This is a genomic window from Rhodococcus sp. AW25M09 (assembly GCF_000333955.1).
Classification (GTDB): domain Bacteria; phylum Actinomycetota; class Actinomycetes; order Mycobacteriales; family Mycobacteriaceae; genus Rhodococcoides.
On the sequence record NZ_CAPS01000002.1, the window covers coordinates 1 to 47,814 of the forward strand.

Annotated in this window: 38 protein-coding genes; 33 read left to right on the plus strand and 5 right to left on the minus strand. The window is 63.5% G+C overall.

Annotated features, from left to right (window positions below):
• The first annotated feature begins 137 nt into the window (after positions 1-137).
• The 6 genes from RHODMAR_RS00020 to RHODMAR_RS00045 all read left to right on the plus strand — a co-directional run bounded on the left by RHODMAR_RS00020 (position 138) and on the right by RHODMAR_RS00045 (position 7,463).
• Positions 138-1,529, plus strand: coding sequence for a Mu transposase domain-containing protein (locus RHODMAR_RS00020; protein WP_008709898.1), 1,392 nt, complete (start codon positions 138-140; stop codon positions 1,527-1,529).
• A complete protein-coding gene (gene istB, locus RHODMAR_RS00025; protein ID WP_008709901.1) occupies positions 1,526-2,368 on the plus strand; it encodes an IS21-like element helper ATPase IstB in 843 nt (280 codons plus the stop codon). Before RHODMAR_RS00020 ends, istB begins: the two co-directional genes overlap by 4 nt.
• A gap of 233 nt (positions 2,369-2,601) precedes the next feature.
• A complete protein-coding gene (locus tag RHODMAR_RS00030; protein ID WP_232433526.1) occupies positions 2,602-3,267 on the plus strand; it encodes a restriction endonuclease subunit S in 666 nt (221 codons plus the stop codon).
• Positions 3,267-6,743 (plus strand): type I restriction endonuclease subunit R, encoded by a 3,477-nt coding sequence (locus RHODMAR_RS00035; RefSeq protein WP_008709905.1) that lies wholly within the window; start codon positions 3,267-3,269, stop codon positions 6,741-6,743. The genes RHODMAR_RS00030 and RHODMAR_RS00035 overlap by 1 nt, the downstream gene beginning before the upstream one ends.
• A complete protein-coding gene (locus RHODMAR_RS00040; RefSeq protein ID WP_008709907.1) occupies positions 6,736-7,254 on the plus strand; it encodes a hypothetical protein in 519 nt (172 codons plus the stop codon). Before RHODMAR_RS00035 ends, RHODMAR_RS00040 begins: the two co-directional genes overlap by 8 nt.
• Complete coding sequence (locus RHODMAR_RS00045; RefSeq protein ID WP_008709909.1) at positions 7,251-7,463, plus strand: helix-turn-helix transcriptional regulator; 213 nt, start codon at positions 7,251-7,253, stop codon at positions 7,461-7,463. Before RHODMAR_RS00040 ends, RHODMAR_RS00045 begins: the two co-directional genes overlap by 4 nt.
• Positions 7,464-7,584: 121 nt before the next feature.
• Here RHODMAR_RS00045 and RHODMAR_RS00050 read toward each other — a convergent pair whose 3' ends face one another.
• Positions 7,585-8,616 carry a DUF3644 domain-containing protein gene (locus tag RHODMAR_RS00050; protein ID WP_008709911.1) on the minus strand — a complete coding sequence of 344 codons (1,032 nt, stop codon included), beginning with the start codon at positions 8,614-8,616 and terminating at the stop codon, positions 7,585-7,587.
• A gap of 173 nt (positions 8,617-8,789) precedes the next feature.
• Between RHODMAR_RS00050 and RHODMAR_RS00055 the strand changes: the two genes are divergently transcribed.
• Positions 8,790-9,146 (plus strand): arginyl-tRNA synthetase, encoded by a 357-nt coding sequence (locus RHODMAR_RS00055; protein ID WP_008709913.1) that lies wholly within the window; start codon positions 8,790-8,792, stop codon positions 9,144-9,146.
• Between the two features lie 524 nt (positions 9,147-9,670).
• Here the strand turns inward: RHODMAR_RS00055 and RHODMAR_RS00065 are convergent.
• Positions 9,671-10,867, minus strand: a complete 1,197-nt coding sequence (locus RHODMAR_RS00065; protein ID WP_042937329.1) for a TRAFAC clade GTPase domain-containing protein — start codon at positions 10,865-10,867, stop codon at positions 9,671-9,673.
• A gap of 101 nt (positions 10,868-10,968) precedes the next feature.
• On the opposite strand from RHODMAR_RS00065, the gene RHODMAR_RS28025 reads away from it, so the two are divergent.
• Entirely contained in the window at positions 10,969-11,139 is a 171-nt protein-coding gene (locus tag RHODMAR_RS28025; protein WP_157225912.1) for a hypothetical protein, read from the plus strand.
• Positions 11,140-11,244: 105 nt separating this feature from the next.
• Here the strand turns inward: RHODMAR_RS28025 and RHODMAR_RS00070 are convergent, their stop codons facing one another.
• Positions 11,245-12,195 (minus strand): GIY-YIG nuclease family protein, encoded by a 951-nt coding sequence (locus RHODMAR_RS00070; protein WP_008709918.1) that lies wholly within the window; start codon positions 12,193-12,195, stop codon positions 11,245-11,247.
• A gap of 348 nt (positions 12,196-12,543) precedes the next feature.
• On the opposite strand from RHODMAR_RS00070, the gene RHODMAR_RS00075 reads away from it, so the two are divergent.
• The 10 genes from RHODMAR_RS00075 to RHODMAR_RS00130 all read left to right on the plus strand — a co-directional run bounded on the left by RHODMAR_RS00075 (position 12,544) and on the right by RHODMAR_RS00130 (position 26,476).
• The gene (locus RHODMAR_RS00075; RefSeq protein WP_042937331.1) at positions 12,544-13,368 is read left to right on the plus strand and encodes a hypothetical protein; all 825 of its coding nucleotides are present in this window, start codon (positions 12,544-12,546) and stop codon (positions 13,366-13,368) included.
• Between the two features lie 696 nt (positions 13,369-14,064).
• Positions 14,065-15,792, plus strand: a complete 1,728-nt coding sequence (locus tag RHODMAR_RS00085; protein ID WP_008709924.1) for an alpha/beta hydrolase — start codon at positions 14,065-14,067, stop codon at positions 15,790-15,792.
• Positions 15,793-15,886: 94 nt separating this feature from the next.
• Positions 15,887-16,351, plus strand: coding sequence for a hypothetical protein (locus RHODMAR_RS00090; RefSeq protein ID WP_230558418.1), 465 nt, complete (start codon positions 15,887-15,889; stop codon positions 16,349-16,351).
• Positions 16,348-16,731, plus strand: a complete 384-nt coding sequence (locus RHODMAR_RS00095) for a hypothetical protein (RefSeq protein WP_008709928.1) — start codon at positions 16,348-16,350, stop codon at positions 16,729-16,731. The genes RHODMAR_RS00090 and RHODMAR_RS00095 overlap by 4 nt, the downstream gene beginning before the upstream one ends.
• Positions 16,732-17,394: 663 nt before the next feature.
• On the plus strand, positions 17,395-19,650 hold the full coding sequence (locus RHODMAR_RS00100; protein ID WP_008709930.1) for a KAP family P-loop NTPase fold protein: 2,256 nt from the start codon (positions 17,395-17,397) through the stop codon (positions 19,648-19,650).
• A 733-nt stretch (positions 19,651-20,383) separates the two neighbouring features.
• A complete protein-coding gene (locus RHODMAR_RS00105) occupies positions 20,384-20,929 on the plus strand; it encodes a DUF732 domain-containing protein (RefSeq protein WP_157225913.1) in 546 nt (181 codons plus the stop codon).
• Between the two features lie 581 nt (positions 20,930-21,510).
• The gene (locus tag RHODMAR_RS00110; protein WP_008709934.1) at positions 21,511-22,566 is read left to right on the plus strand and encodes a GmrSD restriction endonuclease domain-containing protein; all 1,056 of its coding nucleotides are present in this window, start codon (positions 21,511-21,513) and stop codon (positions 22,564-22,566) included.
• 581 nt (positions 22,567-23,147) lie between these two features.
• Positions 23,148-24,347 (plus strand): DUF2510 domain-containing protein, encoded by a 1,200-nt coding sequence (locus RHODMAR_RS28805; RefSeq protein ID WP_008709938.1) that lies wholly within the window; start codon positions 23,148-23,150, stop codon positions 24,345-24,347.
• Between the two features lie 254 nt (positions 24,348-24,601).
• Positions 24,602-25,417, plus strand: a complete 816-nt coding sequence (locus RHODMAR_RS00125; RefSeq protein WP_008709940.1) for an SDR family NAD(P)-dependent oxidoreductase — start codon at positions 24,602-24,604, stop codon at positions 25,415-25,417.
• Between the two features lie 54 nt (positions 25,418-25,471).
• Positions 25,472-26,476: a GAF domain-containing protein gene (locus RHODMAR_RS00130; RefSeq protein WP_008709943.1), complete on the plus strand. Its 1,005-nt coding sequence runs from the start codon at positions 25,472-25,474 to the stop codon at positions 26,474-26,476.
• A 95-nt stretch (positions 26,477-26,571) separates the two neighbouring features.
• On the opposite strand, the gene RHODMAR_RS00135 is transcribed toward RHODMAR_RS00130, so the two are convergent.
• Positions 26,572-27,024, minus strand: a complete 453-nt coding sequence (locus RHODMAR_RS00135) for a helix-turn-helix transcriptional regulator (protein WP_008709945.1) — start codon at positions 27,022-27,024, stop codon at positions 26,572-26,574.
• Positions 27,025-28,212: 1,188 nt separating this feature from the next.
• On the opposite strand from RHODMAR_RS00135, the gene RHODMAR_RS00140 reads away from it, so the two are divergent.
• The 15 genes from RHODMAR_RS00140 to RHODMAR_RS00210 all read left to right on the plus strand — a co-directional run bounded on the left by RHODMAR_RS00140 (position 28,213) and on the right by RHODMAR_RS00210 (position 46,491).
• Positions 28,213-29,493 carry a hypothetical protein gene (locus RHODMAR_RS00140; protein WP_008709946.1) on the plus strand — a complete coding sequence of 427 codons (1,281 nt, stop codon included), beginning with the start codon at positions 28,213-28,215 and terminating at the stop codon, positions 29,491-29,493.
• Between the two features lie 48 nt (positions 29,494-29,541).
• Positions 29,542-30,135 carry a hypothetical protein gene (locus RHODMAR_RS28565; RefSeq protein WP_198289363.1) on the plus strand — a complete coding sequence of 198 codons (594 nt, stop codon included), beginning with the start codon at positions 29,542-29,544 and terminating at the stop codon, positions 30,133-30,135.
• Positions 30,136-30,209: 74 nt separating this feature from the next.
• Complete coding sequence (locus tag RHODMAR_RS00150) at positions 30,210-30,866, plus strand: hypothetical protein (protein ID WP_008709948.1); 657 nt, start codon at positions 30,210-30,212, stop codon at positions 30,864-30,866.
• A complete protein-coding gene (locus tag RHODMAR_RS00155; protein ID WP_008709949.1) occupies positions 30,866-32,155 on the plus strand; it encodes a MinD/ParA family ATP-binding protein in 1,290 nt (429 codons plus the stop codon). The genes RHODMAR_RS00150 and RHODMAR_RS00155 overlap by 1 nt, the downstream gene beginning before the upstream one ends.
• Positions 32,156-32,195: 40 nt before the next feature.
• Positions 32,196-34,268, plus strand: coding sequence for a cutinase family protein (locus RHODMAR_RS00160; protein ID WP_008709950.1), 2,073 nt, complete (start codon positions 32,196-32,198; stop codon positions 34,266-34,268).
• Positions 34,269-34,413: 145 nt separating this feature from the next.
• Positions 34,414-36,105 (plus strand): peptidoglycan DD-metalloendopeptidase family protein, encoded by a 1,692-nt coding sequence (locus RHODMAR_RS00165; RefSeq protein ID WP_008709951.1) that lies wholly within the window; start codon positions 34,414-34,416, stop codon positions 36,103-36,105.
• Entirely contained in the window at positions 36,102-36,698 is a 597-nt protein-coding gene (locus RHODMAR_RS00170; RefSeq protein WP_008709952.1) for a hypothetical protein, read from the plus strand. The genes RHODMAR_RS00165 and RHODMAR_RS00170 overlap by 4 nt, the downstream gene beginning before the upstream one ends.
• A gap of 58 nt (positions 36,699-36,756) precedes the next feature.
• Complete coding sequence (locus RHODMAR_RS00175) at positions 36,757-37,170, plus strand: hypothetical protein (protein WP_008709953.1); 414 nt, start codon at positions 36,757-36,759, stop codon at positions 37,168-37,170.
• 68 nt (positions 37,171-37,238) lie between these two features.
• Entirely contained in the window at positions 37,239-37,973 is a 735-nt protein-coding gene (locus RHODMAR_RS00180; RefSeq protein WP_008709954.1) for a hypothetical protein, read from the plus strand.
• An 8-nt stretch (positions 37,974-37,981) separates the two neighbouring features.
• Positions 37,982-40,156 carry a hypothetical protein gene (locus RHODMAR_RS00185; RefSeq protein ID WP_008709955.1) on the plus strand — a complete coding sequence of 725 codons (2,175 nt, stop codon included), beginning with the start codon at positions 37,982-37,984 and terminating at the stop codon, positions 40,154-40,156.
• A 3-nt stretch (positions 40,157-40,159) separates the two neighbouring features.
• Positions 40,160-41,746 (plus strand): SCO6880 family protein, encoded by a 1,587-nt coding sequence (locus RHODMAR_RS00190; RefSeq protein ID WP_008709956.1) that lies wholly within the window; start codon positions 40,160-40,162, stop codon positions 41,744-41,746.
• Between the two features lie 14 nt (positions 41,747-41,760).
• Complete coding sequence (locus RHODMAR_RS00195; protein WP_008709957.1) at positions 41,761-43,251, plus strand: putative ATP/GTP-binding protein; 1,491 nt, start codon at positions 41,761-41,763, stop codon at positions 43,249-43,251.
• Positions 43,248-44,027, plus strand: coding sequence for a hypothetical protein (locus RHODMAR_RS00200; RefSeq protein WP_008709958.1), 780 nt, complete (start codon positions 43,248-43,250; stop codon positions 44,025-44,027). Before RHODMAR_RS00195 ends, RHODMAR_RS00200 begins: the two co-directional genes overlap by 4 nt.
• Entirely contained in the window at positions 44,024-45,871 is a 1,848-nt protein-coding gene (locus RHODMAR_RS00205; RefSeq protein ID WP_008709959.1) for a type IV secretory system conjugative DNA transfer family protein, read from the plus strand. Before RHODMAR_RS00200 ends, RHODMAR_RS00205 begins: the two co-directional genes overlap by 4 nt.
• Positions 45,868-46,491 carry a DUF4913 domain-containing protein gene (locus RHODMAR_RS00210; RefSeq protein ID WP_008709960.1) on the plus strand — a complete coding sequence of 208 codons (624 nt, stop codon included), beginning with the start codon at positions 45,868-45,870 and terminating at the stop codon, positions 46,489-46,491. Before RHODMAR_RS00205 ends, RHODMAR_RS00210 begins: the two co-directional genes overlap by 4 nt.
• A 214-nt stretch (positions 46,492-46,705) precedes the next feature.
• Here the strand turns inward: RHODMAR_RS00210 and RHODMAR_RS00215 are convergent.
• On the minus strand, positions 46,706-47,814 hold a 1,109-nt coding region (locus RHODMAR_RS00215), incomplete at its 5' end, for a hypothetical protein (RefSeq protein ID WP_157225914.1).

Genomic DNA, 47,814 nt, shown 5'->3' on the forward strand with positions numbered 1-47,814 from the left:
TTGACGGCGCTCGCTGAAATTCCCTAGTTTCGCTCATCGAAATTCCCTACCCGTGTGGCACCGCCAACGAGGGCGGGTCTCCCACGAAGCTGATGGTCTCTGACCACGCACCAGCTATCGAAGGAGACCCGCTCCTCATGCTTACACAGGAGGAAGATGTGGAAATACAGGCCCTGAAGAAACGCGGGTGGAGCACCGCGGCGATCGCCCGACACACCGGCCGAGACCCGAAAACGATCCGGTCGTATCTGAACGGCACCACCACCCCCGGACTGCGCAAACGCAACATCGCGGACCCGTTCGAGATGTTCCTCGCCTACGTCACCGCACGTCTGCTCGACGACCCCCACTTGTGGGTGCGCACGCTCTGCGACGAACTCGAAGACCTCGGCTACGCGATGTCGTACCAAACGCTCTCCCGCAAGATCCGCGAGTTGGGATTACGGCCGATCTGCCACGCCTGCCTGACCGCCACCGAAAGACCCAACGCCGTCATCGAGCATCCGCCGGGTGAAGAGACACAATGGGATTGGGTCGATCTGCCCAACCCACCTGCCTCGTGGGGATGGGGATCGATGGCACATCTGTTCGTCGGAACCCTGGCGTGCTCGGGGAAATGGCGCGGAATCCTCGCACCGAATATGACCCAACCACGTGTCGTTGACGGACTCGACCGGATCTGCCGGGGCCTCGGAGGCGTCAGCCGAGTATGGCGGTTCGATCGAATGGCGACGGTCTGCCATCCGGAGTCGGGCCGGGTCACTGCCAGCTTCGCCGGCGTCGCCAAACATTACGGAGTGTCCGTCGCGATCTGCCCACCTCGACGCGGGAACCGCAAAGGTGCAGTGGAGAAATCCAATCACACTGCAGCACAACGCTGGTGGAGAACCCTTGTTGATGACCTGACCGTCGAGCAAGCCCAGGCCAGCCTCGATCGGTTCTGCAGTCTGCGCGGCGACACCAGGCTACGGCCGACGAAAGACGGCAAGGCATCGGTGGCGACGATCGCCACCGCCGAAGGGCTGCACCCGATGCCGGCAGCCGCGTATCCGGCGATGGTGACTACCGAACGCGTCGTATCTCGCCAAGCGTTGGTCTCCTATCGAGGCAACCGCTACTCGGTTCCACCCGAGCTCGCTTCGGCCGCGGTGACCGTCACTCAGGTCCTCGGGACCGATGTCATCGACATCGTCACTACCTCGAACATCACTATCGCCCGCCATCGTTTGGCTGCCGACGGCACCGGTGCGATGGTGCGCGATCACGGCCACATCTACGCCCTCGAACAGGTAGCGATGGCCGGTGCGAACACCGGCCGACCGCACCGCCGCAAAGAACGGATTCCACCCGGCTCAGATGCAATCACTGCAGCGAACACACTCCGAACCGTCACCGGCACAACACCTCTCGAATCCGGAGGCACTCCCGTAAACGTCAGTACTGCAACAGAACCCGGCACCGAAGGTGCGGTCGTCTACGACCTGTCGATCTACGAACGTGCTGCACACGGAAGGAACACCCTGTCATGACCGACAAGAAAACCGTCGACCGGATGCCGGCACCGAATACCGCCGAAGCTGCGAGTCTCTACCAACGCCTCCGCGGTCATCTTGCAGTCCTCAAACTCCACGATGCAGCCGAAGCATTGCCGTCGGTCCTCGACCAAGCCGCGGCCGAGGAACTGTCCATGACCGCTGCGCTGGACCGGTTGCTCTCCATCGAGGTCGAGGCCACCGAAGCGCGTCGGTTGACCGGCAGATTGCGGTTCGCGTGCTTGCCGACACCGGCCTCGCTCGAGGACTTCGACTACGACGCCGCAGCTGGCGTCGATCGCAAGCTCATCGAGGAACTCGCGACTTGCCGATACCTCGAAACAGCGACGAATGTGCTTCTCATCGGCCCTCCCGGGGTCGGCAAGACGCATCTGTCGGTCGGGTTGGCAAGGGCGGCAGCTCATGCCGGGTATCGAACATATTTCACCACCGCAGCCGACCTCGCTGCCCGCTGCCACCGGGCAGCGCTGGAAGGAAGGTGGGCGACGACGATGCGGTTCTATGCCGGGCCGACACTGCTGGTGGTCGACGAGCTCGGCTATCTCCCGTTGCCGGGTGAGGCGGCATCAGCGTTGTTTCAGGTTGTCTCGCAACGCTATATGAAGACTTCGATCGTGATGACCACCAACCGTGGCGTCGGCTCGTGGGGTGAAGTTCTCGGCGACAACACCGTCGCCGCGGCAATGCTCGACCGACTCCTACACCGCTCCGTCGTACTCAACCTCGACGGTGATTCCTACCGCCTGCGAGACCACAACGCCCGATCGGAGAACCTCCGCAAAGCCACCACCGGAACCCGCCGACCACTACAGTGAAGACCGCTCACAGGTAGGGAATTTCACTGAGCACGATCGGGGAATTTCGATGAGCGCCGTCAGCGCTTCCTAGCATGACGAGCTCGACCCTCGGGCGGCTACAAGTACCCATCCTGGCACTACAAACTCAGCGCGAGATCGCAGCATATCTTGATTACGAGACCGGAAAAATAGACAGGATGATTGCCAGCCTCGACCAACTGACGCGGCAATTGCGGCATCGCCTTTCACAGGTGGCCACGCACCTCGTGTTCGGGCTCAAGCGCCATGAGGGTCGTCAGAGCCTCCATACGCAGTCCGTGCTGGACGGTATCCCGGATCGCTGGCGGCGCACCAAGTTCGGCTACGACTTCGCTGAGAGCATGGAACGCAACGGCGGGGACCCGCCCGGGCCCCTCCTCTCGATCTCCGAGTACAGGGGTGTCGAGTTAAACACTCGTACCGAAGGTCAACAAGCTTCGCTCGACGTCTCGAAATACAGGGTAGTGCGGCCGGGGCAGCTCGCAGCTAACATGATGTGGCTCAACCACGGCGGGCTCGGGGTGTCGTCTCTTACCGGGTACATCAGCCCCGACTACAAGGCGTTCTGGATCTCAGACCGGTTCGAGTCGCGCTACGTTCACCACCTATTCCGGAGTTCACGCTACATCGACTACTTCGCCGCCATCGCAAACGGCGTGCGTCCTAACGCTCAGAGGGTGACAAAGACCGTGCTGGACGCAACACCGGTGCCGCTCCCACCTCTTCACGAGCAGGTTCAGATCGCAAACCGGCTCGACAAAGCCACCACGCACGTCGACGCCATGCTGACGAAAGTCGCCGACCTCAAGGCCTTGCTCCTGGAACGGCGCTCGGCGCTCATCACCGATGTTGTCACCGGTGGGAAAGAGGTCGCGTGATGGGCGATGCACAGCTCATGGAGTCGGAGTTCGAGCTCAACCTCTGCGCAGAGCTATCGGAGCGCGGGTGGTTGTACGAAAACGAGGGCAAGACCACCGGTTGGGACATCGGCCTGGCGATGGTCCCCGCTGACGTACTGCACTGGCTCGCAACCCATCATGCCGACGAGTATGAGAAGGCCATACCCGCGGACCTTGTAAGCGAACAGAAGACCGCAGCCCAGCGAAAGCTGTTGCAGCACATAGTTAAAGAGCTTGCCAAGCAGACGAAGATGGACTCTACCACTGGTCATCCTGTCGGCGGTCTGCTCGGCGTACTGCGCAAGGGCTTCAACTATGCCCAGGTCGGTCGCCCAGCAGCGAAGTTCGGACCGATGATGGAGTTCCCGCCTGCGAACCCCAACCTCACCGAGGTGGTAGAGGCCGCCGACTCGGTGCGGCTGCGCATCTTGAGGCAGGTGCGTTTTGACACGGCGACCAACGAGACGATCGACGTGGTCCTCACGGTCAACGGTCTTCCCGTCGTGACGATGGAGCTAAAGACCGACAACACGCAGTCGGTCAACCACGCGATCCGCCAGTACAAGGAGGACCGCCGGCCCGGAAGAAACCGGGCACTTCTCGCGCCTGGTCGCGCCTTGGTGCACTTCGCCGTGTCGAACGACCTTGTGTACATGACCACGAAGCTGGAAGGCGAGGACACCGTGTTCTTGCCCTTCAATCAGGGCAACGAAGGTCACGAAGGCAATCCTCCGTCGGGTACCGGCTCGTCGACCAACTACCTATGGCGGGAGATCCTCGCCCGCGCGACCTTCATGCGCGTCCTCAAGGATTTCGCGTTGTTCGAGCCGAGCAAGTCTGGCAAGAAGGACGGGCGGCTGGTGTTCCCGCGCTTCCACCAGCTCCGCGCGGTCGAGCGTGTCGTTGGTGACATCGCGGTGAACGGTACGGGCGGGCGCTATCTGATCTGGCACTCGGCTGGCTCTGGAAAGACGAAGACGATCGCGTGGCTTTGTCACCGGCTGATTCGGCACATGACCGAAGACTCAAAATCGACTTTCGACTCAGTCATCGTCGTCACTGACCGCAACGTGCTCGATGAGAACATCCGCCACGACATGAACCTGGTCCAGTCTAGTAAGGGCTTGGTCGTCAGCGTTGGAGAACAGTCCGGGGCGAAGTCGCCCCAGCTGAAGAGGGCACTCGTCGAGGGCGACCACATCATTACCTGCACCCTGCAGACCTTTCCCGAAGTCATGAAGCTGATCGAGGACACGAATGAGCTGCGCGGCCGGCGGTGGGCGGTGGTTGCCGACGAGGCGCACTCCTCTCAGTCGGGTTCCGCAGCGAAGAAGCTCAAGGAATTGCTGGTCGACGTCGAGCTCGGCTCAGACCACGAAGACATCAGCGCTGACGACCTGCTGCTGGCCAAGGACTCGGCCATAGCCGCATCCAGCAACATCACGTTTGTGGCTCTCACCGCCACCCCGAAAGCAAAGACGCTGCGACTTTTCGGCACCGAGCGTGACGGCCGATGGGAGGCCTTCGACACGTACACGATGGCGCAGGCGATCGAGGAGGGCTTCATCCTCGACGTGCTCACCAACTACTCGACCTATGACATGTTCCTGCGGGTGAGGAACACACTCGAAGGGGAAAACGAGATTCGGGTCATCACCGGGCAGGCGGTCACCAATATTGTCCGGTTCGCGCGGCTGCACCCGACGGCGATAGCGCAAAAAGTGCGTGTTGTAATCGAGCACTTCCGACGGAATGTAATGGACGTGCTCGGCGGTGAGGCAAGAGCAATGGTTGTAACTAGCTCCCGCATGGAGGCGCTGAGTTGGTCGAAAAAAATGAACTCTTACCTTGCAGAGCAGGGCTTCACCGACATGAAGACCTTGGTCGCCTTCTCTGGTTCGATCGTCGATGAAGATACCCGCGAGTCCGTCACTGAGGTCTCGCTCAACAATCGCAGCGACGTCGCCCGTGCGTTCCGCGAGGAAGACGATAGCCGGGTGCTGATCGTTGCCAACAAATTCCAGACGGGGTTCGACGAGCCGCGGCTCATGGCAATGTACGTCGACAAGAAGCTCACCGGTGTCGCCACTGTCCAGACGCTCTCAAGACTCAACCGCACCTACCCAGGCAAGACCGCCCCGATGGTTGTTGACTTCCGGAACTCGCCAGCCAGCATCCAGAAGGACTTCAGGCTCTACTACTCCGATGCCTACGTCGAGGGAGATGTAGACCCCAACGCGCTGTACACGCTCGGAGAGCGCCTGGACACCGCTGACATGTACACGCCTGACGAGATGGGTGCCGTCGCCGACGCCTTCCTCGCCGACTCGGGTGGAGAGACAATCGCCAAGGTCCTCGCCCCGATAAAGAACCGCTGGAACGGTCAGATGCGACAGGCCGTGCTGAGCAAGGACAAAGCAAAGCGAGAGGAACTTGAGCAATTCCGTGCTGACGTGATCAGTTACCGAAACGCCTGGCAGTTCCTCAGCCAGATCGTCGACTACGAAGACTTGGATCTGGCAAGACGTGCAATCCTCGCGACATTGCTCGCCCGCAATCTTCACTCTGACGGCGAGGACTACGACGACAGCTATTTGGAGGGCGTTCAGCTCTCGGGCGTGAAACTCGTACCAGCCGCTATCGGTGAGGACCACTCGCTGCGCGAAGGCAGCAGTGAAGGAATCAAGCTGCCCACCTTTGATGCGGAGCAAAACAATGGCGGGGCGACACCGCAGCGGGGCCCGCTCGACGAGGCCATCGACAAGGTGAACGAAATGTTCCAGGCCAAGGGTGTCGACGTGAGCCCGGAGAGTGTGTCTGGGTTCATCACGACCTTTTGGGGGTTCCTCGACGCGAACGAAGAAGCCGTGGCGATGGCGAAGAACAACACGGTCTCGCAGCTCAAAGCTTCTGAGGGATTCAGCGGTGCTGTGGGTCTGGCGGTGCTAAAAACGGTCAGCGAGGCGCAAGAGATTCAGTCGTACATGACTGATCCGGCCTTTCTCCAGGCAATCACCGACATTGCCGCAAACGCCATCCACACGCAGTACCGCAGACCTCCACGCGTGCCAAGAGACCCCGTCCAGTCCGAGGATGCGCGAGCGGCCCATTTGGCTCTTGGCGCGCTGGCCTTCCTTGAGGAGGGCTGGGTCGACGGTGATGCCGGGGAGATTATCTCCAGAGAGGTGATCAGTCGAAGTAGCCAAGTCATAGACGTGATGGCGGACCTCGGCAACGTCCCGGGATCGGTTTTCCCAACCGAGCAGGGCGGTGTGCGTTTTTACTGGCCGCACGCCGGAAATCAACTGACGATCGAGGTCGAGCCCTCGGGCGCGCTGTACATCCATACCGCCGACGTGGCAGCGGGAACGTTCCAGGACGAGACGGTGCCCAAGGACGCTGACCTTGGAGAGCGACTTTCAACGTGGTTGGTCCAGGAGGGTAACCATGAGTGACGACGCAACAGCGCCGAAACGTGTGCGGATGGACGTCGGTGACATCGAACTCCTGCGCACTGTCAATAGCTCCTGGGTCAATGCCGCCGGTATCGTCGATCCGGCGGCGTTCGACCTCAGCACGGCCGACAGGACGGACCTCAATCGTCTGTCCATCGCGCGCGGTGACGCAATAACCCCCGAGCAGGCGTACGCGGATCGAGCAGCCGTCATTCAGGCTCGGTTCAAAGCGAAGGGGAAAAGCCACAAGCCTCCAGCCGGTGTTTTGGCGGTGACCGTGGACGAGGTCGAGTCTGCAGAGGTCAAGTCATCGGAGGGAAGCCGAACGCCGCTTACGGTATGGGACGACTCGATGAACCGCAATCGCTCCAACTACCACGGGCACATCGACTTCAACGAGGTTCCAGCCGACAACAGAGGTCTGTGTCTGCTGGTTGCCAAGACTATGGTCGCGCAGGCGCAGGACAGAGGCTGGAAGTTCCGCCCCGTGGAGCCCGTGGAACAGCGATGACCGAGCCCGTGAGTCTCGCGTCCGTAGGTGACGCCGTGCGGACCGCCCGACGTGAGCGAGGCTGGTCGCAGACGAAACTAGGCGAGGAGGCCGGGGTGTCTCGGCCGACAATTGCTCGCATCGAACGCGGCGACGACGCATCGGTCGGTACCCTCGCGAAGGTGACTGCGGCGGTTGGGCTGGCGATCAAGATCGAGGCGACGCAGTAGGGCCGTCATCCCGCTGCCCATCGGCATGCCCGCGTAACCGGGAAACGCTCACATGGTTCTGGTCGACGCCGCGACAGGGGTGTGTCCGTGTCGGAACAAGCTCGTTCTTGCCGCTGACGCCTTATGCGCTATTCGACCGTGATTGTTCGGCCCGCGCCCGCATCTTCTTCTGGTACCCGCGGTACTCATCTCGTAACCTGTCAAAACGCTGGTCAGTGATTGAGGAGATGTGGGAAACTGCCGCTCCAGACCAGACATGGGTGGTCGCGTTGCTGTGTTTCCAAGCATATTTCTGGTTATCGCGCAGCGACTCTTTCCAACAGATTGTCTGAAGATCGTAGCTATTCAACTTCCGCCCCGAACGCTTCTTGTTCACGCGCTCTATTAGCTCCGTGGCGCTGTAAGGATGAGTCAGGTTTGGATCGGTCTTCTGGATGGCGACTTGCCCGTCTGCCGTCGACGACACTGCGACAACGAGGTCAGCGCTCGTCATCTTCTTCTGAGATTGCAGGTGAATGTCATAGACGACCGCCAGCCGACCCATATCGGCCCCTTTTGCCTCGGCGTTGTCCATCAAGTTACGCAGCTCTTTGATGAACTCCTCGACCTCGGCGACCATCGTCGAACTTTTATCGGCTCTCATGAATTGAACCGCGTCGGCGGGGGCGGTCGCACCAAGCGGCAGCAGTTGCCAGGTCATCGAATCGGCGAGATCTTTTTTGAACTTGGCCAACACGAAGTCACGGTAATTGAGCACGTTCTGCTGCAGGAACGGGTGGATCACCGCTCCGAGCCCCTGAGCGTTGTACAGGTGGATCGCACGATCTCGGTATTCTGTAAGGGCTTTGATGTTCACGGTCGTCGCAACACCGTCTACCTCTTCCGGCCAAAGGTTGCCCGCGTTGACGCGGCCCAGCGCATCGTCGATCGACACCGACAAATACCGCTGACCGAGCTTTTTCGGGTAGAAGATCGACTGCCTTTGCTGTCGCAGTACAGCTTTGAGGGCAAGCTCCCATGCATTTACCACCAGCATGACAGTGACCTCGTCACGATAGGTCATCTGCGGCTTGTTGTAGACCTCGACTGCCGCGAGCATGGCGGCAAGCGAGTTATCGATCAGGCGTTTGATTGACACATACGGCGCGCTCACGGCACCCTCCGCTCCATTCGCACCTCAGCGTACTGGTCCGGCTGTCAACAACGACCTGAAGATTGTCGGACGCCACCTGGCCTACGCTTCCCATCAACGAGACCCGGCAGAGAGATGCCCAGCAAACCCGCGACCGAGCGCGCAGCAGTGACACATCACCGGAAGCGACCACCATGCCCGACTTAAACAACCTTGACGGTGAACACGTAGACAATGCCGGCCTCGTTCCACTGGACCAGGCTCCCCGCTTGGTTGTGCAGATGATTGCCCGCTTCGCCAAGGGGCTATCCGAACCAATCGTTATCGGTGAGAACGGGCGGCCGGTGGCGGCCTTGATCCCGATAGAGGACTTGTTACGGCTGCGCGAGTACGACCAGCAAGCTCTCGATCCGGAGGACTCGTTCTACTTCGAGCTCGACCGAAGGCTGCATTTAGCAGACACCGAGCAGACGGTGACAGACCTTTCACACCTTCGAAAAGTTTTTCGGGCCGAGCAGAGATCGGAAATCTCCATGACGGGCAAAACATGAGCGTCATCTGCACGTCGCGGAGCGACGGCGGCTCCGCTTAGTGCTGCCGCGCTAAGTTCAACTCGACTCTTATGAGCCACGGCATCCGCCACCGCAGCACTTCACCATGCCCACTTGACGAACTTTCCTACAAATCAGCTGAGGCGGCTTATTCGAAGCGTAGATCGGCGTCGGGTGGCGGCGTATCGGCGTCCCACACATGTTCGAAGGATTGTTCGACTAGTGGCCACAGGTGCTGTTCGCCGTCGTACACGGAGTTCACGACGTCAGCCCCGTCACCCAAGACCACGAACTCGTGAGGGATGACTCGTCCCGCTGCGTCTCGTCGCCCCCCGGGTCCGGGAATCGCACTGCGACCACTTGTCCGCTTCGGTGCCACGCCGCGGGTTCGTCCCCGAGTTCGGCGAATGCACGCTCGTATAATGGAAGCGGATCGCCCTTGCCTGCATCGAGCAAGAATCGAAAACCCCAGTTCCGGCCTCGAGTCGCCCAGATGAGGTGTGACCGAGTCACACCTCTCACAGTCACTTCTGCTTCCTGAAAACGTTCTCGGTCACAGCTTGGTCGAGGTCAATCTTGAACTGCGTGAGCATTGCCCGCAGGTACAGATGCTTCGCGCGCGCGTCCTCGTTCATCTCCTTGAGTTTCGGGCCGACAATCTTTATCGCAGCAGCGAAAGCCGCAGGGAGAACTTTGGCCACGAACGCGGCCTGCGCATCGTTCTTGGTGACCCTTCGCAGGAGCTTCTCGAACCCTGTGAACTTGACACCAGCCATGGCTGCTGCAATCACGTCCGCCCCGTCAGCGAGCGTGTCAGCCACCTTCCACGGGAGCTTCATCCTCTCCTCCCACAGGACACGGCGCTCCAGCGGCAGAAGCGATGCGATGGGGAGTATCAGGTCTAGTCCGATGCGCTGTTTCAGGTCGATCTCGACCGGCTCCGCGCTGTCCGCCTTGAGTGCGAACTTGGCAGACGAGAGGAGCATGAAATCCTCGCCGATGGACAGCGCGTCCGGCGTGACGATCATGCCCGCGATTGTCGAGCGAAGATGCTCGATATCGTCAGCAGCCTTCAGGATGACCAGATCACGGAACGTATTTACGTCCCAGTCGGGGAACAGATCGGCCTTGGATAGCGACAGGATCCAGATTCGAGGGAACTCGATCAGCGGACCGTCTTCGCTAAGGAGAGGGCCCTTGACTCGGACCAAGGCCTGGCGAAAGTTGTGGAAGACGGACTTGAGGTATCGCTCTTCCTCGCCGCGGTGGTCAAGGAGTTTCTGTCCATCCACGAGGAGGAGGGCAACGTCCGAACTGAGCAGAGTCCTGAATGTGTCGATCCGGTGCAGGTTCTCTTCCTCGCTGCTGGGATCGTCCTGGAACCACTCACCCGGGTAGTCATGCCATGCCAGGCGCAACTCGTCGAATGGACGGGACTTTTCCTCATCGCCTTCCCCTGCCTTGAGCTTGACCGAGAAGTCGTATGTGGTGTTCAGAAAGTGGTTTGTCATGGGCGTCTTTGCGCTGTCTCGCATACCGAGGTAGTTCTGGTACAGGCGATTTCCTTGCCCACCCTTGTCGGCGACGAGATCCCATAGGTCGTTCTTATGGGAGCCCTCCTGGGTGCGGCCGTAGAACGATGACACCAGCACGGTCTTGCCCGACCCTGACTCACCAAAGACTGCGATGTTCTGTTGCCGAATTCTCGGATGCTTCGCCATGTCCGGAAACCTATCCCAGCCGTCTGACGCGATCGGTAGGGACGTGTGTACTTCGGCCGGGGCGAGGCCAGAAAAAGTCGCATAGTCGCGCGTCAAGCCTCATGAAGCAGGCCAACCGGCCGGTGCGGGTTGCGGCTGTGATGCCGCAGCGCCGCAGTGACGTTGTCGTGGCCGGCCAAGCGGAGGACGCCAACGATGGTGTTGCGGACCGTGGCCATCACCTGCGGACCGTGGCCGGTCCGGACGGCGGAGCGGGTCCTCGTCGAACGTAAATTCCCCAAGCTGGGAGTTCGACGTCTGGACTGATACATCATGACTGTCCGCTTGGCCACCGGCTTACGGACACCGGCAGATCGGGGGCACAGCGAACGAAGTCGTCAGCTCGGTGCGGCCTCAGCGCTGGCAACGCCGGCGTAAACAGCGGCGACTACCCGTTTAGCCCGCTGTTCGAGCCATTGCGCGTATGTCGAGGACGTCGCTTCAAGCTTCCATTCGAGCTTCCCATTAGAGTTTCGTCCGAGGACAGCTGCTGATGCCGCGCTTGCACTCGAGAACACCTGATTGTGTGTGAAGGTGTACCAGCTTCCGTCCGCGGTGGGTACCAGTGTGCCGTCATTGAACAGCTTGTTTTGCAGGCCGGCGTAGGAGTGCGCTGTCCCTGACCAAGGCTTAGCACGAGACCCTTCAAGGACGGTGAACTCGCCGTCGACCTCATGGGCTCGCGCCCACGTCTCGCCTTTGAGGCCGGTGACGAACACCGTTTGGGCGGTGTCCTCAAGGGTCGAGGTGTCAGCGTTAGCTAGATGCACCTGGGAAGAGGAGCGGAATACATTCACCTGTAGAACGGGAAGCACGATCGAGGCTTGGGCGAGGTAGTGCTCCATGTCGGAGCGGTCGGCCTCGGGCAAAAGGTTGTCGCTGTTTGTTCCGCTGTTGCCGTTGGTGACCTCGGAGCGTTTCGTCTGGCGGGCCATCGCTATCAACCGGGCTTCGAGGTAGCGAACATGAGCTTTAGTGAGGTTTGAGTCCTTACTGGTAAGAACGACCACCCGGTCCCAAAAGTCCTTTTTCCCTTCGTGGTCTTTCAGACGACGGGAGACGTCGTCGCCCTCGCCGACGTACACCTGCTGGCCGCCCAGGCTCTCGGGGCTTTCTCCAATTAGCACGTAGACGCCGGTACGGGAGGATTCGGGCCGCTTGAGCAGTTCGCGCAGCCCGGAGCGCTGAACAGCGAGAAGATGTCCGGTCCAGTTCATGATTTCTGCGGTGACCAGACCGCCCATCGAGCCTTCGGCCAGAAAGAGCCGAACACTTTTACCCTCGCGCATCGGTTCCTCTCAAGGTTCTGGATGGACTGATCGCGGTCAGAAAGACATGCCAACAGAAGGTACGCGACGCGGTCCAAGGACCCGGTGTGCCATGCCGACTGCGGAGGCATAAGGCAGGCGATCGCCGATCGTCGTGGACGAAGCACAGATCCAACCGGAGGTGTGGAGCTCTAGGTGGCGTGCAATGGCCATCAGTGGTCATTCGGGCTGCGAAAGGTTGAGACCAGTGTGCCAAAACGGTTGTTTCTGTCACACCAGAGTCGACCGACTTAGATCATCGCGTCCGTAACAGTCGTGGGTGAGACCTAGATAATTGAGTAATTCAATTCCCGTCCCCAAGGATTGCCGGTGTCCGATGATCACTCGAACTTCAATGACCAGACGCAGTATCAGCCTCCGACCCGAAATGCAGGCATGTCGAGGTGGATGTGGATCGGCGTCGCGATCATCGTTGTCCTGACCATCGCTCTGGTCGGCGTCACCACCGCCTTGGTGGCCACCAAATCGGACGAGTCCAACGAGACCGCATCAGCCACCACGCCCGCGCCGTCGGCAACGCCGGCTCTCACATCCGAGCCATCGCCGTCGGCAACGCCGCCTCCCGCTTTCCAGCCCGTGCCGACTGCCTACGTAATGGACGCGGCGGGATGGCAGGGCTCGTCGGCTCGCTGCGGAGCTCCCGAGAGCGCGGTCGTGACGGCCCGAACGGTCGACTCCCTCGTGGTGGTGTGCTCGGGCCAAGCCGGCTTGGTCTACCGAGGCGTCTGGCTTGCCGATGCCAGTCCCATCACGATCGAGCAGGTGGGAGTGGTCGGCCGGGACTATGTGGCCACCAATTCCACTGTGCGACATCAGGTGAGCGCAACCCAATTGACGGTCAGTTCGGGTAATTCGATCCTTACTCAGTCGCCGTTCGTGGAGTACCGAGGTGGCACCCCGTCTGTCGGAGCCCCGGCAACGACAAGCCTTCGGCCCACCACCCGCGGAACGGTTCCGCAGCAGCCCGGTAGCTCACCTGAGCAGCAGGACAGCCCTGGCCCGTGTGCCTACAACGGTTGCGACGAGTTCGAGTCCTACGGCGAGTACTCTAGCCACTTTCAATGCGTCGTTTTCAACGTCAGCAGCGACGAATGCCGCAGGTTGATCGAAAAATACGGAACCGAAACAGGCTGAATCAGATTCCAAGTTCGATGCCCTGATGTAACTCCCACCGGGAGTCTGGAGAACCGGCCCGTGGCGGCACTGATCCCGGTGGAAGATCTCCGGCGGCTTCGTTAATACGGCCAACGAGAACTCAATTCGGAAGACTAGTTCTACCTCGAGCTCGACCAAAGGCTGCATTTTGCAGACATCGAGCAGACGGTGACAGACCTTCACGCCTTCGCCAAGTCTCTCGGACCACGCAGAGATCAGGAACGTCCGTGACCCACAACCGCAGGAGCGTCTTGCACGTCACGGAGCGATAGCCGCTGGCTACGCAGCTCCGTACCGATACCCCATACGAGAGCGTTCCCACTGCTACGCTGACGCGGCGCCGGGGAGGGCGCGACGGGACTTACCGGGGGGAATTCCGATGTTGAAGGTCGATCTTGAGGCACTGCGGGCATTGGGGAGGTCTCTCTCAGCTACCGCTGCTTCGGTGGGGTCGTTGGATCCGGTTGCTCCCATTACGGCTGCGGCCGATGCAATGCCCAATTCGGCGTTCGGCGCTGTTGCCCGGTCAGCTGCGATTCCGACGCTCGCCGCCTACCGCGGAGTGTCGGTACGTATTCGAGACATGTCGTCTTTATCGTTGGCCTCAGCGGACAGTTACGAAGACACCGACCGAGCTTTTCGTGATCAGCTCGAGCGTCTGAACGGCGATCGTCGATGAGCGTAACGGTCTCCCAGGTTCGCGGCTGGAATCCGATTGCACTCGTCGATCTTGCCTCCGATCTTGCAGCGGTGAACGCAGAATTCGACGACTTGGTCAGCGACGTCGGCCGCGCCACGAAGGATGGGCTGAGCCAGTGGGAAGGTGACGCGGCAACAGCGGCATCTGCTCGAGCTTTGGCTGATCGGCTGGCCGCGACCCACCTCGTCACCGCCGTCGACAGTGAAGCAACCGAATTCGTTACAGCGGCAGGTCGACTGACCGAGGTGCGGACATCGACGCTTGCCGCAGTCGATGCTGCAGTTGCCGGCGGATTCACCGTCGCCGATGCAGGTTCGGTCACCGCCCCCATCTGCTCGACCGGCGACATCGTCGCAGACCTGTTGGTGCAGAGCAGTTTCGAGGAGCAAGCGCGTGTCCGCGAGGCCGCAGTGCGTTCTCTGTTGAACGCCGCAGCCGACGTCGACCGACAGTGTGCTGCCTCGCTGCAGCGCGCGATCGATGCCATCGCAGAGATCTCCGAGTCACCCGGTACGCCGGACCACTACAGCGACGGCGTCCGAAACATAGTCGACGGCAACGCATTTCTGCCGGATAGTCCCCACGAGCTCGCTCAGTTCTGGGACGGCTTGACGCCGGCCGAGAAAGACGGTCTCGCGGCCTGGGACCCCACTATCGGCAACCGGGACGGACTGCCGGCCGTGGACAAGACCCGCTTGAACGACGACTTACTGGTACCGATCACGGCAGCAGCGGAAAGCAATCTCGCCGCGATCGAAGCCCGTCATCCGGATTGGGCCAGAGGCGAGAACTTACCGCCGAGCGATGGGCTAATTACCGAAAACCAGCAGGCCCGTCACAAGGACTGGTTGGACTGGACCGACGAACGCGAGCAGGCGACCAGTGCGGTGGCGGGTTTTCACGAAGTACGCAACCAACTCGATAGCGACGACAGAGTTCCCAGATTCCTGATGACTATCGACGATCAGGGCCGAGGCGTGATTGCGCTGAACAACCCGGACACCGCTCACAACGTCGCGACGTACGTTCCGGGGACAGGTACCGAATTGTCGAAGATAGGCGGGGACATGACGCGGGCCGACCACTTACTGGACGAGGCCAACAAACTGTCACCGGGAAGCGAAAACTCGGTGATCATGTGGATGGGCTACGACTCTCCGCCCGGCTTGTCCGACGCCGCGCGGACAGCATTTGCCGACGCCGGAGCTCCGCGGTTGGACAGTTTTCAGGACGGGTTGCGTGCCGCGCACGACGGCCCTCCCTCGCACAACACTGTCATCGGTCACAGCTACGGCAGCACTGTCGTCGGGCATGCTATGAGCGACGGTGGCTCACTCGATGTCGACAATGTCGTGTTCGCGGGTAGTCCCGGGGTGGGGGTAAACAGGGTCGATGAGCTGGCGCTCGACGGGGTCGCTTCGGAACGGATGACCGATCACGTGTTCGCTACCGCTGCCCCGGCCGACCCGGTGACGTGGATCGGGGAAATAGCGCCCGCAGTAGCTCACGGCGCAGACCCGACCGGCGATGCGTTCGAAGCGACTGTCTTCGAGAGCGCACCGGGCAACGACTCGATCCACATACCTGTGCTGGGTGATGTCGGGTTCGACCCCGACTCGCACAGCAGCTACTTCGAGCCAGGCACACCGTCGCTGCGATCGATGGCACAGATCATCACGAACACGGGAACACCGAATGACTGATCGAACCGTCCAGGTCAAGCCCAGAACATCCCTCGCGATCGCACTGACTGGTGTCCTTCTCACAGTCGGGTGCACTCAGAACGGAGCAAATGACGTGGATAGCGCACTGTCGCAAGAGCAAGCCCAGAATCGAACGGTCGAAGTGCTGGGTCGCTCTCTCTCGGTATTGCCGACCGGGACACGGCTCGACGTCGAGAATCCGACATATCCGCAGTCGGATCTTTCCAGGGGTGGATTCGGACCCTGCTACGACGACAACACCATCGACTACGGGCCGCATCAATTCAGTGCCGGTTATTGGGTGGTCAGCGATGGGGCGCATCGAGGCAACCTCGAAGTGCTGGTGGCCAGCTGGGGCGAATGGGGCTGGACGATCGAAGACGACAGCAAGGACGGTGGTAAGACGGCGAGAGCAACGACACCGGATGGGTATCGAATAGCAGCCGAGCTGGGCACACCCGAGTATCTGAGCGTAACGGGGGTGTCGCCGTGCTTCGCAATCGAGACCGGGCAGACCCCTCCGCGCGCAGTTGCTCCTCCGGTGATCGAGCAGCGATGACCTACCGTCCCCAGGCTGAGGTCGAACAGCTCACGGTCAAGGCCGCTCGTGTTCACCAATCCCTGGTGCAGCTACGAGGCAGGGCGATATCTAGTGACGGCGACGTGACGATCGAAGTCTCTATCGACGGCCGCATCACCGATATGGTTGTTTCCCAATGGTTCTCGCAGGCAAGTCCAGGTAAAGCCTCCGCCGCGATCGTCCTAATCCACAGCGCAGCATTGGCCGACGTGGAAGCAGCCGCGGCGGAAATCCGGCGGGAACTGACCGAGGACTATCGGGTCGCCAGAATTGTGGATCGAATAGTCACCGAACGGCAGACGCGTCATGTAGACAACAACCCGGCCGATGACCGAAAGTCCATCTACGACAAATGGTAACGAGATCGACGGACTGTGTCATGCCACCGGCTCCCCGGGCCGATCATTTCCGGGTACAGCGTACGTGCACGGGTTCTCGTAAGACGTGCAATCCTCAAAGCTCTTCGTCGGTGACGGTGATTTCGTGTGTAGCGCGGGCGGCGTCCCTTCGCCGTAGTGGACATCCGGCCAGAACTGACGAGGGAGCTTTGACGGCGCTCATCGGGTGCTGTTCGTCCCAGCGAGAGCCGAGAAGCCTCGGTCAGAGCGTCGCACTCGCCGACTCATCAAGTTTTGCATCACGTGTACAACCTCGGCGAGCTATGACGCGAAGGGACCCGGAACGATCGCAGATCGTTATCTGCCGAACAACGCCCGCTCAATCACGCCGGATCAATACCGGACTCATCTCCGCAATCGGCGGCCAAGTCCAAATCGCGCGAGGACCTCTCAGACGGTCCATCGGCCGTCCACAGCGACCGGCGGTAGGCACATCGTGCCGAACCAGCGATCATCGAGCGTGCTCTACTGCGAAGGCACACTCCGCGCTGTTCACACGACCCACCACCACTCTGACGACGGAAAACCATCAAGCAGGCCCTGGCGTTCCATCCTTGTGGTTCATCACGCCGGGGTTGCCTGTTGCGGCAGAAGCTCGATATTCGGGTCTGCGATCATCGGGTGATGAACGCACCCGAGTCGTCGGCCGGTCCCGGTGAAGTGAAGATCAATCTCGATACTGAGATCAAGCTGATGGTCCATGACCGTCTCGATCGCAAGCAGTACGCTCGACGCGTTGCGCAACGAATTCAACAAGCTGGGACCGGGTCGAGTGTCGTCTTCGGGCTTGCTGGCCCATGGGGAACTGGCAAAACTTCGGTCCTCAACATGATCACCGAGGTGATCACCACAGAAAATGCGGACAGTTGGTCCGTCGTCGCTTTCACACCATGGTCGGCCGGTGACAGTTTGACTCTGGTCGAGGAGTTCTACCAGGTCATCGCAGGGGCGATGCCCACCAGTACCGAAGGCAAACGTGTGAGGCGAGCATTGGCGGCCGCTGCACCGGTGGGCAGCGCAATCATCAAAGCCGTTGGAACATCGGCAATCGAGAAGTGGATCGGCGAGGGAGGCGTTCAGGACGCATTACTGGCTGGGAAGGATGCGTTTGCGGAGAAGGTAGGCGACTTCACCGCCGCCATTGAGCCGAACCCATTTTCCGAACGCTTCAGGGCAGTCTCCGACGCTATCCAAGCAGCAGGAAAGAACGTCCTTGTCATCGTTGATGACATCGACCGGTTGCATGCCGACGAGCTTTTGTCGGTCATGAAGTCTGTCCGGCTCCTGGGGCGATTCGACCGAGTCCACTACCTACTCTCGTACGACGAAGAAACTGTGCTCGACGTGCTGGAAAAGACCGACCTGGCCTCGAACAACAGATCCCGGGCTAGAAGGTATCTCGAAAAAATCATCCAGTATCCCTTCGCGTTACCACCCATCCAGCAGGTGCATCTGGCAACAGAATTTCGTGAGCACCTCAACGCGATCATCAAGGCGCATAGCGTCATTCCTGCTACGAACAGCGTCACCCTCACCGACGAAGACGAAGACGAAGACGAAGACAATATGAACCGCGAGAGCATCCCCGACCTTCTGTTGGGAGTGCTACCGACCGAGCTGCTTACGCTCCGCAGCATCTATCGACTCTGCACTCAGGTCGACATCATGCTGACCCTGGTCGGTGGCAACAGCGAGCTGGACTTCTTCGACGCGACCGTCATTACGTTCATTCGACTTCACTATCCCGCGTTATACAAGCAGATCCCCCGTTGGCGGACAGAACTGCTCGGTTCGGGAACACCGACGATTGGAAAGAAGGAGGTCACTGCCGAGGAGAAGCAGGCTGAGGTCGCTAGGTACACAGATACAAAAGACGACTTCGAGAACAAGAGCGTGTACGTCCTGCTGGTCAGCCTCTTCCCTGACGCGCTTCCCCGGCCCAAAGGTTCCTACACACCCACACGGCACGCGCACTGTCAGATTCGCGACGCCAACTACTTCGCCCGCTATTTCGCTTTCGGCCTACCGGCACAAGACATCCGCGACAGCGACGTTCGCACCGACTTCGAGCGCCTGACCGATACCGGTGACTGGTCCTCGACCTCTATCATTCGAGAAGCCTTGCCGATCCAAGAGCGCAGACGGCTGGTTCGCGGCAAGATCATGCAACAACTCGATGTCATCGCTGACGCCAGTCCACAGATGTGTTTCAGTGCCGCCCATCTGCTTACGCGAGAGATCCCCACGGATGGTGCTGATCTCGTGTTCAGCAGGTGGTCCGAGGTTCTGTACGCACTGACAGGACACGCAATGTCGAGAGCAGAGCCTGACGCGGCACGAGACCTGATTAGCGGCTACCGCAACGAATTCGGCCTGTCCACCACTGCCGATGTACTCGCGCGGCCGATCGAACTTTTGGGCATCAACCAAGCCAAGGTGCTAGCCGCGACGTCAGAGATCCGCCAGCAGGTGCTCGAAAGATGCATGACGGATTTGACGACTGCCATCCCGAGAGACCAACGCGGAACGCACTCAATTCTCAGCTTCATCCACTACCTAGACGACGATCTGTGGCAACAGCTCAGCGAGCAGGCGCAAGCGCTACTACACAATGGCGACGTCTCCGTGTCCCTCGCCAGTCTGGGCGCGCGATTCGTCTCCATGTCCGAACGAATCGACAGCGACGGCAACCTCAAGGTCGTACACCACCGCTTCGAGTCCAATGATTTCGCGAAGCTCATTCCACGCGACCTCTGGAAGACTGATGAGCTCCCCATCGTCACACAAGCCGACTTGCGACCGGATGACACATCGCTTGAGAACCGAACGGTGTACGCCACGCTCGCTTTGCGTCAACTCGTCGACCGCGCTGAGAGCTAACACAAAGGCACGCGGTGCCCGGGCCGAGATTTAGCCCCATCAAGCCACGAACCTTGATCCAAGGATGTTTCGATATGTGGACGCTCCCGTCGCACACGGCCTTCTTGACAGCGTGTTGAACGTGTCCCCCCACCAGTATCTGAAACAGCACCCGGCCGCTGTGGGCACTTCTCATGAGCGCCGTCATTTGCCTTCGACCACAAACGAGAGGCCCCGGCACGCGTACCCCTTCAAACACCGACGTCGCCATGTAGAAGACGAAACCCAGCCTCGGACCCACAGGCTTGAATCGGCAGGCAGCACTCAGCGCGTCGAAAGATCGAAGCTACCGAGTGTTCTCGTATGAGATGTGCGTGCTGAGGTGGCCTTTTCGCGTAGACGCTGCGGGAAACAGAATTCTCGTTAGCAACCACGCGTTCATCGGGAGTGACAACGCAGCGAAGTAACGGAGGTGGACTTCGGTGTGCGATCGACGACTGTTCAGCGCCGCGACGCGCGAGGATCGATGGCTCACCTACCCAGTGCAGATGCGCAGTCGGCCACAGGGAATAAGACCGCGATCTGCCCTGATGAGCGTTTGAGCAGCCGACGCGGTCGGGCGAGGGGTCACGCGACTGGCGATGCCGCGAGATCGACCTCGGGGAACGACTGCACTCCGCTTCCGCCAAGGTAACGATGTGCAGCCGGAAGTCGATCAAACAGGTCGGGTCGGCATCCTCTCGGACGGAGAATTTTGAGCAAGGCAACGAACGACTCTCTCAAGCGTGAAATGGTCCTGGGTGGGCTATTTCTCGTGACCATCGCGGTAGTCTTGATCGTCGGCTCGAACTGGCAATCGATCAAACCTATCTTCGATGACCACCCGAGTTCGTCCGAGTTGGCTGCCAGCTCTTCCGAAATCGCGAAGAACATGGCGGATTATGCCGCAGCGGCGGCCGAATCGTCGGCTCGGCGGCCTGCACCTACGGCTCCCACTTACACAGCACCGTCGACCGCGGTCCCTCGTGCTTCGTCAGGATCTGGATCGTCTTTGGATGGTGCATTCGTGCAGACACTCATCGATTACGACATAAGCTTCTCGTCCTTCTCCCAGGCGGTGTCGACTGCGAAAACGACGTGCCGTGTTATTGGCGATTCGCCTGATCCCGGCGGCGCAATCGTCGCGGCATCGGAAATCGCCCAGCAGACCGGTGGCTACACGCGGGCGGACGCAAACGACTTCGTTGGAATCGCGGTCACCGCATACTGCCCCGAATACAATTCGTACGTTCAGAATTAGCGTTAGATCGCCCCGGACGGCTCCACACCCTGACGATTCAGAGTTCCTTGTTCAATTGACCGCCAGGGCTCTGGCCGTGACGCGTACAGGCTGACGAGCGTGGTGCTCACACCCAGCGAGAATCCCACCTCAGTAAAGTCAAAGACGTAATGAGGATGCGGGGCACGTAGCTATCGGCAATGTTCTCGCGCGACCCAGCCCCGGACGGCGTTTCCGTAACAACAGCACTATCGATACCGCTTTCAAGACCCCGGACCACGCGATCCGAACACACGCCAGATCGCGGCCACCAGCTGAAGTCGCCGTATATGCCGCAAGTGCCCCGGAAATCGGTCGCTTTTCGGCCGGACTACTTATCTGGCCACCGCCAAAGCGATTGAGCAAGCCGCCCACGTGATCAGGCCGCTAATTGGGTATTGGCAGACGGAGTCGGTGACACTTCCACCGCCGCCCAGTAGCTCGGCTACGCCATCAGCTGAAGCGCGGCGCGGATTTTGCGCAAGTAGCCAGCCGCCAGTTGTGCCCGATACGTTGTCGATGGACCTCGCGCGTCCACGTTTTACCCATAGGAGAGTACCGCTGTGTCCGATCTCGAATATCCGCCGACCGCACCGCACGTACCGAAGGGCCGACGGAAGTTGCCGTGGGTTACCGGCGCAGTGCTGTCCGTCTTGCTGATCGTCGGTTGCGTCGATCAGACGGGGACCACGGACAGCGCTGCGCAGGCCGCAGTGGTGACCTCCGCAACAACGACCGGCACCTCGATCGTCTCCACCAGCAGCTACGCGCCGCCGGCAGCCGCGAGTTCCGACCCGACGACACCCGGGCCGACACTAGATAACACGGACACCGTCACTGCGGCGCTGCGCATGCTGGCCACCCTGCCGATCAAGGGACGCGCCCCGAAAACCGGGTACGACCGAGACATGTTTGGCCAAGCCTGGACCGACGACGTCGACGTCGACGGTGGCCGCAACGGCTGCGACACTAGGAACGATCTTCTACGTCGCGACCTCATCGACATCACCCTCAAGCCGGGTTCCAACGGGTGCACGGTGCAGTCCGGCACCCTGGCCGATGTCTACACCGCCGCCTCCATCAGCTTCGTCCGTGGTTCCGACACCTCGAGCGACGTCCAGATCGACCACATCGTGGCGCTCAGCAACGCCTGGCAGACGGGTGCGCAGCAACTCGACCAGGCCACCAGGGCGAACTTCGCCAACGACCCGCGCAATCTGCAGGCCGTCGACGGCCCCGCCAACCAACAGAAAAGCGACGGCGACGCCGCAACGTGGCTGCCCAGCAACAAGGCCTACCGATGCACCTACGTCGCTCGGCAGGTCGCGGTCAAAGCGGCCTACGGGCTGTGGGTCACCCCGCCCGAGCACGATGCCATCGTTCGAGTCCTCAGAGACTGCGGCGCAACCGCTGCTGTCGAGACCGCGGCACCGTCACCTGTACCGGCGTCGGCAGCACCAGCTCCGAAGCCAGCTCCCGCACCGAACCCGGCTCCGTCGGATGTGGTCTACAAGAATTGCAACGAGGTTCGTGCAGCTGGAGCCGCTCCCATCCGGACCGGAGAACCCGGATTCAGCACCAGGTTCGACGGTGACGGCGACGGCGTCGGCTGCGAATAGCGCCGACGGTGTGCATTGGGTCAAAGCTGTTGAGCGCGCCAGAGATTGCCATCTCGAGGGTGCTCCGGGACTCTCGTGGGCCACAGTCAAAGGTCGTACGATGACGTCATGATCGCGTTGTGGCGTACTTCCCAGCACTATTGTGAACGCGATTCGATTCCGGACATCGCGGCCGATGATGTCGAGGAGCTTGCTGCTGTTCGGCACACAGTGCCCAGGGTCGGACGATTCCCTTGCCTAATGGCGGAGACTCTTGGCGGTGCGAGGAAGACGCTGGGATTGATGGCCCCGTCGACCGGCGAGTTGACGAAACAGCGCAACGACCCCGACAGGTACGACAGTGGGCGCGTCAACGGTGTTCCCGAAGGGTCGTGGCCGGGCACAGTATTGGGCGACAAAGAGCATCCCAATTCAACGCGGTGGGTGGGTAAACAGGCTCCATAAACCTGATGCCAGGCCGTCACAGTCCAGGCAATCGCCGCTGGACTCGACCGCCACGTTGGGTCGGCTCACGGGTCCACCGAATAGTCGATTCCTCCTTCGGGTGTCATCGCCGATCGCCGAAGATTGCGCTGAGGCTTGTGGCGCGCCGACGCCGCCACATCCGGACCGGACAACCGAAATTCAGCACCGGATTCGACGACGTCGGCTGCGATCAGCACTCAGGTCAACACGGTGAGTTCGGTGTCGTCGACCTGGGACACTTCACCGATGACAACACCGAACCCGGCTGGTACACCGACCCCGACCAGTCCAACGCCGGTGGACAACGACACTGGGACGGCGGCCAGTGGACCCAACACTCCGCACCCGGCACGCCCCGCCCGACACGGCAACCCACCCCGGGACAGCCTGCAAGTCAGGGTGGCGGCAACCGAGGACTCAAGATCGTGCTGGCAATCGCGGCCGTTCTGATTCTCGCAGTCGGCTTCGGATCGATATTTGGCTCGGACGAGGGCAATGGCGAGCCTGATCCGGCTTCGGCGACTTCGTCGGACTTGCTGACCGCGACGACAACCACCCGTACCGGCTGTGGTCCCCTCGATCGCGCCGCGCACACCGGTGCGCCCGCTCCGACGACAGCTGAGGCGACGCCGGCGGCCGGCTGTCTCGACGTCCCAGGCGACGTCCTCTCGGCCCTCAACGCATCACTCGAGCCGAGCGGGTACGAGCTGGGATCGCCCGCGGCGTACGACGACGGCGACACCCTCTATATCGCCGGTGAAATCGTCGAGCTGCAGGACGGCGGGATCCGCTCACGCGACGACGTGGTCGCCCAGCAAGGACCGATACTGACTCCGGTGACGGTCACAGCGCGCAACGAATACACTCTGCTCGACAGACATGACCAGCTCGAACTCGAATTTTCGGATCCAGCGTCGCTCTTACATCTGCCCGACGCGTCTCCTGCTCACTCCGGTGCTTCTTTCCCGAGCAGGAGAAACGCTAGAACTGTCATCCTCACCACGATCGACCGCGCCGCCCTCACACTGACTTCGTTGCCGTCGGACCCGGCGCAGTCGCACGAGATGTGGTCCACGCTGTCCCCGGCCGACAAGGATGCGCTGTTCGCTCACGGCAACTACATCGGCAACCGCGACGGCCTACCCGTCATCGATCGTGATCACTACAACCGAATCAAGCTCGACGACGAGTTGTCTCGCGCCGAGGCCTGCGGCCTGACCGTGTCTGATCGGCTCGTGGACCTACAGGCCGTCCGTCGAGAAAGATCCCAACCGGATGCTGATGCTCAGTGTGCGCACAAACCCACGCGGCAGTAGCCGTCGGCAACCCAGACACCGCTGGGACATCGGATCTAGTTTTAGACGTTGACCAAAACCGACCGTCGTGCAGGATCCGGCGGCGAGACTTCCTGCGACAAAGTCAGATTCACACCTAGAGCATGCCCGTTTGAAAGCCTCCGAGCCACTAGATACAAACAGAAATACAGACCAGCTGGTTGCTAGCGCGGCTGTCGACCGTTCGTTACTGTGCCTAGTTACCAAGGGCAGCGAGTTGTGGGAGGCGAGGTTAGATGCCAGGGGAATGGAGAGCGGCGGTCACCGGCGCAGGTTCTGGAGTCGGCCGTGAAATTGCGTTGCAGCTCGCGGGCCAGAACTGGTCACTTGCTCTCGCGGACTACAATTATGATGCACTGCTGGACACACAGTCCCGATGTGCTGCTATGAACGCAGTCGCGCGCGCGACTCAAGTCGACGTGGCCAACCGGGCCGAAATCAGTTCGTGGGCAGCAACTTCTCGCTCAGCATTGGGCGGTATCGATGCAGTCTTCAACGTCGCAGGCGTTCTCTATAGCGGCGATGTCATCAACACTCCCCCAGCTGACTTCGATCTGGTGATGGCGACCAACTTCGAGAGCGTCGTCAACAGCTCTCGCGCCTTTCTACCTGATATCTTGAAGTCACATCGAGGTCGAATCATCAACGTGTCGTCCGCATTTGGGGTCATGTCCGCACCCGGCTATTCGGCGTACAACTCTTCCAAATTTGCCGTTCGCGGCTTCACCGAGGCCCTGAACCAAGAATTGCGCCTAGCGTCACGGACCGCGCGTGCGACATGTGTGATCCCTGGTGGACTCAAAACGTCAATCGCACGGACCGCGAGGGCCGCACCCGGCGTCGATCGTGCGCGGACTGCCGATTTTTTCGACAGCCGCATAGCCCGAACCACCCCTAAAGTGGCCGCCCAAAAGATCATTGCGGGTGCGTGGAAGGGAAAATCACAGGTGACGGTGGGCAACGACGCACGCCTCGTCGACGTGACCGCGCGCGTGCTCGGACCTCATTACCAACATCTACTGCCTGCGCTCCAAGCACTGCGGCGACTCTGACAATCCGAAACCTATAGACAATCCACTCAACAGACCTGCGGGGGTCGGTCAACTATGTCGAATAGCTGGATCCTGATAGAGACGTTCGGAGACGAAGAGCCGTCGGTCATCGGAGTTGGGTCTTCGCCCAAGTCCTTTGTCTCACCTCGTAATGTTCTCCGCAGCTCTGGCAGCCGCAACGAGGCACTGACCGCGGTAGCGGAGGCGCTTTCCACAGGAGCCGTGGTGGATCGGCTGTGCAAAGACCGCTACAGGCGGGTACTGGCCGAACCACTGCGAACCTTCGCGGGTCGCACACATGGTGTGTGGGTGTGGCTCGGCCAGCGCGACGAGACTCCACCTCGACGAGACGCCGCTGGGGCGTGGCAGTTCAACCTCACCAAGAGCACGGCAAGCGGGAGCGGCGATCTACTCGACCTTTACCGCGTTCCGCAAGACGAGCGAGAGACCCAGCGTGCACTCGCCGGAGCGTTCACCCGACTGGTCACCAACCGCGACGAGAGCGAAGCGATGGCCAAGATCGTGCAATCAGCCCCGGGCACCACTCATCAGGCGGTTTGGACCGTGAGGCGGGACGACGGTGAACTTCGAGCAGCGCACTTCTCGTGCCGGATGATTGCCGAAGACGGGGTTTCGGGCACCGAAGTTATCTTGAGGGGTATCACCCACGACATCGGCCCCGCAGGGGACATCAATATCGCTCCCCCACCTACGATTCTCGAACATCGCGTTCTGGAGGCTTCGACCAAGGAGGGCGAGTACCGCGCACTGGTCAACCTCAGAACACTCAACTTGTTGCGCTGGTACAACTCTGACCCCGCACCGAATATCTGCTGGGAAAACCTTCCTGACGAACCGGTACCGGCGATTCATCCGGACGACGTTCCAATTGCGAAACGAATGTCGAACGCACTCGCACGCGAACGCACCCACGGTGTGCTTCGCTTCCGAACTCTCGACGGAAATTGGAAACCGATGACGATCGACGCGGTATTAGTCTCGCTCAATCAGCACACTACGGCCGCACTCGTCACTCTGACCGAATTGTCCGAGGAGTAAATAAGTTCGCGGATCCATACGGATCCACACAGCCCATTGCGGACTGAGTGCAGTTGACGCGCGAACGCTGGAAGTGCGTTTAATAGTTGCGTTGTCTACAAGGACCGCGCGCGTGTCGTGCGGGCATCACGCGTTCGACTCCACGCAGCCGCCACCGTCCGAGTCGATACGCCATACGCTTTGGAAAACGACTCGATGCGCTCCTCGTTCTCGGGCTTGCGCCCACGTTCGATGTCGGCGAGAACGGTGGTCGACATCCCGAGCAGCTGCGCAGCGTCACCCTGGGACAGCGCGGCGTGCACCCTCAAGTCGGACAATTTGAGCTGAGACTCCGGGATCGGAACCAGCGCCGCGACCGACGTATGCAGGGCGTTCGCGATCCGACCAAGCGTCGCAGGCGGTGGCGTTGAGCGCCCCGTCTCCCAGGTCGATACTGCCTGTCTGGTCGCGCCCACTTTCGCCGCGAGGTCGTCAGCACTGAACCCCGCACGTACCCGTAGCTCCCGCAACCGGTCGGCGCGAAACCCACGAACTCCGCTTCGCGGCACTATCCCAACTCCCTGTCGACCCTTCAAGACAGTCCCATCTTCCTCGATCGACGATGCCCATGAACTCTTGTGCGTTTTATAGTTGCGCGCTATTGTTGCACTCATGCGCCAATACGAGTCGAGTTCCGCGAAGCTGAACCGATTGCGCGGTGCACCTAACCTGTTCTACAGTCCTGATGCGCGCCCAAAAGGGAATCCTCGGTGCTTGTCTATCTCGGCACTGCTTGTAGCGCGGGACATCAGGTCGGTCTGTTCACAGGGTCCGTCCGATCATTCCTGTCGGGAGTTCTACATGTTCGCGTCGCTCGCCCTTGCCGCATCGCAGTTGCCGTCGACGACTGAAACCAGCATTTACCACGCTCGAAGTTCAGCGTTGGGCCATCACGGACGGGGTGCGACGGCAGGTGCATTCACCCGACATCGCCGCTTTCGCCTCGGTTACGGGGGCAAATCGAAGTGAGTGCCGCACGGGATGCAATAGCACCAAATCTCCTCTCACTGAATCAGTTCTGCGCATCAATCGTCGTAAATCGGACACATGGTGACTTGATTGCGTGCTCGCTCGACCACGAGCATTCCGGTCGCCACCAATACATCGGTGACGACGGAGCCCTGCTAGCCGAGTGGGGTCCATCCAGTTCCTGTAATGAGCGGTCCATTCTTACCCGCAAGCCGTAGGCCTGGCAGTTCGGACTGCAACCCGACCCGAGTGGGCTGTCGCTGATAGTCCCACTCGTGCGCTGCAGGAGCTCCCCCGCGCGCCCTGCAGCTCGACCGGTGGACCGGTGGACCGGCGCGAGGGTCGCGCAGTGAGCGCATTTCATCATGTTCAGCGCTGCGCGGCCCCGCCGGGACATCACACCTCGGACTCACACCCGTTCGCACAGAAAGGATTCCGATACCCGATGTGGATTTTCCAGCAGCCATGGTTTTGGTCGGTTGCCTTCGGCTGGCTCTGAGCCTCTAGCACGTGATGGGTGCGTGCGACTGGCCCACAACCTATGGATCGCACGCACCCATCCACTTCTGTCGACCGACTTACCTAAAACCAATTGTCGCCAGAACGGTTGCTCCGCAATCGCATTCACCAGCACGACCCGATCGCCGGGTCGCACCAGGAAGGGATCGACACCAATGCCAGCACCACAGGACACAGGACACCACCGCTCATCAAAGAAGCGAGGGCGGGTGATCACATCGCTGCCCGCCGTGGCCGCGGTGACGATCGCCGGCCTGACCATGCAGGCCGCTCCTGCTCAGGCTGCACCATCGCAGCCGGGAGTGACCAGTCCTCGAGGATCACAACCGGGGGTCACGAGCACACCGCAGACGGCACCGGCCACCCTGCCGCCTCCAGCGCCGGAACCGCGCGTGTATTTGGACGGCTACCAGCCCTCACCTCGGGTGCAGCAAACCCCGTCACGTAGCTACGACGACTACCTGGCCGGTAATCAGCAGTCCTCGAATTACCAGAACACCTACTACGAGCCCACTCCCGCGCCGCAGGCCGCTCCGAGCGACGCTCCCCCGGCGTTGCAGGCGACTCCGCCGCCCCCGCCGCCGGTCCCGACGGTGCAGCGCAGGGTCATTGCACCGATCGAGGCACCGCCCGGAACGTTCATCGCCGGCGGCACGTTGGTGCCGGTCGATACCAAGATCGTCGACCAGAATCTGCTCACTCGAATCAACAACACGTTGCAGGCTGTGCAGGCGGATGGCGGAAACTGGCTCGTGGACAACGGGTTCGCCGATTCTCCCCGTGCCGACCGCATCGCAGCGGGTACCGCGACCGGCGTCATCGCAGGCGGAGCGACCGGTCTCGCGGCATCGGTGGTCCCGGCCGCGGTGATCACCGGAACCGCAGCCGCTATCGGCGGCGGACTCGGTGTCGCCGCCTCCACAGGCACCGGTGCTGTCGTCTGGGGAGGACCAGTGGGTTGGGTCTTCATCCCTGGAGCGGCAGCACTCGCGGGAGCCGGCGTCGGCGCAACACTGTCGGCACCGATCGTGCTGGGCCTGACCGGTGCTGGCGCTGTCATCGGCGGCATCCTCTGTGCCACCGTTCTCGGCGGCGAGCAGCAGATCATCGAAGAGCCGGCCCCTGCCCCGGCGGTTGTTCCCCCGGCGGCCGACAGCGTCCCGACGATCCCTCCTGCCGCAACCGTCGATCTCCCCGGACCCGTCGGGCAGGTTCGCGACACTCTCGCGTCCGACCCGAACGGCCGCCAGGTGCTCGCGGCGGCCGACACAGCCGTTCAGAACGCGGCTCCGATCGTCGACAAGGCCGTCAGCGATGCGTCGGTGTGGACCGCACCGGCGGCCTCGGCAGTGCAGGGCTTCACCTCGAAGGCCCTCGAACAGCCGCAGGTGGCGCAGACCGTCGAGACGGTGCAGGCGGCTGCAGCTCCTCTGGTCGATCAGGCCACTGCCGCTCTCGGCGGCTTACAGGCGGCGTTCGCACCCGCCTGAATCGCCCTACAGCCAGCTAGTTGAACCAGCCAGGAAGGACATATCCAAATGATTCGCCGTTCGACGACATCTCCGATTGCCAGTGCCACCGGTCCAGCACGATCAGGGGTGCCGTCGAGCTCTCCCCGTGTGCCGCGATCGCGCCGACGCGCGGTCGCGGCAGCCGGGGCTGCTGTGGTGTCCGTGGCGGTCGCCGCCGCTGTGTTGTTCAGCGGTGGCGACTCCGAGCCGGACACGACAGCCACCGATACGACCGTCTCTTCCTCGGTCGCGCCGACAACTGTTGCCGCCGGGCCGGATTGCTCAATGCCGACCGGTGATCAGAACAGCGGCCCCGGGGTCATTGCCGCGTTCGAGCACGCCTACTACGTCCAGAGATCGGGCGCGGCCGCGCACGCTCTGGTCTCACCGAACGCCCCGGCGAGTGCCCCGTTCACCGTCGAAGCGAACCTCGACGCAGGTATCGCCACCGCGCCGGCCGGCACCACCTACTGCCTCGATATCGACCCGCTGCGCACCGGTTCCTACACCCTCACCCTGACCGAGAGTGGCCCGAACGGGCCTGGGACGCAGTACCGCCAGCGGATCACCACCGATCAGGTCGACGGTCGCTACGTCATCGCCGCCATCGAGCAAGCGTGATCACCCACCGCCGCCACAGCGCGAGATCGCCGCAGCACCGCGGCGAACAGCCACCACGAAAGGAACGCCAGGACATGAGCGATGCAGCGAGCGAATGGGCCGAGGCCGCCACCGCAGTACGACAGGCACGCGAGACCCTCGAGGCGTCGACCGCGAGCGAGATCCGCGCCTGGGCCGAAAAATCGGGGCTGACCGACTGGTCGATGTGGCAAAAGATCAAACGAGAGCTCTACAAGCAGCTCGACCTCGACTACGACGGATTGCGCGCCAACGAAGCCGAGCAGGTCACCGACGCGGTCGCCTCTGCGGCGTCGGCCGCACCACTGGTCGAGCTCTACGCCGCAGGCGATGAGCGCGGCAGCTTCGCCGTGGTCGGCGACGGTGACGAAACAGCCTGGTACGGAACATTTCACGCTAAGGACGCGGTGTTCCGGCAGGGCGATCAGACCTCGGCCGACGACTCGGCGGCCGGCAAGGCAGCCTTTCTCGCCGGCAAGCTACGCGAAGAGCTCGACGCCCCCGCGATCCGGCTGATACTGCATATCTCCAACCCGCACCTCGACGGCGCGCGGCTCGCCGCTCTCGCCGCGCGATACGGAGTGCACCTCGAACGCCTCGACATCGACGACGAGAACCCGGCCACCGTGTGGTGCGAGGTTCCCGGGCACCGTCCGTGGCAGGCCATCCGGCTCTCCGATCTGCTCGTCGACGATCAAGCGGAGGTCGGCTGATGGCCGAACAGCACCCGCGCCCGGACGACGACAACCCCGTCGCGGGCTACGAAGCCGAGGACACCGTCAACCTCCGCGCTCAGCGCCTGCGCCGACCCGAATCCGAACCGGACGAACAGCCTGTAGAGGAGTCGGCCGACGACACCGCACCGGACCCGTACGGGGTCGGGCAGGACGCACTGGCCGCGGTCGAGACACCCGATGTCGACCCCTCAGCGTTCTACCGCGCACGACTGTTCGACCGCCAGGAAGAAGACCCGACCGCCGAGCCCGCCGAAGCAGGCCTGCGGGGCCGGATCAACGCCGCCCTGGGAACTCATCTCAAGCCCAAGCCCACATCGGCCGAAGTCAGACTGCGTCAGTCGATTCGCGTTGTGCAGCAGCCACTTCCTGGATGCTCGGTGGTCTCGGTCATCAATCCGAAGGGCGGAGCGGGCAAAACTCCGACATCGGTGATGCTCGGTTCGACGTTCGGCAAGCACCGTGGCCACGGGGTGACGGTCTTCGACGCGAGCGAATCACTCGGCAGTCTCGGCGATCGCGCCGCCCGCACCACCGATCCGGAGCTCACGGTGTGGGATCTGCTCGACCATGCACACGAGCTGGCGTCCTCGTCGGCGGTGTCGGGATCGCTCACTGCGTTCCTGCGGCGTCAACCGACGATGGAAGACATTCTCGCAGCAGATAATTCGGCCGACCGTGAGCGCAACCTGGGGTGGGACGAATGCGCCGCGGTGATGGCAGTGCTGCGCCGACACCGGGACCTGATCGTCATCGACACCGCCGCCAATCCCTTGGCCGAGAGCTGGCAGTGGGCCGTGCAGCATTCCGATGCCCTGGTCGTTCCGCTCCCGCTACGCCTCGACATCGCCCGGCAGGTCTATCAGATGCTCGAGGGCATCATCGCCCGCGGCTACGGACACTTGCTGGCGTCGACGATCGTCGTGACCTGTGCAACACCGGATTCCAACCCGCAGTTGGCGTCGGCGGTCTTCGAGGACCTGCGCAATCTCGGTGTCCAGGAAAGCAATTTCATTCAGGCCCCGTACGAATCAGCTCTCGCCCGCGGCGATCGGATCGTCTACAGGGGCCTCCCGCCCGCCACGATCGAGGCCTACACCAACGTCACCGCCCTGGTCGCCGACAACATCGCCGCGGCACGAGCCGGCGTCGCCTACCAATTCACCGATCCGTATTCCCCGCAGCCGGTGAACCGCCAGCCCGACAGCGCACCACCCCCACAGCTCTCGCAGTGGGAGCGGCGCAGCCGCGACCGTCGCGGAGCCTGACCCGTCCCCACCCCGCTCGACGCACACGAGGAGAAACACCATGACCGGCCAGAGAACGCACACCACCCCGCGGCGACGACAACGCCGGACACTGTCGGCGCTGACCGTCGTCGTCTCCGCGGTGGTCCTGGCCGCGGGCACCGTCCCCGCACACGCCGCACCGGCAGCGACGGCGGCGACCTCGTGCGCGAAGTACGTCGCGATCATGGCCCCGGGAACGTGGGAGACCAACGCCGCCGCGAACCCGACCGCCCCGGTCGGGATGCTCGCCACCGTCGGCAACGCCCTGAAACAGAAGTACGGCAACGATATCGAGGTCTACTACCCGGCGTACGCGGCGTCGGCGTTCGACAAGGGCCGCACCTACGCCGACAGCAAGGAAACCGGCAAGAGCGCCATCAACAACATCCTCACCTCGGCATGCGCGACGTCGAAGTTCCTGCTCTCGGGCTACTCCCAAGGCGCGGACGCCGCCGGCGACATCGCCGCCGAGATCGGCAACGGTCGCGGCGTCGTTCCCGCGGCCCGGATTCTCGGCGTCGGTCTGGTCGCCGATCCGCACCAGGGCACCGCCGGCGGCACCGTCGTCGGGCCGAAGATCGACGGTCAGGGCATCGGCGGGGTCCGGCCCGAAGGCTTCGGCTCTCTCGCCCCGGTGGTCAGGCAGCTCTGCAATCCCACGGACCTGTACTGCTCGACGAACGCCGGCAAGGACGGTCTGCTCGCGGGCCTGGGCAAGGTCCTGGCGAACAAGCCCGTCGACCCGGGCGAACAGGCCGGAACCGGGTCGACCCCAGCAGCGTCGAATACCGCGGTTCCGTCGACGACCGCGCAGGGCGGCGTCACCGGTGCCGAGACACAGCCCGGCACGACGCCGACACAGGCCGGAGGGGTCAGCGATTTCTCGTCGTCGCTGGTCTCTGACTTCTCCCGCGTCGATCTGGCGGGCGCCGCGAACACCGCATCGACTCTCGGGGAGCGGGTGGCCACCCTGCCCGACTCGGTGGGAACCAACCGCACTCAGTCACAGGTCGCCAGCGTCGGGGCCTCGGCGACATCGCTGCTCAACACCCTCGAACCGGTCGCCGACGTGCAATCGGTGATCGCCGCGAACCCCGGCATCCGCTCGACCCTCGACACCGCACCGGAAGGATCCCCGGAAGCGAAGACGTCCACGGTTCTCGACGCACTCGACCAGATCGACATTCCCGCAGTGCTCAGCACCGCGACCTCGATCGCCGACACCGCATCATCGGTGCTGGGCGGCACCGGCACCACCGCAGGCCTGACCGATACGGCCGCAACGCTCAGCGGGCAGGTCGCACCGCTGCAGTCCGTGTCCCCGGACGCGCTGACCTCGGCAACGCAGGTGCTCTCGCTGCTCAAGCCGAAGACCGTGGTCAACCAGGTCGTCAACGTCGCGACCGGCTTCACGAGCCTGGACTACCAAGGCATCGTCGACAACCTGATCGCGCTGCCGCAGAAGGTCGCCGCACTCGACGTCGCGGGATCGCACAAGATCGCCGGGGACCTCAACAACCAGTTCGAACCGATCGTGAAAATGGCCGCAGGAGTGGACCTGCACACCCTCGCAGCATTGGTGGCGATGATCCCCGACCCCAGCGGATCGGCGCAGATCGCCTCCCTGGTGCTGAGCTTGCTCGGCAACGTCGACGTGATCCGCCTGGCCAACGATGTCGGCGCGATCCAGGAAGTCGCGTGGAAGATCCTCGAAACCGGCAACCTCGCGGCCGCCGCCGAACTGCTACCCATCGGGCTCGACCTCGCCTCGGTCGCGGTCGGAGTGCTCACCGGATCCTCCAAGACCAGCCCCGACCAGCTCGGCGCGCAGACCCAGGTCACCGGACAGTCCGCCGCGATCGGCCAGCAAGCCTCCACCGGCGATTTCGCCGGTCTGGCAGGCAGTCTCATCTCACTGGCCTCGTCACCGAGTGCAGGCGATGCCGCCGAGCTGGTCGGTGCCGGTATCGACGCCGCGACGTTCTTCGCCTCCGGTGCGCACCAGTCCTATGGCGACTTCAAGGTCGACTCCACCGGCCGCAGCGCACTGCAATGGCTCATCGACTTCTTCACCCAGAAGATCGGGGGCTGACCGGCGGCCACCGATCGGGCTCTGCAGCCGGGCGGGCATGACGCAGAGCAGCCGAAAACTACAGCACCACAAACGAACTACGCGTACCACCACAGGTGTCCGGGCGGGCACTGATCATCTTTTCGATTCGTGAGGACATGCACCGATGGCAGCATCACAGCAGGGCACCAAGGGCAGTGCGGGCGCACTGAGCCTGTTGCTGATCGCCGCCGTCGCTGCGATCGGCATGTTCGGTGTCCTCTCGGGCGATCGCACACCGCCGGTCGACGAAGGCACGTGCCTGCCTGCCGGCGCGGCCGTGGTGGCTCCGCACTCGGGCACGGTGGTGATGCCGCTGAGTGAGGGCACATACCAAGCCACGAGCGGTTTCGGTGCCCGCACGAACCCGGTGACCGGCGAGGCCGAGGGACACCAGGGCCAGGACTATTCCGCCCCAATCGGGACCCCGATCTACGCGGCGACCGACGGCACGGTCGTCAAGGCCGAACACGCCAGCGGGTTCGGCAACTGGATCATCATCGACACCACCGTCGACGGACAGTCGCTCTCGACGGTCTACGGCCACATGAACGACGACGGCGTCGGGGTCACCGCTGGCCAGACCGTCAAAGCCGGTGACCCGATCGGTGCCGTCGGCAACGCCGGACAGTCCACCGGGCCGCACCTGCATTTCGAGGTCTGGCCCGGGACTCGTCTCGCGTCCGGATCGAGCCCGGTCGATCCCGTGGCCTGGCTCGCCGCCGCCGGTGCCACCGCCCCAACCGCGAGCGCGGACGTTCTCGCGGCGGGACCGGCCGGCACCTCCGCCGCGATCCCGACCACCAGCACCAGCGGTGTATCGAGTCGATCGGTGAAACTCGCCGCCGCGATCAAACCCGGCTGCGGAGTCCCGGCCGGGTCGACCGGGCTGCGACCGGGGTCGGTGCCGGCGGACTTCGAGCCGTGGATCGTCAAGGCCGGCACCGTGTGCGCTGAGGTCACTGCTCCGGTCGTCGCCGCGCAGCTCGAACAAGAGGGCGGCTTCGACGTCAACGCCCACAACGCAGGATCGGGCGCGGACGGACCGGCACAGTTCATGCCTGCCACGTGGGCGGCGAAAGGCGTCGACGGTGATGGAGACGGCCGCAAGGACACCCGCAGCATCGCCGACGCGGTGATGAGCCAAGCCGCCTACGACTGCGAGCTGGCCGGCATCGCCAAGGACTCCCTCGCCGCCGGCAAGGTCAGCGGCGACCTGACCGAGCTGTACCTGTCGATGTACAACTGCGGCCCCGGCGCGACCCTCTCGCAGGGCCGGGTGTGCCAGAACGCCGAAACCCTCGACTACGTCGCAAAGATTCCCCGCCGCGCAGCAGAAGCGTTCTCCGTCGCCGTCCCCCAGGCCACACCGGGCATCGTCCCCGGTGGCCCCTTCGGGCAGAACGTCGTCGCGGCCGCGATGCGCTGGCTCGGCACCACCTACGCCTGGGGCGGAGGCGACCGCAACGGTCCCACCCGCGGGGTCAGCGACGGCGGCGGCCGCGCGGACATGATCGGCGACTTCGACAAGGTCGGCTTCGACTGCTCCGGACTGGTCCTCTACGCCGTCGCACAAGCCTCCGGCGGCGCGATCGTGCTCCCCCACCAGGATTCGGCGCAGATCGCCGACAGCCGCGGCCGCGTGATCGCCACCCCCGGCGAGCTCGCACCCGGCGACATCATCCAACCCCACTCGGGCCACATCTTCATCTGGCTCGGCGGAAACAAGGTCGTCGAGGCCCCGCAGTCCGGCGACGTGGTGAAGGTATCGGACTGGACCCCGCCCGCGAGTGGACTGACAGCACGGAGATTCGGATGAAAACCAACAGACGTACCGCCGTGGCCATAATCCTGACCGCTGCAACAATTCTCACTGCCTGCGGTGATGAAAGCACCGACAACGGCAGTGACGTCCCGTCGATCCCGGCGCAGCAGTGGACACCGGGTACGCCTCCACCGAGCGGCAGCGATCCCACCCGTACCCCGCCTCCGGCCGCGACCACGCTGCCCGACATCGCTGCAGGGGTGGACCGGCAGGATCCGGACTCGGTGGCCACCGCGGCGTTGACGGTCTGGTTCACCTGGAACACCGCCGTCGACGCCGGACCCAACGATGCCGCAGCCCGCACCGCACCGCTGCTCACCTCCGAGTACGCGCGCGAGATCACCTCCACCACAGCGCAATCGAGTCCCGGTGCGCAGTGGCTGGACTGGGCCGCCGACGGCGCGGTCCTGACCCCCGACCTCGTCGCCGACGACGAACCCGTTCCCCCGCAGACCGATTCGACGGCCTACCGCTCCTACCGCGTCACCCAACGCATCGACGGTGTGCCGGTGAGCGAGAGGGTCGTCGCGATGATCCTGCGGCGCGGCCCCGGCGGCTGGGAGGTGAGCCGCATTCAAGACAAATAGCTCCGCCTCATCTATCCGCTGGCACTGCAGAACACCATGTTTCGGAAAGGAACCCCCGATGGACACAGAATCCGTCACCATACCCACGACCCGCACCGCACGCCGAGCTCGTCGTGTGCTCGGCGTCCTCGCCCTCACCGCCGCGCTGACCGTCCTGGCCGGCGGAGTCGCCTCCGCTCAGGCGGTCAACCCGTTCGACGGGGTCAACCCGGATATCGGATTGTTCGGGCCCGCTCTGAACCAGACGTGGAAGCGCCTGCTCGCGGCGATCTGGGGAGCCAGCATCGCCCTCGCCGGCCTGTGGGTGCTGACCTCGTTCCTCAGCTCCCGGAAGGCGCGTAAACGCAACATGTCCAGCGATCTGAGCGAAGCGGGCGAGGATCTCAAGCTCTCCCTCATCATCTTGGGCGGTGTGGCCGCTGTCTCTCCGATCGTCGGCGCGGTCCTGCTCCTCGTCCAGCCCGGCGCGTAGCCGACCCGGCTCTACCCTCCATTTTCTTTGCCCCGACGCGGCACTGTCCGCAGAATTGAGCACTCATCATGGCCATCGACTACCGCAATGTCGGTTCCGAACCCCCCAGCTCCCCCAACACCGGCACTGTCTCCGGTGATCAGCACTCCGACAGCAAGTCCGGGTCCAAGCGTTGGATCGTCCTCGGTGCCATCGCACTGGCGATCGTCGCCGTCGTCTCGGTGATCGTGGTCGGTCTGTCGGGCGGCTCCGACGAGACCGGCGGCAGCGATGCCATCCGCGCAGTACACGGGCCCACGACGGTGAACAACGGTGTCCCCAGCGGATACACCCGCGACACCCAAGGCGCATCGACGGCCGCGGTGAACGTGCTCCAGGCGTTCGATCAGGCCAGCCAGGGCCGCATCGACATGAACGATGTCCGCTCGACGATGATCGCCGCCGACCCCGGTGCCGAACTGGCCCGCGAGATCGAACTCGGCAGCAACCGGGACGAGAGCAGCGACGTGATGAACACCCTGCCGGCCGCGGTGCACGTGTCCTCGTTCTCCGCCGACGCCGCGCAGATCTCGGTGTGGTCGATGACCACCACCCAGTCCGACATCAACAACACCGGCACCGTCGCTGTGAGCACTCTGTGGGCGACCACCGACATCTCGTTGATCTGGCAGGACGGGGACTGGAAGGCCAAGGACTGGTCCTACCGCCAGGGCCCGCGACCGGAGGACGCCTCCTACCCGGCCGCTGATTCCGCGCTCGGCGGTCAACTGACCGCAGGGTACTACACCTTCTACATCGACTAGGAGAGAACATGATTCGCCGTCTCGTTCTCATCGCGGTCACCGCCGCACTGGTGGCACTGTTCGGATCACCCGCTGTTGCGCTCGCCCAGCCTTCCGCCGTTCCCGCCCCCGCACCGGGTGCGGTCACCGCCCAACAACCGGCATCGAGGCTGCCCGCGCACTTCCCGGACGATCTCAAGAAATTCATCGGCGGCACCGAGGAATTTCGGAGCGGGCCCTGGTTCACGGGGAACTGCGCAGACCACGGCGGCGACCTGGGAACCTATATCTCCCAAGCACTCACGAACGAAAACCGGCTCCTGTACTGGACGGCATCGGACGAGAACAAAGCCGTCATGCTCGGCGATGCGAGCGCAGTCGGCTCCGACCCGCAGGCCCAGGCCACTGCCGAGATCACCCGTCAGGCCGTCGCCGACGGGACCGAACCACCCGCCGACGCTCTGCCGACCGTATTCCCGGCCGGGGACACCAGCTTTCACCCACCGACCGGAACCTGCGCCGAGGACCTCGCCCGGTGGGGCACCAAGGAATGGGGAACGTGGGGCTTCGCCTGGGCGCAGAGCCCGGACGCGGACTCGCTGACCGCGATCAAGGCACTGCCCGGTGCCGACAAGGTGCCCGACGCCGCCTGGTCGGACCCCTGCTCGCAGGGCTCGGGCGACCAGTACTGCATGCACGCCTTCTTCGTCGACTGCTCGAAAGCCGAACGGGCAGATGCGAGCCGCTGCCAGGACTGGAACCTCTCGATCGGACGATTGTTCGCCGGCACCGCAAACTGGATCGACAAGAACACCTCGTTCACCGAACGCCTGGACGACACCCTCGGCAAAGTCATCGCGGCCACCCCGCAGTACAAGCTCGGCAAGGCCTACCTGCAGGCATTCTCCTGGATCTCGGGGGCCGCGAACGACGTCGTCGACTTCGTCACCGATCCGACCACCGTCATCGACGACTGGGTCAACGCCACCAAGAGCGGGGCCCTCTCCCTCACCGACGCCGTGCTCCGTGGGTTGACCTCGACCGGCGACTTCGATCCCACCCAGCAATGGTTCGTGACCTATTACGCCGGATCGACGGGTCTGGGAATCATGGTCATGTCGCTGGCGGTCCTGCTGGCGATCATGCGATCACGGCACAAGGGCTCACCGTCGGAGCTGGTGGCCAACGTCTTCGGCTACATGCCCGCCGGGGTGGTGATGATGCTGTTCTCCCTCGCCCTGGCCCAACTGGTGATCGAGTTCGCGTCAGTGCTCACCGAGGGCATTGCCAGTTTCAGCGGCTCCACGATCACCGAGATGGTGCAGAACATCTACGCCACGATGGGCACGCTGAACAAGGACACCGTCGTCGGCGGCTCGATCGTCGGCCTGGTCTTCTTCGGCATCCTGCTGCTCGGCGCGATGTCGGTCTACCTGGGGCTGCTCATGCACCAGATCGGGCTTCCGCTGACCGCGTGCGTCGCCGGAATCGGCTACGGCATGTGGGTGCACCCGACGTGGCGGACCAAAGCTCTGCGGCCACTGTTCACGTTCGTCGGCATCGTGCTCAGCAAGCCGATGCTGTTCCTGCTCATCGCGATCGTGCTCGCCGGGGCCAACAACGCTCTGCTCTCGGGCGGCGGCGGCTCGGGAGATCTCACCTCGCTCGGCGCTCTCGTGCTCGTCGGTGCCTCGATGGTCGTCGTCGGCCTGGCACCGTGGGCGATGCTCAAGTGGGCACCGATCCTGCCGACCAAAGCCGACTCCGAAGGATTCGGCGGCGGCGGTGGCTCCGTCGCCGGTGGTGTCATCGGAGGCGTGGGCAGCTCGGCCCTGTTCCGCAGCCGCAGCGGCGGAGGTGGTGGCGGCGGGTCGACCGTCACACCGCGCTCGACCCGCTCCGGCGACGGCGTCGACAAGGCCACCCGATCCACGCATTCGACGCCATCGACCAACTCCACCCCCGGCCACACCAGCGCGGCCGCCCACAGCGGCGGCGCCGACAAGGGCGGGGCGTCGACACCGAAGCGCTCGACCATGGGAATGGCCGGCCGACTCGGCGGAAAGCTCGCGACGGGATCGGCCGCGACGGTCGCCTCGGCCGGGGCAGCGGCGGTGCCGATCGCCGCGCAGTCCGCAGCGGCGGCGATGAACAAAGCCAAATCCAGTGCCGAGTCCGCACCGTCCGAAGCCGAAGGCGGGTAAGCGATGTCGACCGAGACCGTCGAGCACGACAGCGAGCAGAGAACCTCCATCCTGGGCGGTGAGATCGCGCGCCGCGGCATGACCGGGATCTCGGCACCGGTGCTCATCACCTGGACCGCCGCTCTGATCATCGGCATCGTGTACTACTTCGCGGCCGGTGGCGGCGCGATGACCGTCGGGCTCGTGGCCGTGTTCTACGTCGGGGTGTTCGCCTCGACGTACGAATTCGGCGACGCTTCCCTGGCGGCGCGGCAGTTGCACCGGTTGCGGAACTGGTCGCGGATGCGGCGCGGGGAGCACGTCTACCGCAACGCCGACGACTCTGCCTACGGGATCACCGAGCTCGACCCCGGCTGGGAGTACCCGGTGCCGCTCGGGCGGACCGCCCCGCTCGACGTCGCCGGCACCGGCCTGGACGAGATGTTCATCGTCCGCACCGCCAACCCCGGCGAGCGGGCCTATTACACGGTCGTACTGTCCGTGCAGGGCCTGGCAGGGGGGCTGCGCACCGACGCGGCCTGGGCGACGACATCGGAGAAATTCGGTCTGTTCAGCGCCTCGATGGCCCGCAAGACCTCGCTCATCCGCGGAGTGCAGCTGATCCACCGCTCCATTCCCGCGGATCTGACCATGCACGAGGACTGGGTCGAGCGGGAGGTCGAAAAGCTCGGCGACATGCGTCTGCGGGCACCGGTGGAGTCCTACGGCGACCTCATCGACACCATCCGGCCGCACTCGGAAGAGCACCGGGCGTACGTGGTGCTCAAATTCCCCCAGACCGACCACTTCGAGGCCGAAGCCGCGCGGGCTGCAGGCGGGAAAGGTGCCCGATTCGAAGGCGGTGTCGCCCAAGTGATCCGCGACGAGACGATGCGTGCTGTGAGCAAACTCGTCGCCGCCGGCATGGGCCGCGTCCAGGTCCTCGGTGAGCAGCGCACCTGCGCGCTGATCCGCGCGTTCGTCGACCCGTCGAACCCACTCGATCGCCACCAAGGGGCGCGGTGGTCGAACTGCTGGCCCTCCTACGTCGGTGGCCACGACTCGGTGGTGGTGTCCGGCCGCTGGCACACCCGTGTCGGGTTCCTCCCGCCGGCGAGTATCGAACCCATTCCGCTGGGCCCGCTGTGGCTTGCGCCGCTGCTGACCGGGGTCGCCCCCGACATCGGCGACGACGAGAACCCGCCCTCACCGACGATCCGAACAGTCAGTGTCCGAGTCGATTTCGTGCCCGACGCCGTCGCCCGGGAAGCGGCCAGCCAAGACTTCACCCAGGACCGGGCCTCGCAGGAAAGTGCCGCACGCAAAGGCATCACCGGCGACGGCTCGGCCGAAGTGATGGCCACCGCGTCCGGGCGTCGACGCACCGATCTGATGCCGGGCTCGGGCCATCACGGCACCATCTACTCCCTCGCGGTCGCGGTCACCGGCCGCGACGAAGACGACCTCGAGCGGGCCTGCATGCGCGTGGAGGAAGCCGCCGACGAATCGGCAATCAAAACCATCACCTGGCAGGACGACACGCACGACGTCGCCCTGTTCACCACCCTGCCCTTCGCTCGCGGTCTCGCCGTGACGCGCTACACCAAGTAGCCCAGGAGATTTCGATGCCGCAACACACCACCCGTCGTCCGTCCACCCGACCGGCCGCGACCGAGCAACCGGTACGCCCGCGGTTGCTCGGCGGCGATCGCGAACGACTCGGCGACGCCGTCCTCGAGGCCGCGCAGGCGGTCCCGAAGCGGATTGCCCGCCGTAAGCCACCTCGGCGGTTCGCGCTCCTCGACCGCTACGGCTGGTACGAACCCCGCTCCGAAGGCGCGTGGAGCACGACCAGGCAGTCCGAAGCGCTGAACCTGGCCATCAGCCGCCGCAGTGCCCGCCACCAGGGAGCGGTGACCGGCCTGAACCGGATCTCCCAGGATCTGGTGATCACCGATCCGTTCGAGCTCTACGGCACCGACATCTCCAACATCAACGTCTGCGTCGTCGGGGACATCGGCAAGGGCAAGTCCTCGATGATCAAGACCGCATTTCTGTGGCGGCAGATCATCTTCGGCCGACAGGTGGTGGTCATCGACAAGAAACGCCAGGGCAGCGAAGGCGAGTACTCCGTCTTCGCCCGCACCCTCGAGGTGGAATCGGTCCGGTTCAAAACCGGTGGCGGCGGCGCCAGACTGAACCTGCTCGACCCGGCGATCACCACCGGCGGTGAACACGCCGGCGGCCTCGACGGTGTCACCCCAGCCGGTCAGGAAGCCCTCGTGCTCGCCGTCCTCGCCGACACGATGGAACGCCCGCTGACCACCCCGGAGAAGAGCGCCGTCGGCCGAGCGTTGGAGCTGGTCAACGCCGACGCCGCCGCCACCGGTCGCGCACCGGTACTCAAGGATCTCGCCCGCCGCCTCGTCGAGCCGTCCACCGACGACGGCACGTACTTCGGTGACCGCTGGTCCGAGCGCTCCCTCGAATGGGGCTACGAGCCGGGCCTGGCCCTGCTGCGTCTGGTCGACCGGGACCTCAAGGGCCTCGTCGACGCAGAAACCTCCCCGGAGGTCCGCGCCGCGCTCGAGCACCCGTTCGCGCACTTCGACGTCTCCGCGCTGCCGACCGAAGGGCCTGCGCTGCGGGTGGTGATGACCGTGATCAACACCTGGCTGGCGAACCTGCTCGCGGCACGCTCGTCGGTGTCCAAGCAGACCATCCTCATCGTCGAGGAAGGCTGGCACGTCGCCGAAGGATCGACCGGCGCGGTGTTCCGGTCGAACATGAAACTCTCCCGCGGACTGGGCCTGTCGACCGTCTCGGCCTTCCATCACCCCTCCGACATGTCCCACGACTCCCCCGCCCGTGCCCTGATGCAGGAAGCGGGAATCGTGTTCCTGTTCGCGCAGGAACGCTTCGACGACGCCCGCGAGACAGCCGAGATGTATCACCTCCCGCCCGGGTCCATCGACATCATCATGGGCCTGGGACAGGGCGAATGCCTGGTCAAGATCGGCTCGTCCGATCCGATCCTGATGGAACACGTCCGCTCCCCGCAGGAGATCGCCCTCACCGACACCGACGCCGCCGTCAAAGGAGTCAAGCCAGCATGAGCACCTCATCGCCCTCACCGTCAGCGGCCCGGCGTTCCCGCACCATCGACGTGTACGTGAGCTCGCCGGCCCCGATCGGGTACGACGACACCTGCGCGAGCGGGGAGAGGCGGTTCGTATCCCTTTCGGCCGCAACACGATTCGCCGTCAGCCATGCCGCCGCCATCGACGCCGGTGTCCCCGGGATCACCGTCACCATCGCTGCCGAGGGACACGACGACGTCTGTGTGTCCGGCACCCCCGGCGAGATCACCTGCGCACTCGCCACCATCCCGGCCTACACCGCCGGCGTCCGCACAGCGCGGATACCGGCACCGGGCTACCTGCGTGCCGCCGTCGACGAGGTCACCCTGCCGATCCAGTGGCAGGGCAGCGTGGGAGTGGAGGCCGGCGTCGATGTGCGCGTGCTCTCGACCCGGCCCGACCCGCTGCCGAACTCGACACTGCTGCTCGGACAATGGGCACCGGACCTCGCGCACCGCCTCGCGCACGACCTCGCCCGCTCGATCACCGAGCGCAGTGGCCAACGGAGCCCGGCCACCGTGACATACCTCCCCGACCAGGGGCGGTACGAGATCACCCATCCCGCCCCGATCTCCGATACCGACGCCGCCGCGGTGGCCCGCTACATCCGGATCACCCGACTTCGAGCCAACCTCGCCGCCCTCGACCCGGTCGCCGACGCGGACTGCGCCGTCGGTCTCGCCGCCGAGCTGCACGTGCTCGAAAGCTACTCCCGCCGTGTCCCTTTTACCGACGACAGGACAGTTCGATGAGTGCGATGCAATCCCCTCCCCGTAGGCCCAGCGATCCGTTCGTTCCGTCCGAGGTCTGGGTCGGTGCCGCTCTGATCGTGGGTCTGGTGTTCGCTGTCGCCGGCGGCGGCATGGTCTCCTCGCTGGTCTCGGGCACGGTGATCGCGATGCCCACCAGCTTCGGTGAGCTGTTCTCGATCTTCCGCGGGTTGGCCACGAACCCGTCGGACCCCGCGGCCGCGTGGCCGGCGACCGCGCAGCCGGGTCCGGCGTGGGTGACCTGGGTGTGCATTCTGGTGCTCGGTGCGCTGTATACCGCCGTGGCCCTGTGGATCAGCTCCGAGATCGACGACTGGCAGCACCACCGCGGTCAGGCGCAACGTGGTTTCGCCGGCCGACATGAGCTCGCCCGGGCAGGCATCGACGAGAAGAGTGTCCGCACCGCTGCCGTCGCCACCCGTTCCTCGTTGAAGGGCACGCGGGCCTCGAAGCTGGACGCGAGCGAGGTCGCGATCGCGTTGGGCCGCAACATGGTCGACCCCGACAGGGTCGTCTACATCAAACAGAACGACTGCATGCTCGTCGAGGGCGTCACCGGCTCGGGCAAGACCTGGCGCGTGGCGTATCAGCGCTGCATGGACGCACCCGGTGCACTGCTGGTGACCTCGACGAAAGTGGACCTGATCTCGGCGACGTACGAGCACCGCGCCGCGCTCGGCCGAGTATCGATCTTCGATCCGGACAACATCACCGGATGGCCCGACCCGATCCGCTGGTCGATCCTCTCCGGATGCCAGGATCCGGACGTGGCCATCCGCCGCGCACAGAGCTTGGTGTCGGCAATGCCTATGGGAGACACCAAGAACGGCGGCTACTGGGAAGACAAAGCAGTGGTTCTGCTGCGCTGCTACCTGCACGCGGCCGCGATCAGCGGCGCGAACCTGGCCACGCTGCGCGTGTGGGTGAACTCGCGTAAAGGCCGCGAACCACGCGAGATCCTCATGCGGACGATGCCCGGCTGGGAAGCCGAACTCGGCCAAATCCTCGACTCCGGATCGGACTCCTCCGACGACATGATCGGCGCGGCCAGCAGACTCCTCGCCCCGCTCGCCTCCCCCGCACTGCTTAGAGCCGTCGACGTCCCGATGCGCGAGTCGTTCGACATCGACGAGTTCATTCGATCCGGCACGGACACGCTGTATCTGGTGTCCAAGGGCAAAGACAATTCTGCGGCACCATTCATCGCAGCCCTGGCCAGCGAAGTGCACTACCTAGCCGACCGCCACTCACAGTCCCTGCCCGGTGGCCGCTTCGATCCCCCGATCCGATTCGAGCTCGACGAAGTCAACAACGTCGCCCCGATTCCCGGACTGCCGGATCTCATGTCGGACTCGGGCGGCCGCGGCATCACCATCCACGCCTACGCCCACAACGAAGAGCAGAACAAGCTCCGCTGGGGCGCGGTCGCCGGCAAGATGTTCGCCGACAACTCCCCCGCCCGCCTGATCCTTCCCGGCCTCAAAGGCGACGAGCTGCAAGCGATCTCGAAGATGCTCGGCGACCGATACGAGTGGCAGCCCTCCGGCAACGCCCAGTCCGGCCCGACGCTGCGAGAGGTACCGGTGATGTCGCCGGCGCAGATCCGCCAGATGGACCCCGACCAGGGTCTGTTGATCTACCGGACCGCGCCGCCGATCCTGGTGCATCTACCGACGGTGTGGGACGAAAAACCATCACGTGCCGCGGTGCTGCGCTCGCAGAAGGTGTTCGACGAGATCGTGGCATCGGGCACCGCGCCTTGTACCAAGGTCCGGTCCGGCGCGGTGGTGCTCGACAAGGTCAGTGACGGGACGACGCTATCGTGACCGCACCGGGGGCAGAGCAGGAAGAATTGGTGCCGTCGCGGTTCACCTGGCGCTACCTCGATGCCGAGCAGGCGCGGGCCCTGTGGTCGGAGCTGATCGACTGGACCACGTGGCTGCGCGAGCGCTACGAGCTCGGCACCAAGATCCCGCCGTGCTGGTACCGCCACGATCCCGTCGTCGAGGAACTGAGCGCCCTGATGGCGGCATGGACCGATGCCTACTACCGCGGTGACGAGTACCGGGACGACCTCACCGCCTGGCACACCCAGTGGTTCCGGCCGCTCATGGCGCGTGTCCGTGACATCTCGGACTTCGACAGTTGCACCCACGATCGGTGTGCGCACCGGCCGTCGCCGCCGGCCACGCTCGCCGGCATCGAGGAGTTCGTCGACGCCGACGTCGACGCCCGCCCCGAACCATCACCAGCCCCGCCGGCACCGGTCGTCGACGTCACCGCGGCCGAGGAAGTGCGCACCATCCCCGCCGACGACATGGACATGGCCATCGACTCCGGCCTCGCCGAACCGCTCGACCCCGCCGACCCCGACAGCCCCGTGAGCTTCGAGGGCATCGAATGGACCTTCAACGCCCGCATGGGTGCCTGGGTTCCTTACACCTGACCTCATCCCCTTATGAAGCTGCGGACCTACATCGCTCGATCGGCCACTCGTCCGTACATCCCGCCCGGATACGGCAGGGTCGGTGCACGATCACTGTGGGTCTGCCGAGCCCGACCACCGATTACACGTCAACCCGCCCGGCGTGTAGTCGGTGGTCAGGGTGAGTGGTTCCGGTTCAGGCGAGAGAACTCGGATTGTCCGCTCGCTCCGAGCGTCAGGTCGCGCACTTCTTGTCGACCGAGACGTTAATTCGACGAATAGCACTGTCCATGAGCGGGGCGTTACGCATGTGAAGACTCGCTTCAATCTTAAGTTCACTGAGGCCACACGGAAGCAGATACGTTCGGATACCCAGTTCCGTCCCGGCTTCTGCGACGGTGTCTCCGTGCGCCCAGCCGACCTTCATGTTGGCGCCGAACTTCCACGGCTGGATGGGCCCCGAGTTCTCGACTACTGGCGAGACCCACCACCCTTTTTTGGTCGGCAGGTCCCAGATCCTCTCCACGTCACGGTCGGCCTCAAGGGCATAGACCGTCTGCGGAGGGTCGCCCGGCTTCCTCTGAAAGACCTCCACATTGGCGCTGAGTTCGATCGGTGGGAGCCCTGGGTTCTCTTCAACTGCCGTCGCCGATGCTGGTGGCGCGTGAAAGATGATGCGGATTGGAACGATGCCGCCCTCGTGTCCGTCCTGGGTGAGGTTCGCACTGGCGTCGACCTGAAGATTGAGGACAGGAGCTTCATCGTCCTGGTCGGCGATGACCGAGAAGCCGATGTCGTCCACCGTGAACGGATCCGTCGCGGGATCGTCGCCCTCCCTCGGAAACGCGACCAAAGCGACGTTACCGAGGCCGGGGTCGTAAAGCCCCGGGCCGGGTGCCGAGGCGGCGGTGCGAGAGGACCCTAGTTCAGTCCATGTGTACTGCGCCAGCGCTACGGCCAGCACCAGCACCATCGCAATGAACATCGCCGCGATGACCCGCGGCGGACCGCCAAAACCGAAAATAGAGACACTGAAGGTTGGTCCCTCGGGCTCGATGATGTCCGGCTCGCGGGCTTCCCGGAGTCGCGCGTAGATAGCGTCTGTACCAGCTTCCGTCGCTTTACTTCCGGACGCCCCGGTGAGGCCCATCATGAACGATGTCTGCGCCTCGTCGGCCCGGAGTCCGGTACAGAGGTCGCGCATGAGACTGGGCTCCATCGCTTCGATCCCGTCGATGTAGGCCCCGATCTGTGCCGATGTCTTTTCGAGCGTTCGATAACCGGCCGACTTACTGGTGGTCTCCTTGAGTGCGTCGGCGAGGGTGGAGCCCTCGGGCATGTGCG

Bases quoted from the DNA above. Each gene is read 5' to 3' on its own strand.
- RHODMAR_RS00155 (WP_008709949.1), top strand. From the start codon at position 30,866: ATGGCCGAACAGCACCCGCGCCCGGACGACGACAACCCCGTCGCGGGC.
- RHODMAR_RS00125 (WP_008709940.1), top strand. From the start codon at position 24,602: ATGCCAGGGGAATGGAGAGCGGCGGTCACCGGCGCAGGTTCTGGAGTC.
- RHODMAR_RS00055 (WP_008709913.1), top strand. From the start codon at position 8,790: ATGCCCGACTTAAACAACCTTGACGGTGAACACGTAGACAATGCCGGC.
- RHODMAR_RS00130 (WP_008709943.1), top strand. From the start codon at position 25,472: ATGTCGAATAGCTGGATCCTGATAGAGACGTTCGGAGACGAAGAGCCG.
- RHODMAR_RS00160 (WP_008709950.1), top strand. From the start codon at position 32,196: ATGACCGGCCAGAGAACGCACACCACCCCGCGGCGACGACAACGCCGG.
- RHODMAR_RS28025 (WP_157225912.1), top strand. From the start codon at position 10,969: ATGAAGCAGGCCAACCGGCCGGTGCGGGTTGCGGCTGTGATGCCGCAG.
- RHODMAR_RS00165 (WP_008709951.1), top strand. From the start codon at position 34,414: ATGGCAGCATCACAGCAGGGCACCAAGGGCAGTGCGGGCGCACTGAGC.
- RHODMAR_RS00195 (WP_008709957.1), top strand. From the start codon at position 41,761: ATGCCGCAACACACCACCCGTCGTCCGTCCACCCGACCGGCCGCGACC.
- RHODMAR_RS00180 (WP_008709954.1), top strand. From the start codon at position 37,239: ATGGCCATCGACTACCGCAATGTCGGTTCCGAACCCCCCAGCTCCCCC.
- RHODMAR_RS00205 (WP_008709959.1), top strand. From the start codon at position 44,024: ATGAGTGCGATGCAATCCCCTCCCCGTAGGCCCAGCGATCCGTTCGTT.
- RHODMAR_RS00190 (WP_008709956.1), top strand. From the start codon at position 40,160: ATGTCGACCGAGACCGTCGAGCACGACAGCGAGCAGAGAACCTCCATC.
- RHODMAR_RS00150 (WP_008709948.1), top strand. From the start codon at position 30,210: ATGAGCGATGCAGCGAGCGAATGGGCCGAGGCCGCCACCGCAGTACGA.
- RHODMAR_RS00085 (WP_008709924.1), top strand. From the start codon at position 14,065: ATGAGCGTAACGGTCTCCCAGGTTCGCGGCTGGAATCCGATTGCACTC.
- RHODMAR_RS00045 (WP_008709909.1), top strand. From the start codon at position 7,251: ATGACCGAGCCCGTGAGTCTCGCGTCCGTAGGTGACGCCGTGCGGACC.
- RHODMAR_RS00185 (WP_008709955.1), top strand. From the start codon at position 37,982: ATGATTCGCCGTCTCGTTCTCATCGCGGTCACCGCCGCACTGGTGGCA.
- RHODMAR_RS28565 (WP_198289363.1), top strand. From the start codon at position 29,542: ATGATTCGCCGTTCGACGACATCTCCGATTGCCAGTGCCACCGGTCCA.
- RHODMAR_RS00040 (WP_008709907.1), top strand. From the start codon at position 6,736: ATGAGTGACGACGCAACAGCGCCGAAACGTGTGCGGATGGACGTCGGT.
- istB (WP_008709901.1), top strand. From the start codon at position 1,526: ATGACCGACAAGAAAACCGTCGACCGGATGCCGGCACCGAATACCGCC.
- RHODMAR_RS00170 (WP_008709952.1), top strand. From the start codon at position 36,102: ATGAAAACCAACAGACGTACCGCCGTGGCCATAATCCTGACCGCTGCA.
- RHODMAR_RS00035 (WP_008709905.1), top strand. From the start codon at position 3,267: ATGGGCGATGCACAGCTCATGGAGTCGGAGTTCGAGCTCAACCTCTGC.
- RHODMAR_RS00100 (WP_008709930.1), top strand. From the start codon at position 17,395: ATGAACGCACCCGAGTCGTCGGCCGGTCCCGGTGAAGTGAAGATCAAT.
- RHODMAR_RS00200 (WP_008709958.1), top strand. From the start codon at position 43,248: ATGAGCACCTCATCGCCCTCACCGTCAGCGGCCCGGCGTTCCCGCACC.
- RHODMAR_RS00065 (WP_042937329.1), bottom strand. From the start codon at position 10,867: ATGGCGAAGCATCCGAGAATTCGGCAACAGAACATCGCAGTCTTTGGT.
- RHODMAR_RS00175 (WP_008709953.1), top strand. From the start codon at position 36,757: ATGGACACAGAATCCGTCACCATACCCACGACCCGCACCGCACGCCGA.
- RHODMAR_RS00020 (WP_008709898.1), top strand. From the start codon at position 138: ATGCTTACACAGGAGGAAGATGTGGAAATACAGGCCCTGAAGAAACGC.
- RHODMAR_RS00070 (WP_008709918.1), bottom strand. From the start codon at position 12,195: ATGCGCGAGGGTAAAAGTGTTCGGCTCTTTCTGGCCGAAGGCTCGATG.
- RHODMAR_RS00095 (WP_008709928.1), top strand. From the start codon at position 16,348: ATGACCTACCGTCCCCAGGCTGAGGTCGAACAGCTCACGGTCAAGGCC.